The organism is Paraburkholderia sp. RL17-381-BIF-C (assembly GCF_046026435.1).
In the GTDB taxonomy this organism is placed as follows: Bacteria; Pseudomonadota; Gammaproteobacteria; order Burkholderiales; family Burkholderiaceae; genus Paraburkholderia.
The window spans coordinates 115343-172240 of the sequence record NZ_JARESX010000005.1 but is presented as its reverse complement, the minus strand read 5'-3'; the positions used below and the strand labels follow the sequence as shown (position 1 = coordinate 172240).

Genomic DNA, 56898 nt, shown 5'->3' with positions numbered 1-56898 from the left:
TGCGGCAGGTGCCGCGCTGCCCGTCATGAAGCGGCACCAGGATTGCGCAGCCCGAACAATCCCTTCGAGCGCACCGTGATGACCGTTTCGCCATGCTGATTGATGCCTTCCCACTGCGTCGATACGATGCCGCGATCCGGCTTGCTCTCCGAGATACGCTTGTCGAGCACGGCGTTCATCATGGTGATCGTGTCGCCGACCCGCACCGGCTTCAACCAGCGGATTTCGTCGATACCCGGCGAGCCCATCGACGTGGAACCCGCGAACGCATTGCGCACCAGCATGCCCATCATGACGGAGCAGGTATGCCAGCCACTCGCGACCAATCCGCGGAACGGCGATTCGGCGGCCGCGGCTTCATCCACGTGGAACGGCTGCGGATCGAACTTCTGCGCAAACTCGACGATCTCGTCATGCGTGAACGTGTGCTTGCCGATTTCGATGCTCGTGCCGACTATCAAGTCCTCGTAACTCAATCCCATCGTCACACCTCCTTTTATTCGATTCGAGCCGCGGATCAGGCTTCTGCCGTGACGAAGCCGGGCAGCGCGGCGAACCGCGCGAGATGGTGATCGACGTCGCCCAATGTGGTTTCGATAATAGCAAGTCGTTTGAACAGATGCGCCGCGGCCACTTCGTTCGTCACGCCCATGCCGCCATGCAACTGAACCGCCTGCTGACCGACAAAGCGCGCGGCCTGCCCCACCCGTGCCTTCGCAGCGGAAACCGCGCGGCGACGTTCGTCGGCATCCGTGCTCGTGTAGCGCATGGCAGCCAGGTACGTGACCGAACGCGCCTGCTCGGCGTGAATCAGCATCTCGACCATACGATGCTGCAAGGCCTGAAAACGCGCGATCGGCTGGCCGAACTGCTGGCGCGTTTTCGTGTAGTCGACGGTGGCGAGATTCAAGGCGTCTAGCGCGCCGATCGCCTCGGCGCACAACAGCACCGTGCCGTAGTCCGCAATATGTTCGAGCGCAGCCGCGCCGGCGTGGTTGCCTGCCAATTGGCGCGCCGGCGTGCTGTTGAATTCGAGTGTGGCGGCACGTTGACCGTCGATCGTGCGGTAGTCCGTAACTTTGACGCCGCCTGCATTGCGTGCCACGACGAAGAGTGCAATCTCGCCGTTCAGACGGGCCGGCACGATCCAGTGATCTGCTTGCGCGCCGTGCAGCACAACCGACTTCGTGCCGGTCAAGGTCTGCTGCCCGCCCTGCCCGCTTGCGGTCGTCTCGATCGAAAAAAGATCGTAGCGTGCGTGCGGTTCGTGAAATGCCACCGCCAGTTTGATCTCGCCGTGGGCCGCACGTTCGAGTAACGACGCGTCTTCGCCCTCTTCACTACCCGCAAGGCGCACTGCCTCGACGCCGACCGCGGTCGCCCAATAAGGCTCGACGACCAGCGCGCGGCCGAGTTCCTGCATGACCACCAGCATATCGATCGGGCCGCCGTTGAAACCGCCTTGCGCTTCCGGCACCGGCAGTGCCGTCAGGCCCAACTCGGCAAACGCGGCCCAATGCACGTCTGACACGCCGGTTTCCGATCGCACGATCGCCTGGCGCGCTTCGAACCCGTAGCTCTTGTCCAGATAGCGGCGCAACGCGTCGGCGAATTGCTGTTGTTCGTCGTTGAATGTGAAGTCCATGCGCCGCTCCTCAAAGTCCGAGAATCATCTGCGCGATGATGTTCTTTTGAATTTCGTTCGAGCCGCCGTAAATCGACGTCTTGCGGAAGTTGAAGTAGTACGCGGCCAGCGGCGCGGCATCGTCGTCGCCGGCCAGGCTATGTGCGCGTTCGCCTTCGAGGAATGGCACGTCGAACGGCGCGGCGAGCGGCCCGATCGCTTCGAACATCAGTTCGGTCAGCGCTTGCTGAACTTCAGTGCCCTTGATCTTCAGCATCGACGCTTCCGGCCCCGGCCCGCGCCCGCCCGTTTCATTGGCGACCACGCGCTGCACGGTGACTTCGAGCGCCATCAACTCGATCTCGAGGCTCGCGACTTTTGCACCGAAGACCGGATCCTGCAGCAGCGGTTTGCCGTTCTTCTTTTGATTCAGTGCAAGGCGTTTCAGGAAAACGAGTTCGCGCTTCGACTGGCCGACCCGCGCGATACCGGTACGTTCGTGGCCGAGCAGATATTTCGCGTAAGTCCAGCCGCGATTCTCTTCACCCACCAGGTTTTCGACCGGCACCTTCACGTCTTCGAAAAACACTTCGTTGACTTCGTGGTCTTCGTCGAGCGTAATGATCGGCCGCACGGTGATGCCCGGCGTTTTCATGTCGATCAGCAGGAACGAAATGCCCTCCTGCTTTTTGGCGCCGCTGTCCGTGCGTACAAGGCAGAACATCATGTCGGCGTACTGACCGAGCGTGGTCCACGTTTTCTGACCGTTCACCACGTAATGGTCGCCGGCGCGCTCGGCGCGCGTGCGCAGCGAGGCCAGATCCGAACCCGAGCCGGGCTCTGAGTAGCCTTGGCACCACCAGTCCGTACCGTCGAGAATGCGTGGCAAATAGTGACGCTTCTGTGCCTCGTTGCCGTATTTCATCAACACGGGCGCCACCATGGAGACGCCGAAAGGCAGCACGGACGGCGCGCCGATACGCGCGCACTCTTCGTCCCAGATGTGCCGCTGGGTCGCATCCCAGCCCGGGCCACCGTATTCTTTCGGCCATGCGATCGCCGACCAGCCGCGCGTGCCGAGCAGCTTATGCCAGTCTGCGAAGTCTTCGCGGGAGAGCCGCTTGTGATTGAGTACTTTGTCGCTCAGATCGCGAGGCAGGTTCGCCTCGAGCCAGGCGCGGATATCGGCGCGGAACGCGCTCTCAGCGGGGGAATAGTCCAGATTCATGCGTAGTGTCTCCTGGCCGCTACCACCCGCCGCCAGCGAGCCACTGCGCTATTGCAGCGGTTCCTTCAAGGCAGCCGGGACCGGCAGCGGCATCACTTCGATGCCTTCCTCGACCAAGGCTTTCGCGTCTTCCGGTGTCGTGACACCGCGAATATTGCGTGCGGGCGCTTCATTGTAGTGAATGCGCCGCGCTTCCTCGGCGAAGCGGTCGCCCACGTTCTCGGTCTTCTCCAGTACCTCGCGTAAGGCGCGCATCACGCGCCCCTGCATGTCGCCTGCACCCGCTGGCGCTTTCGTCTCTGTCGCACCCGACAGGTTCAGGCGCGGCGCCGACGGTAAACGGCTCACCTCGTTCGCACCGCAGATCGGACATTCAACGAGCTTGCGGGACTGCTGCGATTCGAAGTCATCAGCCGAAGCGAACCAGCCTTCGAACCGATGGCCATGCGGACACTGTAAATCGAGGACCTTCATGTGGAATCAGGGCTTGCGTGCCAGTTTAGCGCAAAACGTAAATTTGTGAACGGTCGTTCGTAAAATTTTACGGACAACACGCCGACGTCTGACGCTGCTGACAAATCGGACGTGGTGGGCGATTTTAACGCTTTGCGCCAAGGCCTGCCGAAGGTGGCCCGAAAGGCCAATGCGCATGCCGACTACATGGCCGCGCGAATTCGCACGCTGGCCGTGCCTGCTTCTATGCCACCAGACACTCGAGTTGACGGTTAAGACGCGGCTCGATCTCGCGTGCTTCTTTGGCGAGGTTGATCTGCTTGGCCGATTTTGCGACGTCGAACACGTCTGCCTTGATTTCATAACCGCCGCGCGCAATGAGCCAATCAAGGATGTCCGACAGATGCCACACCGACGCGCTGCCCTCGTGGACCGCCGCCGGAAAGTCGATTGCGTGATTGAGCATCAGCTTGCGCATGTTTTGCCTCGACACGCCTGCGACTTCGGCCACGTCGGTGAGGCCGACGAAATCGGGGCCTGCCTCGACCAGCCGTGCGGACGGCACCGCCCGTTTGACGTCTTGAAGCGCGCTGACCAGCGCAGCGAATGCAGACGTGCCTTCGCGAGTGAAAAATAGCGCGATGCGGCCCGGTTGCCCGATGCCAACGGTGGCGTCATCGCACCCCGCTTCGCCCAGCCGCTCGACGATCGCGTCAAGATCGCAATCTTCCGCTGCGAGGCGGTACTTCAACGTGAACACATATTCCATGATTTACTCCTGCCTTTATTCGGTCCAAGGCTTTCGCCAACAGCGCGCTTTCGCTACCGGCGAGCCGTGCAGTTGTCGACGATTCTCCGCAGATGCCTGGCATGGTTGCCAGGGCACTTGGGTGTGCTCCAGATGCTCGATATGCAGAACTCACCGCACCGACAGTCCGCGTCGTTGTCGGGACAATACATTTTTCCCCACGCGTGGCCTTTGCCACCGCCCTGAACACGCCAACCGTTTTTTTCGGCATACGCCAATGCTGCCTCGACCTCTTTCTTAGAGTGGGTTCCTCGAACCATCTACGCCCTCCAATTTAATGAGTGGGAGTCGGGTTGTCAAGTGACAACTTTACTTGATCCACCCTGAATCGAACATTTCTCACAAGCTTCGGTATCCCAATTAAATGAGACGCTCAATGCTTTTTATCGAAGGTCCATACTAGAGGGATAAAGGCCGTGTAGCGAGACTGCCGGAAGTCATAAGAAGGCGGGCTATCGCTGCCCGCCTTCTTCGTGCCCTTCGTGCAAGCCGAGTCATCCTTTGAGAAGCCGTTTGACGACCCACGCGTACAAACGGTCCAGAGTCGGCTCGACGTGGCGCTCACTCCAGTCGAGCGCGAGAATCGTGAACGTCACGAGCGCCGCGCTCGCAATGAACCCGGCTAGCCACGGTTCGACCTGCGGCCAGTTGAAGACGATCCGTCGCGCGAGAAAATTGCCGCCCAGGAGCGACACGACGAAATAGATCGCCTTGCGCCACGTCGTGGTCTCATGCGAACGCGTCAGATACAGGAGCGCTCCGCAGGCAACGCCCAATACCCGTTCGAAGTCGTTGAGCATGTGCGACGCGACGAAGGCGACACCGCCCTTCAAGCTTCCAATCAATACCGGAGCGGCGAGACAAGCAACAGGATAAGTAGCCATGAGGGTATCCAACGCCAGAAGTGCAGAAGTCGACCGGGTTGCGTGCGACGGCGCCCAATGGAGCGCCGCCGCACTTCGTGATCAGTGCGGGATCAGCCGCAAACGGTGATCACGCGCTGCCGAGGTCCTGCCAGACCTTGCCGTCGTACTGCTTCTGGCTCGTGCAATTGGGATCGCCCGGCTCGTCGGAGCGGTTTGCCCACCACGACGAACAGTATTTGCGCAGCCCCTGACCGTGATAGTCGTGCGTCACCACCGAACCGCCCGGATAATCCTGCGGCTTCCACGTGCCGGTGCTCTGGCCCGCGACGACCGTCACGTTGACCGACGCGATCGATTGCGCGCCATCGCCGCCGTGCCCGGTCACCGTCAGTCGCACCGGATACTCGGTGGTCGTGGTGAGCGTCGGCGCGGTCACGGTCACGCTCGCCTGGTTGGAGCCGTCGAACGAGAGCCCCGGAGCGCTCCACTTGTAGACGAGCGGCGCCGGGCCGGTCGAATCCGCAGCCGAAAGCGACAGCGGCGCGCCGCTCTCCACCTTCGTCTTACCAGTGATCACTGCCTGCACGGAGCCACCGGACGCCGGCGTGGCTTCCAGATAGATCGCCTCGCTCGACGTTGACGTGCCATCGCTCACGGACAGCTGGATCAAGTAGTCGGTCGTCTTATCGACGCTCGGCACGACCCCATCCACGACCGCCTTGCGCGAGCCGTCGAACGGCAACTGCGGCGCCTGCCACGCGTAGGTGAGCGGATCGCCATCCGGATCGAACGACGCGGTACCCGACAGCTGGAACGCCGTCCCCGACGCGAGTTGCACCGTCATTCGGGCCACCGGCGGCTGACCGGACTTCGATTTCACGGTCAGCGTGACCTGCGCGGTGTTCGTGTCGCCATGGCCATCGTCGACCGTCAGCTTCACCGCGTAGCTCGTGGCGCCTGCCGCCGGCACGACGCCGTCGACCTCGACAGTGGTCGCGCCGTCGAACGGCAGTCCAGGCGCCGACCACCGGTAGGTCAGCGCATCGCCATCCGGATCGTTCGAGCGCTTGCCGCTGAAGTGAACCGGGTCCCCTGCGAAAGCTTCCAGCGGACCGTCGATCGCGGCCACCGGCGGCCGGTTGCCGCCCTTCACGTTGATGCCTTTGAAGTAGAACGGCGACATGTCGATCGTCTGCTTCGTGATCTCGTTGCCGAGCCCTTCGCGCGCGGCATTGACGAGCACGCCGCCATCCATTTCGATGGTCCAGGTGAACAGGCCCGCAAGACCGCGCTTGCGGACGTATTCGCCCTTGGCCTTCACCGTGCGCGGCGTATCGACCGAAATGAAGAGTTTCGAGTCTTTGCTGTACAGGTAGTCGGCGTCGGCAACTTCGTCGGTATAGACGTCGTAGCCGTTAATGCCGCGCTGATTTTCCAGATCGAGGTAGTTATAAATCAGGTCGTACCATTCGGTCGTGCCCGATTCGAAGCTGCCCGTGGTCGTACCCGTGCCCGCGTTGTAGCTACCTTCGAGCGGCGACAGGCTCGTGATGTTCGCATTGCGCGCGCTGCGGCTATACCCGGCATAGCCGATTGCCACACGGCTCAACGGCACGCCGATCTGCTCCAGATAGTCGATCGCCGCATCAATGCTGAATTCGTTCGGGTCACCCGGATGGCTCGGATGCAGGTTCGTATGATGCGCGAGCTTCGGCGCCCACGGCGTGCCGAAGAAATCGTAGGTCATCAGGTTGATGCCGTGCACGCCGGCGTCGATCATGCCCTTCAGGCCGGCCTTTTTCATCTTCGACAAGGCGGCGGATGCGGCGATGCTGATCATCACATCCTTGCGCCCGGCGCCGTCGAACGCCTGCCTGAGTTCGCGCACCAATGCCTGGAAGTTCGGCGTGTCGCTATCGGAATAGGTATTGCCGTCGTTACCCTCTGCTGCCGGATACTCCCAGTCGAGATCGATCGCCGCGAACATCGGGAAACGCTTGAACAGATCGAGGATGCTGTTGATCAGTGTCTTGCGCCGCGCCGGGTCGGCGACCACCCAGTGAAACGCCTCGCTCATCGTCCAGCCGCCGATACTGAACGACAGCACCAGATCGGGATTCTTTGCCTTCAGCTTACGCAGGCCGCCCAACACGCCTTGCGCGGTTTCCTGACGGAACAGCGCCTGATAGTCGTTGCTCACCCAGCCCGGGAAGCCACAGTTGCGATACGAAGCGACATCGCCCCATGCATCGACGAAAGTCGCCTCGTCTTTCCTTCGGCCGAAATCCTGCGCGGCCCGGTTGATGGTGTACTGCTTCTCGCCGTTGTCGCCGATGATGCCGGCAAAGCCGAGCACGAGCTTGTCGTACGCATTCGCGTCGAGCAGCATCAGGTCGATGCCGCGGCCACACTGATCGTCGGCGAACGAGCCGTCGTAGCGTCCGTCGTATTGCGACCAGTCCGTGTAATAGCCGAACACCTTCGAGTCATTCGGCTTGTAGCCGTTGTACACGCGCTTCGCCACGCGGCCGGACGTGTAGCTGAACTTCTCGACTTCGGTCGCCGGCTTGTAGCCGTTCATCTGATACTTCTTTTCCGTCGCACCCTTGGCGCCGGACTTGTCGCCCGGATCGCCGTTGTACACCAGCTTGCTGTTCTGGCGTCCTTGCTGGACGGAACCGCTTGCAGACGTGGGATTGTTCGTTTGCGTCATAAGAACCTCGTTCATGAAAAGTGGATGTCGAAGGCTACGCACCCTGGCGTTGCCTGATCGACCTGTTCATGTTCGGGTGCCTCATCGACGAACAACATGGAAAATCCATCGAATATTCGCGGTCCGCCAGCCGGCGACGTAGGCGACTGGCTGAGTCATCTCACCTATGCCGATCCTCCACACGCCACGGCGTCGAAATGCGCGACCGCCGAAGCAAGTCGCGTGTCGTACGCATGTGTGTGATAAGCCGGACCGTTGTAGCGTCGCGCAAAGTCGTCCCATCTACCCTGTTGTAGCGCGCGCAGCATGGCGGCGTCGCGCTCGACGAAACGAACGAATGCGTCCAGCTGGCTTCGCTCATCGATCGTCATCGACGCGGCAAAGTCGGCGGCGCTGGCATAATCCAGGTACAGCCAATGAAGACCCATGATCTGGAATAACCCCCAGCTGCAGGCTTCGATCGCGCAATCACGATCGAGCCCGCTGGCCGCATCGAAACGTTCGTATTCCTGCACGCCACCCAGATAACCGCCGGGTGTCGTATTGACGATCTCGGGAAATTCGCTGCGCCAGCGTTGCGCGGGCAGCGCCGCGGCAACCAGTCGCCGATACATCACATGGCGTTCGAACAGGATCTTCGCGCGGCCGTCCGGCAGAAAGCCAAAGCCCGCGCTCTCGACCTCGACCAGTGCAAGAAGCCGCGCTGGTGCGACACCTAGCGCGTCGCTGGCCTCGGCCACGTCGGCTTCGAACAGCAATCCCGCATCGCGCGACGTTTGCGTGAGCAGCGCGCGAGTCTGCTCGCATACGACGCCTGTGTCCGGCAAGCCACGTCGCTGCTGAAATCGCCGTAGCGCGCTTTGCGTATTGGGGCCCGGCAAACCGTCCACTTCCAGGCGTGGATTTTCCTGCGCAAGCGCCCGCTGTAAAAAGACGACGCTCGTGCCGCGAGTCATTGATGCGTTCATGATCGGTATCCGTGAGGTTGGAAAAAGTCGCGGCAGATAGGAAAGCTAACTGCTGCCGCGACGTGATTCTTTTTCCTCCGGTCCGCGTCCGCCATAGAAGATGGCGAACATTCGCGCCTCGCCTGCCTTGCCGGCTCAGGTCCTGCTGTTTGCCACATGGAAGGCGCGATACTCCATCCAGCTCGAGGATATGTCCGTTACACCGCGTACCCGTCCGGGTTCCTCCATTGGCTGCGACCATTTACCGATGCTACGTTATGCGTATTAAAGGCGCTGGAGTAATTCGTGAGTAAAAACAGTTGCATTGTTCGTTTCGACTGGCGGCATGACCGTGTATCCGTCGGCCATATCGCCGTGCGTGTCGCGGGACAGGAAAAGGAAGTGCTCCGCCTGATGGTGGAGAGCGCAGGACAAGTATGCGACCGTGAAGCATTGATGGGCGTCGTGTGGGGCGAGCGTGCGATCCATATGGACGAGCTCTATCTGACGCAACTGGTCTACCGGTTGCGCAAGTCGTTGAGGCCGCTCGGTCTCGGCGGTCATATCGTGACGATGCCGCGTGCGGGCTATCGGTTCGACCCGGAAGGACTTCAGATCCATACCGAAGAAGCCTCGCCGGATGACACGCCGACATCGCTTGACGCTCTCTCCACAGATGAACCGCCACCGCGCCGCGCCGGCCTTCGCAACTGGCTTGCGCGGTTGCGCGACAACGTTTCGTATCGGCGGGCATCGTCCGAATCGATCGGCCTGCCCGCGATTCACACCGATGAGGGACTGGTCACTCATGCCGGCGCGACCGTTCATCTAACTGGTTTCGAACGCGCCTTGCTACAGGCGTTCGTCGACCAGCCCGATGTCACGCTCAAGCGTCACGAGTTGATCTCACGGATCTGGGGTGATGAAGAAGACGTCGACGTCAATCGCCTGACGCGCCTGGTGTCGCGCTTGCGGCGTTCGTTGCAGCCGCTCGGACTCGACCAGCAACTGCTCTACATACCTTGTATCGGATATAGATTCTGCCGGACTGTGCCGCCTACGCCCGCTGACATCGGCGAAGTCGAAAGCAGCTCGCTGCCATCAGCAACCGGCGCATATCCGTCGGTGTCGGGCGTCGTTGCCGCGCTCAAGTGGATCGCGCCGTGGTTCGCGTCGCGGCGCACTGTCGTGCTGATCGGCGTGGCGTTGCTTACGCTCACCGCCGCGCTTGCGATGCCGGCGGACCTCGGCAACGGGAGCCGCCTCGGCCGGCCTGTTACCGCAAGGCACAATGGAAGCGCCATTCCGACCTCCTGTAGCGCGGATTATGTTCATCACGTATTCATTCGCGACGTGGTCGACTCAGTGGCGGCGTCGAGTTCCCCAACCGTGCCGGCTACCGTGGACAACGCGTGGAACCGGATTGTGGTGGATTTGCGCGCGGCAGGCTGCCGTAGCGTGGCGCCTTCCGCTCCTTCGTAACGTCCAGTGCGGATCGACAATGCAATAGTGGGCAGGCTGACGCGCTGCCCCTTGCGGCGACACCCTATATGGAATGGTCCGCGACATAGGTCCCACGGCGCTGCCCACGCCGAACTGGCGACGCTATTGCGGTTCCGCCAGCGGCCACGCGCCCGACAAGACCTTCTCCAGCCAGAACGTGCCGATCACCGTCTTGACGTCAGTGATCTTGCCGGTGCGTACCCACTCGGACACCTCGGCCACACTTGCCGTGAACAGTTCGAGAAATTCCCCTTCGTCGAGCTTGCGCTCACCCGCAGTCAAACCACGCGCGAGGTAGATGTCGATGAATTCGGTCGAATAGGAAATGATCGGGTGAATGCGCGTCAGATAGACGTATTCACGCGCGGTGTAACCCGTCTCTTCGCGCAGTTCACGAATGGCACACGCGAGCGCGCCCTCGTTGGGGTCGAGCTTACCCGCCGGATACTCGACCATGACCTTGCCCATCGGGTAGCGATACTGGCTTTCCAGCAGCACGCGGCCGTCGTCGAATAGTGGAATGACCATCACGGCACCCGGATGCTGAACATATTCGCGCGTGGCGTGCTTGCCGTCCGGCAGGCGAACGGTGTCGCACTTGAGCGTCAGAAACGGACCCTGATGCATCGTTTTGCTCTCGAGACAGGTCTCGGTGAGCGCGGCGTCGTGATCGGGAAGTTCAGCCATATGCGGACCTCAGGACAACTGGGTGCGCCGACGGCGAGACGCCGTCAGCGGCGTTTGACGAGATACTGGAAGGTGAAGCCGGGGAATGCGAACACCACGAATAGTGCGAATGTGATCGCGTAAAACTGCCATCCCTGTTCGAAGCGGTTGCCCGCGCGCGCTTCCAGCAGAAAACCGAGCGCGCCAACCACAAAGTACAGCACGATCAATTCGGCAATCCGGATCCAGCCGCTCTTCTTCGCCGCCTTCAGCGGCACGGCGGCGAAGAGGCGCTGATTCAGGAACGGCAGGTTGGCGCCGACCAGCGCCAACAGCACGATAAACCAACCCGCAGCCGACATCAGAGCAGCAGAGTGTGCTGGATAGCCTGCAGGCAGGCCTTCAACAACGGATCCGGCACGATACCGAGCACCAGTACGGCCACGCCATTCAGGGCCAGCAACGCACGCGTGCTGGTGTCGGCGAGAATCGGCGACTTGTCTTGCGGATCGTCGAAATACATCAGCTTGACGATACGCAGGTAGTAGAACGCGCCGAACAGCGAGGTGATCACGGCCAGCACCGTCAGCCAGGTCAGGCCGGCGTTCATGGTCGCTTGCAGCACCGCGAGCTTCGCGTAGAAGCCGACTGCGGGCGGAATGCCGGCGAGCGAGAACATCATGACCATCATCACGAACGCGAACACCGGGCTACGCTGATTCAGGCCCTTGAAGTCTTCAAGCGTGTCCGCTTCGAAATCGCGGCGAGCCATCAGCATGATGACGCCGAACGTACCCATCGTCGTGATCAGGTAGACGATGCTGTAGTACATGGCCGAGCCGTACGCGTTGGCGGCGCCCGAGGTCTTGTTGTCGACCACGCCTGCCAAGAGGCCCAGCAGCACGAAGCCCATGTTCGAGATCGCCGAGTACGCGAGCATCCGCTTCACGTTGCGTTGCACGATACCGGTGATATTGCCGACGATCAGCGACAACGCCGCGAGAATCACCAGCATTTGCTGCCATTCGACCGCCAGCGGCAGCAGACCCATCACGAGGAAACGCAAACCCCATGCGAACGCGGCAACCTTCGGACCTCCGCCAACCATCAGCGTCATCGCCGTCGGTGCGCCCTGATACACGTCAGGCACCCACATGTGGAACGGCACCGCGCCCATCTTGAACGCCACACCCGCCACGATGAAGATCACGCCGAACAACAGCACGCTCGGATCGTAGTGGCTCGTGCCGATCGCCTTGAACACTTCGTTCAGGTCGAGCGAACCGGTCGCGCCGTACAGCATGGAGATGCCGTACAGCAGGAAGCCGGAAGCCAGCGCGCCGAGCACGTAGTACTTCATGGCCGCCTCGTTCGACGGCGCCGCGTCGCGACGCAGCGCGATCGCGCCGTACAGCGACAGCGACATCAGTTCCAGCCCGAGATACAGCGTCAGGAAGTTGTTGCCGGAGATCATGACGAGCTGGCCGAGCAACGAGAACATGCCCAGCAGGAAGAACTCGCTGCGGAACAGACCGCGATCCTCGAGGTAGCGGCGCGAATAGACGATCGACACGGCATAGCCGAGCGTCACCACCGCTTTCATCACGTTGGCGAACGAGTCCACCACATACATATGGCCGAAGTAATAGCGCACTTGCGGGTCGAACGCGTTCATCGCGAACCAGATGCCGGCGACGAGCGTCGAGAAGAACGCGATGAAGTACGTGGTACGGCGACCGGCCTGGCCGACGAACGTGTCGTTGAGCCACGCGACGACAACGGCGAGCATCACCAGCGCGTCAGGCAACAGAGCAGTCATAGGGGCGTTTTGCATGGTCTTTAATTCCTCCGCTCTGCGTTACTGAGGCAACGGCAGCTTTGATTGCGCAACGTGGGAGAGGAGGTTTTCCACGGATACGTGCATCACATCGGTAAAGGGCTTCGGATACAGGCCCATGAACAGCGTCAGTGCGGCGAGCACTGCCAGCATGAAAAATTCGCGACGGTTGATGTCGAGCAGGCCCTTCACGTGATCGTTGGCGATCGCGCCGAAGTACACGCGCTTGTACATCCACAGCGTGTAGGCCGCGCCGAGAATCAGCGTCACTGCCGCGCCGCCGGCGATCCAGAAGTTGTACTGGACTGCCGCCAGAATCACCATGAACTCGCCGACGAAACCGGAAGTACCCGGCAAGCCGCAATTCGCCATGGAGAACAGCATCGCGAACGCCGCGAACTTCGGCATCACGTTGACGACACCGCCGTAATCGGCGATCTGACGCGAATGCATACGGTCATACAACACGCCGATGCTCAGGAACATCGCGCCCGACACGAAGCCGTGCGAGATCATCTGCACGATCGCGCCTTCCACACCGAGCTGGTTGAAGATGAAGAAGCCGAGCGTCACGAAACCCATGTGCGCGATCGACGAATACGCGACCAGCTTCTTCATGTCCGTCTGCACCATCGCAACCAGGCCGATGTAGATCACGGCGATCAGCGACAGCGTGATGACGACCGGTGCCAGAAAGTGGCTGGCGTCCGGCGTGATCGGCAGCGAGAAGCGCAGGAAGCCGTATGCGCCCAGCTTCAGCATGATCGCGGCCAGCACGACCGAGCCGCCGGTCGGCGCTTCCACGTGGGCGTCAGGCAACCACGTGTGAACCGGCCACATCGGCACCTTCACGGCGAAGGCCATGAAGAACGCTATGAACAGCAACACCTGAGGCGTCATGGCGATCTGCGCGTGCTGCCACGTGGCGAGGTCGAACGTGCCGGTCTGGGTGTACAGGTACAGCAACGCGACCAGCATCAGCAGCGAGCCCATCAGCGTGTACAGGAAGAACTTGAACGCCGCGTACACGCGGTTCGCCCCACCCCACACGCCGATGATGATGTACATCGGAATCAGCGTCGCTTCGAAGAACACGTAGAACAGCATGCCGTCGGCGGAGCTGAACACGCCGACCATGATGCCCGACAGGATCAGGAATGCGGCGAGGTACTGCGCCACGTTCTTCGTGATCACTTCCCACGCGGCGATCACGACGATCACCGTAATCAGGGCCGTCAACACGACGAACCACATCGAGATACCGTCAACACCGAGGTGGTAAGTAATGTTGAAGCGCTCGATCCAGTTCGCCTTTTCGACGAACTGCAGATCGGCGGTACTCGAATCAAAACCGGTAATCAGCGGGATCGTCACGAGGAAGCTGACGACCGAGCCGATGAGCGCGATCCAGCGAGCGGGACCCGGGTTCCGGTCGGAACCGATAGCCAGAACCAGAAGGCCGACGAGGATCGGTAACCAGATCGCGATACTGAGAATCGGATAAGCGTGCATTAGTGTCCCTCGCCTTATTTGCCGCCGAGCGTTACAAACAGGGTCAGGAGCCCCAACATGCCGATAATCATGGCGAACGCGTAGTGGTAGATGTAGCCGGATTGGAGGAAGCGGATCACGCCGGCGAACCAGCCGATAAAGCGTGCGCTGCCGTTGACGATGCCGTCGATCACCACGACGTCGCCTTCCTTCCAGAGACCACGGCCAATTGCCACGGCGCCCCGCGCAAACACGACATCGTTGATCTTGTCCATGTAGTACTTGTTATCGAGCAACGTGTAGATCGGACCGAACGCGCGCTTGATGACAGCCGGCAAGTCCGGACGCACCAGGTACAGGAACCACGCGACCACCACACCCGCGAGCGCCAGCCAGACCGGCAGGCCCGCGACCGAGTGCAGACCCATCGACGCCCAGCCCTGGAATTCTTCGGCCATCTCATGCAGCGCCGGATGGTTCTCGCCGATGAAGATCACCTTGTCGAACGCCACGCCGTGCTGGAAGAAGTCGCCGAACAGCATCGGGCCGATGCCGATCGCGCCGATCACCACCGACGGAATCGCCAGCAGCACCAGCGGCAGCCATACCACCCACGGCGTTTCATGCGGCTCGTGAGCGTGGTCGTCATGACCGTGGCCGTGCGCGTCGTGACCATGAGCGTGCGAATCGTGACCGTGAGCGTCATGTGCATGCGCCGCGGCTTCGATGCCCATCGGCGATTCCGGATGCTTCGGACCACGGAACCGCTCCTCGCCGTGGAACACCAGGAAGTACATACGGAACGAATACAGCGCGGTGACGAACACGCTCGCCACCACGGCGAAGTACGCGAAGCCCGAGCCCGGCAGATGCGACAGCTTCACCGCGTCGATGATCGAGTCTTTCGAGTAGAAGCCCGAGAAGAACGGCGTACCGATCAGCGCCAGCGAACCGACCAGCGATGTGATCCACGTAATCGGCATGTACTTGCGCAGGCCGCCCATGTTGCGGATGTCCTGATCGTGGTGCATGCCGATGATCACCGAACCCGCGCCGAGGAACAGCAGCGCCTTGAAGAACGCGTGTGTCATCAGGTGGAACACGGCGACCGAGTAGGCCGAGGCGCCCAGCGCGACCGTCATGTAACCCAACTGCGACAGCGTGGAATACGCCACCACGCGCTTGATGTCGTTCTGGATGATCCCGAGGAAGCCCATGAACAGCGCGGTAATCGCACCGATGATCATGACGAACGAGAGCGCCGTATCCGACAGTTCGAACAGCGGCGACATGCGCGTGACCATGAAAATGCCGGCCGTCACCATGGTTGCCGCGTGAATCAGTGCGGAGATCGGCGTCGGGCCTTCCATCGAATCCGGCAGCCACACATGCAGCGGGAACTGCGCCGACTTACCCATCGCGCCGATGAAGAGGCAAATACAGGCCACCGTCAGCAGACCCCAGTCCGTGCCCGGGAAGGTCAAGGCCGCGAGTTCGGTGCGCTTCGCGAACACGTCGCCGTAGTTCATCGAACCGGCGAACGCGAACAGCAGGCCGATACCCAGCAGAAAGCCGAAGTCGCCGATGCGGTTCACGATGAACGCCTTCATGTTCGCGTAGATCGCCGTCGGACGCGTGAAGTAGAAACCGATCAGCAGGTACGACACCAGACCCACCGCTTCCCAGCCGAAGAACAGTTGCAGGAAGTTGTTGCTCATCACGAGCATCAACATCGAGAACGTGAACAGCGAGATGTACGAGAAGAAGCGCTGGTAGCCGTCTTCGTCGGCCATGTAGCCGATCGTGTAGATGTGCACCATGAGCGACACGAAGGTCACCACGCACATCATCATGGCTGTCAGCGAGTCGACCAGGAAGCCGATCTCGAACTTCGTCTTGCCGATCGACATCCATTCGTAGATGGTCGCGTTAAAGCTCGCGCCGTTCAGCACCTGGAAGAAGACGATGGCCGACAGGATGAACGAGATCGCGACGCCGAGGATCGTGACCGAATGCGCACCGGCTCGCCCTACCGCTTTTCCGAACAGCCCGGCAACCAGACAGCCGGCCAGCGGTGCCAGCGGGATCGCCCGCAGCAGGTTTTCATTGAGTATCGTGGACATAACCGCTTTTCCTGAAATTAACCTTTGAGCTGATCGAGATCCTCGACATTGATCGTGTCGAGGCTACGGAACAGGGTCACCAGAATCGCGAGGCCGATTGCCGCTTCGGCTGCAGCAACCGTCAGCACGAAGAAGACGAAGATCTGGCCATGCACGTCGCCGAGGTAATGCGAGAACGCGACGAAATTGGTGTTCACCGCGAGCAGCATCAGCTCGATCGCCATCAGGATGATGATGACGTTGCGACGGTTCAGGAAAATGCCGACGATGCTGATCGCAAACAGGATCGCGCCGAGGACAAGGTAATGGGCAAGGGTCAACATGATTTCTATCTCCTGTCCGCTCAGCTGTTCTTGGCTGGTGCCGAGTCGGCCGCTGCTGCTGCCGCTGCCGCGGCTTCTTCCGCCGCGACGGTAGCCGCGGTCTTTTCCGATTTCATCTTCACGACACGCACGCGGTCTTGAGCGCGTACCTTGACCTGCTCGCTGACGTTCTGACGTTTGCTGTCTTTCTTGTGACTCGTGGTCAGCGCAATCGCCGCGATGATCGCCACCAGCAGCACCAGACCGGCCACTTCGAACGCGAAGATGTAGTCGGTGTAGATGACCTTGCCGATCAGGCGGGTGTTCGACCAGTCGCCCATACCGTTAGCGGCGGCCGTGGTGTCGCGCAGCGCCGTGGCGGTCGCGCCATAGCCGTGCCACAGGATCAGCGCGGTTTCGATCACGATGATCGCGCCCACCAGGGTGGCCATCGGCACGAAGCGTTTGAAGTCTTTGCGCAGCACGTCGATATTGATGTCCAGCATCATCACGACGAACAGGAACAGCACCATCACCGCGCCGACGTAGACCAGCACCAGCAGTATTGCAAGGAACTCGGCCTCCAGCAGCATCCAGATCGCGGCTGCGTTGAAGAACGCCAGCACCAGAAACAGTGCGGACGACACCGGGTTGCGCGAGGTGATCACCTTCAGCCCTGAAACCACCAGGAGCAGCGCGAAGATGTAGAACAGTACGGTCGTGAATTCCATGATTACCGGTTCATCGTTAGGCCATCGTCAGGCATTGTTCTTTGGCACGTGTGACTGGCATAGCGCCAGAACAGCCGCACAGGTGCGCCGTGCCGCGGCGTTCGGGCCGCGGCGCCCGGCCCGACAACAGGCCGTGATTGCTGCAATTACTGCTTTTTCAACTGAAACGCTTCAACGATACGGTGCGTCGGCTGCCTTGTTCGCAGCGATCTCCGTTTCATAGCGATCGCCCACGGCCAGCAGCATGTCTTTCGTGAAGTACAGGTCGCCACGCTTTTCGCCGTGGTATTCGAGAATGTGCGTTTCGACGATCGAATCGACCGGGCAGCTCTCTTCGCAGAAACCGCAGAAGATGCACTTGGTCAGGTCGATGTCATAACGCGTGGTGCGGCGGGTGTTGTCCGCACGCGTTTCCGACTCGATCGTAATCGCGAGCGCCGGGCACACCGCTTCACACAGCTTGCAGGCGATGCATCGTTCTTCACCGTTTTCATAACGGCGCAGCGCGTGCAGGCCGCGAAAACGCGGCGAGATCGGGGTCTTCTCTTCCGGGAATTGCACGGTGACTTTGCGCTGGAACGTATAACGTCCGGTCAGCGCGAGGCCTTTGAGCAGCTCCGTGAGGAAGAAGGTCTTGAAAAAGTTTTGGATTGCGGTCATGGGTTCATCCGCCCTTTATTTCCAGATGTTCAACGGCGACATGATCCAGAAGCCGACCACGATGAGCCACACCACGCAAACCGGAATGAAAATCTTCCAGCCCAGACGCATGATCTGGTCATAGCGGTAGCGAGGGAATGTGGCACGCGCCCAGATGAACACCGACAACAGCAAGAAAACCTTCAGCACAAGCCAGAAGATGCCCGGGATAAACGACAGGAACCCGAACGGTGCGCTCCAGCCGCCGAGGAACAGTGTTGCGGCCAATGCCGAGATCACGATCATGTTGATGTACTCGGCGAGGAAGAACAGCGCGAACGCCATACCCGAGTAATCGATCATGTGGCCCGCGACGATTTCCGACTCCCCTTCCACCACGTCGAACGGGTGACGGTTCGTTTCGGCGATGCCCGAGATGAAGTACACGACGAACATCGGCAGCAGCGGAAGCCAGTTCCACGACAGGAAGTTCAAGCCGTATGACGCGAAGATGCCATGTTCCTGCGAAGCGACGATGCCCGACAGATTCAGCGTGCCAGCGGTCATCAGCACGACGACGAGCGCGAAGCCCATCGAGATTTCGTACGACACCATCTGCGCCGCGGCGCGCATGGCGCCGAGAAACGCGTACTTCGAGTTCGACGCCCAACCCGCCAGGATCACGCCGTACACGCCGATCGACGAAACCGCCATCGCGTACAACAGACCGGCGTTGATGTCGCCGAGCACCGCGCCCGCCTGGAACGGAATCACCGCCCAGACCGCGAAGGCCGGCACCACCACCATGATCGGCGCGATCATGTAGATCCAGCGGCTTGCTTGCGCGGGCTGAATCACTTCTTTCAGCAGCAGCTTCAGCACGTCGGCGATCGGCTGCAGAAGACCTGCGGGGCCGACGCGGTTCGGGCCGAGACGCACGTGCATCCAGCCGATCAGCTTCCGTTCCCACAGAATCAGGTAAGCCACGCACAGCAGGATCACGACGGCCACCACCAGGATGCGCACCAGTGCCCACACCGTGGGCCATGCCACACCGAGAAGCTGGGTGCCGCCCGAGTTGATCGTATCGAACAAGCTCATTTACGCCTTCTCCACCACCAGTTCACCGAACAGGCTGCCCAGCGCTGCACCGGCCGGCGTAGCCGCCGATACGCGGACGACCGTCTCCGCAAGATTCGCGTCGCGCACGGCCGGCAACTGCACCGATTGCTCGCCCTGGCGCACGCGCACTGCGTCGCCTTCCTTCAAACCCAGTTTGTCGAACAGCGCAGCCGGCAGACCGACCGTGTTCGCTGCGCGTGCCGCTGCGGTCAGATGCAGCGACTCCGCGCGACGCACCAGCGCGTCGGCGTGATAGATCGGCACGTTCGCAATGCGCTCGAACTTGCCTTCCGCCGCCTTAGCCGCCTTGCCGCGCGCAACTGCGACGCCCGTCTTGTTCGACAGACGCGAGTTCAGTTCGCCGTCGCCGAGAGCGGCCGTACGCACTTCCTCCGACGTATCGAATTCGAAGCCCGGCACGCCCAGCAGGCTGCCCAGCACACGCAACACCTTCCATGCCGGACGCGTGTCGCCGAGCGGGCGCACCACGCCGTTGAACGTCTGCACCGTACCTTCGGCATTGACGAACGTACCGGCGGTTTCCGTGAACGGCGCGATCGGCAGCAGCACGTCGGCGTATTCAGCGCCGGTCTGGAACGGCGACAGCACGACCACCATTTCAGCCTGCTTCAGCGCGGCCAAAGCCTGCGCCGGATTGGCCGTGTCGAATTCCGGCTCGACGTTCAGCAACACATAACCCTTGCGCGGCTGCTCGAACACTTCGCGAGCGTTCAGACCGCCCTCACCCGGCAATGCGTTCACCAGATGCGCACCAACCGTGTTGGCCGCTTCCGTGAGGAAGCCCAGCGTCGCGCCGGTCGCGTCCGCGATCCATTGCGCTGCGGCGTGGATGAGCGCGAAATCCGGATGACGGACCGCACCGTTGCCCAGCAACACGAGGCGGCGTTCGCCCGAAGCGAGCGACTTGGCGACCTGCTTGTTCGCATCCGTAGGCTGCGTGCCGGCGAAAGCTTCCGGCAGCGCGACGCCATTGGCTTCCGACACTGCGCCGGCAATGCCAGCCAGCGCGTCGAGCCATGCGGACGGCGCGGCAACCACGCGCTCCGCTTGCGGAATCAGCGCGTCGTCATTCGTGGACTGCACCAGCGTGAGCTTCGCGCCGCCCTTGGCAGCTTGACGCAGACGCGCGGCGAACAGCGGATGGTCGCGGCGCAGATCCGAGCCGATCACCAGCGCGGCGTCGACGTTCGACAGATCGGCGATGGCGGTGCCGAGCCACGGCGCGCCATTGACCGGCGCGGAGAAATCCGACTGACGCAGACGGAAGTCGACGTTAGGCGTGCCGACCGCTTGCGCCAGTTGCTTCAACAGGAACAGTTCTTCGACCGTGCTGTGGGCACTGCCGAGCGCGGCCAGCGCGTTCGCGCCGTGGTCGCCCTTGATGCCCTTCAAACCCTTCACCACGTATTCGAGCGCGGTTTGCCAGTCGGTCTCGACCCACTTGCCGCCTTGCTTGAGCATTGGCTGCGTCAGACGCTCGGGGCTGTTCAGGCCTTCATACGAGAAGCGGTCCTTGTCCGAAATCCAGCATTCGTTGATGGATTCGTTTTCGAACGGCAGCACGCGCATCACGCGATTGTTCTTCACCTGCACCACGAGGTTCGCGCCGACGGAATCGTGCGGGCTCACCGACTTGCGGCGCGACAGTTCCCATGTGCGGGCGCTGTAACGGAACGGCTTGCTGGTGAGCGCGCCGACCGGGCACAGATCGATCATGTTGCCCGACAACTCCGAATCCACCGTCTTGCCGACAAACGACGTGATTTCCGAATGCTCGCCGCGGCCCAGCATGCCGAGTTCCATCACGCCGGCCACTTCCTGGCCGAAACGCACGCAACGCGTGCAGTGAATGCAACGCGACATTTCTTCCATGGAGATCAGCGGGCCGACGTTCTTGTGGAACACCACGCGCTTTTCTTCGCTATAGCGCGATGCCGACTTGCCGTAACCCACGGCCAGATCCTGCAACTGACACTCGCCACCCTGGTCGCAAATCGGGCAATCCAGCGGGTGGTTGATCAGCAGGAATTCCATCACGGCTTGCTGACCCTTCACCGCCTTGTCCGACTTGGTACGCACGATCATGCCGGCCGATACCGGCGTGGCGCATGCAGGCACCGCCTTCGGCATCTTTTCGACATCGACCAGACACATCCGGCAGTTGGCCGCAATCGACAGCTTCTTGTGATAGCAGAAGTGAGGAATGTACGTGTCGACCTTATGCGCAGCCTGGATCACCATGCTGCCTTCAGGCACCTCTACTTTCTTGCCGTCTATTTCAAGTTCAACCATGATGGTCAATCTTCCTTAACCTGTTACCGCTCAATCGTTCGCCTGTTCATCGCCCGTTTCAGGCGATGAATCCCGCGGTTGACGTGTTCTGGTGCGTACCTGTTCAGCGCACGTACGTGTGCTTGTCTGCGCTCAAGCCGCCACTGTTTCCGACGCCGCTGCTGCGCCGGCGTGACCGCCGACGAGGCAATGCTTGTGGGCGACGTGATATTCGAACTCGTTCCAGTAGTGCTTGAGCATGCCGCGAACCGGCATGGCCGCCGCATCGCCGAGCGCGCAAATCGTGCGGCCCATGATGTTTTCAGCGACCGAGTTCAGCAGATCCAGATCTTCCGGACGGCCAAGCCCATGCTCGATACGATGCACGACGCGATACAGCCAGCCCGTGCCTTCGCGGCAAGGCGTGCATTGACCGCACGACTCTTCGTAGTAGAAATAAGACAGGCGCAACAGCGAGCGCACCATGCAACGCGTCTCGTCCATGACAATGACCGCGCCCGAACCCAGCATCGACCCCTGCTTGGCGATCGAGTCGTAGTCCATGTCGGTCTGCATCATGATGTCGCCCGGAATGACCGGTGCCGACGAGCCGCCAGGAATCACGGCTTTGATCTTCTTACCGCCGCGCATACCGCCGGCCAGTTCCATCAGCGTGGAGAACGGCGTGCCGAGCGGAATTTCATAATTGCCCGGACGCTCGACGTCGCCCGCGATCGAAAAGATCTTCGTGCCGCCGTTATTCGGCTTGCCGATCTCGAGGTAATTCTGCGGACCGATTGCGAGCAGGAACGGCACTGCGGCAAACGTCTCGGTGTTGTTGATCGTGGTCGGCTTGCCATACACGCCGAAGCTCGCCGGGAACGGCGGCTTGAAGCGCGGCTGGCCTTTCTTGCCTTCCAGCGATTCGAGCAGCGCGGTTTCTTCGCCGCAGATATAGGCGCCGTAACCGTGGTGCGCATGCAGTTCGAACGAGAAACCCGAACCCATGATGTTTTCGCCGAGGAACCCGGCGCGGCGAGCTTCGTCCAACGCTTGTTCAAAGCGTTTGTAGACTTCCCAGATTTCGCCGTGGATATAGTTGTAGCCGACCGTAATGCCCATCGCGTACGCGCCGATGGCCATGCCTTCGATCAGCGCATGCGGATTGAAGCGCAGGATGTCGCGGTCTTTGAACGTACCCGGTTCGCCTTCGTCCGAATTGCAGACGAGGTACTTCTGGCCGGGGAACTGACGCGGCATGAAGCTCCACTTCAGGCCGGTCGGGAAGCCTGCACCGCCTCGGCCACGCAGACCCGACGCCTTGACGTCGGCAATCACCTGCTCGGGCGGAATCTTCTCTTCCAGAATACGGCGCAGCTGGGCGTAACCGCCGCGCGCCACATAGTCTTCGAGATGCCAGTTATCGCCGTTCAGGCCGGCGAGAATCAGCGGTTTGATGTGACGATCGTGTAAACACGTCATTTCGAAAGTTCCTCGAGCAGCTGGTCGATCTTCGCGCGGCTCATGAAGCTGCACATGCGATGGTTGTTCACCAGCATCACCGGCGCGTCGCCGCACGAGCCCATGCACTCACCTTCTTTCAGGGTGAATTTGCCGTCGGGCGTGGTTTCGCCGAAGTCGATGCCGAGCTTCTGCTTCAGATATTCAGCCGCGCTGTCCGAGCCGCCGTCCGGGCCAAGCTGACACGGCAGGTTCGTGCAGAGCGTGATCTTGTACTTGCCGACAGGCGAGGTCTCGTACATCGTGTAGAAGGTAGCCACCTCCTGCACGGCGACTGCCGGCATGCCGAGATAGTCCGCGACGAACTGCATGAGTTCGGGCGACAGCCAGCCATGCTCTTCCTGAGCAGTGGCCAACGCCGACATCACGGCGGACTGTTTCTGATCGGCGGGATACTTCGCGATCGCACGATCGATTTCTTTCAGGCCTTCAGCTGAGATCATTTTCAGACACGACTCTTTCAATTCCTACCGAACGAAAACCCGTCGCTCACATCATGCTGCGACAGACCCGGCGTTCCTTGCTTGACGCGCGCTTCAGTGCAATCTGAAAACGCGCGCCGATGAATACGTCCTAGCGATCCACTTCGCCGAACACGATGTCCTGCGTGCCGATGATCGTCACGGCGTCGGCGATCATGTGACCGCGCGCCATTTCATCGAGCGTGGACAGGTGGGCATAGCCCGGCGCGCGGATCTTCAGGCGATACGGCTTGTTGGCGCCGTCCGAGATCAGGTAGATGCCGAACTCGCCCTTCGGATGCTCGACAGCGGCGTACGCCTCGCCTTCCGGTACGTGGAAGCCTTCCGTGAAGAGCTTGAAGTGGTGAATCAGCTCTTCCATGTTCGACTTCATGCCGACGCGCGACGGCGGCGCAACCTTGTGATTGTCGATCATCACGGGGCCGGGATTCTTACGCAGCCACTCAATGCACTGTTTCACGATGCGCGTGGATTGGCGCATTTCTTCGACGCGAACCAGATAGCGGTCGTAGCAATCGCCATTCACACCGACCGGAATGTCGAAATCGAGCTTGTCGTAGACTTCGTACGGCTGCTTCTTGCGCAGATCCCACTCGATACCCGAGCCGCGCAACATGGCGCCGGTCATACCGAGGTTCAACGCGCGTTCCGGACTCACCACGCCGATACCGACCAGACGTTGCTTCCAGATCCGGTTGTCGGTGAGCAGCGTTTCGTATTCGTCGACGCACTTCGGGAAACGCGTGAAGAAATCGTCGATGAAGTCGAGCAGCGAACCCTGGCGGTTCTCGTTCATCTTCGACAATGCCTTCGCATTGCGAATTTTCGATGCCTTGTATTGCGGCATTGCGTCAGGCAGATCGCGATAGACGCCGCCCGGACGATAGTAAGCTGCGTGCATCCGTGCGCCGGACACCGCTTCATACACGTCCATCAGGTCTTCACGTTCGCGGAACGCATACAGGAACACCGCCATGGCGCCGACGTCGAGTGCGTGCGCGCCGATCCACATCAGGTGGTTCAGCACGCGCGTGACTTCGTCGAACATGACGCGAATGTATTGCGCGCGGATCGGCACCTCGATGCCGAGCAGCTTTTCGATCGCCATCACGTAGCCGTGCTCGTTGACCATCATCGACACGTAGTCGAGACGGTCCATGTACGGCACCGACTGAATGAATGTTTTGGTTTCGGCGAGCTTTTCAGTCGCGCGATGCAGCAGGCCGATGTGCGGATCGGCGCGCTGGATGACTTCGCCGTCGAGTTCGAGCACGAGGCGCAGCACACCGTGCGCTGCCGGGTGCTGAGGGCCGAAGTTGAGCGTGTAGTTCTTGATCTCTGCCATGGCGTTCTCTTAGTGTTTCAGACCGCCATAGCGATCTTCGCGGATCACGCGCGGCGTGATTTCCCGCGGCTCGATCGTCACAGGCTGATAGACGACGCGCTTTTCTTCCGGGTCGTAACGCATTTCGACGTAACCGGAGACAGGAAAATCTTTACGGAACGGGTGACCGATGAAACCGTAATCGGTGAGGATACGGCGCAGGTCCGGGTGGCCTTCGAAGACGATGCCGTACAGGTCGAATGCCTCGCGCTCGTACCAGTTGACCGAATTCCAGATTTCGACGACAGACGGCAGGATCGGCACTTCGTCGTCCGGCGCGAACACGCGCAGACGCAAACGCCAGTTGTTCTGCACCGACAACAAATGCAGAACGGCCGCGAAACGCGGGCCGTCATAAGCGCCTTCGGCGTAGGTCTGATAGTCGACGCCGCACAGATCCACGCATTGCTCGAAACCGAGCGAGCGGTCGTCGCGCAGACGGGTTGCCACATTGAGGTAGTCGCCAGCCTTCACGACGATCGTCAACTCACCGATTGCCTCGGTAGTGCTCTGCAGGAGGCCGCCAAAGGCCGCCTCGAGGTTCGCTTTCAGGGTCTCGAGTTTGCTTGCCATATTGTGGGGGAGGCGTTGGCCTTATTGACGGGCGATTGTGTTGGTGCGGCGAATCTTGGCCTGCAACTGGATCACGCCGTACACCAGCGCTTCCGCCGTGGGCGGGCAACCGGGCACATAGACGTCGACCGGCACGATCCGATCGCAGCCGCGCACCACCGAATACGAGTAGTGGTAATAGCCACCACCGTTCGCGCACGAACCCATCGAAATCACCCAGCGCGGCTCGGCCATCTGGTCGTAGACCTTGCGCAGAGCCGGCGCCATCTTGTTGCACAGCGTGCCGGCGACGATCATCACGTCCGACTGACGCGGACTCGGACGAAACACCACGCCAAAACGGTCGAGGTCATAACGGGCGGCACCCGCATGCATCATCTCGACCGCACAGCACGCAAGACCAAACGTCATCGGCCACAGCGAGCCGGTGCGCGTCCAGTTGATCAGTTTGTCAGCTGTGGTGGTGACAAACCCTTCCTTCAAGACCCCTTCGATACTCATTTGCTTTCCACTCCAGACGAGGTGGCAAGCCTTGGCCACCCGCGCAAACCGGCGATTAATCCATCATTCCCAGTCGAGGCCGCCTTTTTTCCAGATGTAGGCGAAGCCCAGCAGGAATTCGAGCAGGAAAATCATCATCGCCATGAAGCCCGGCCAGCCGATGTCGCGCAGGGCAACGCCCCACGGGAACAAGAACGCGGTTTCAAGATCGAAAATGATGAACAGAATGGCGACGAGGTAATAGCGCACATCGAACTTCATGCGCGCATCTTCGAATGCTTCGAAGCCGCACTCGTACGGTGCGTTTTTCTCGGTATCAGGCTTATTGGGACCGAGGATCTTGCCGATACTGACCAGCGCCACGCCTAAACCAGTGCCCACAACGAGGAACAACAAGACGGGGAAATAGGCTGCGAGGTTCAAGACAGTCCTCAATCGGTTGGGTTCTGAGTGCCGTCAGGAGCATAGCACTCCTGACGCGAAATCACTTCCGAAACGCACATGTCGCAAGCCCAACGCAAGCCGCACGCCAGAAGTGAAAATGCCAGCCGAAGCGAAGCAAGCGGCTGGCATTTAGATAACATTTTGGTGCCGACGGCGAGACTCGAACTCGCACAGCTTTCGCCACTACCCCCTCAAGATAGCGTGTCTACCAATTTCACCACGTCGGCACTGCATGCAATCCGGGAAAACAACTTATAAAACCCGCGAATCGCTTCAAGACTTGAATTATAACTGGTCTAAACAGTTTGTTCAACGCACAAAAGCACTTTGAACGAAAATTTATTTCGGCACATCAGTCGCAGGAACGGATGCAGCCGATGCCGGCAAAACAGCCGAGCCACCTGCCGGTGCCGAAGCAGCCGAAGCCGCGACCGGCGCAGTCACCGCCGCGCCCAGCAAGCCTGCGGAAGGTTTCGCCCGATATGCACCGAGGTACGTGAGCGTCAGCGTGGTGACAAAAAACACCGCGGCGAGAACCGCCGTTGTACGTGACAAAAAGTTTGCCGAACCGGTCGCACCGAACAGACTGCCCGACGCTCCGCTACCAAAAGCCGCGCCCATATCGGCGCCTTTGCCGTGTTGCAGCAAGACGAGGCCAATCACCCCGAGTGCCGACAACAGCTGAACGACGATAATCAATGTTTTCAAATACAGCATCACACTCACCTGAGTCTTTATTTAACCGCGCGACACACTACGTGTTGCACGGGATGGGGTCATCCTCGCCAAGGCGCCCTGCTCAACCGGCGACGCTCGTTGCGGCTGCCGCCTTGCAGATCGCCAGGAAATCCTGGTCTTTCAACGACGCGCCGCCGATCAGGCCACCGTCGATATCCGGCTGGCGGAACAATTCTTCCGCATTTTCCGGCTTTACACTGCCACCGTACAGCAGCGGCACATCCGCCACCGCCGCACCCTTTGCCGCCAGACGCGCACGCAGGAACGCATGAACCGCCTGCGCCTGCTCCGAACTCGCGCTCTTGCCGGTGCCGATCGCCCAGACCGGCTCATAAGCAACGACGATCCGCGCGGCCTCTTGCACCGACAATTTCGCCAGCACTTCGTCCAGTTGCATGCCGACCACCTGCTCGGTCGAACCGGCTTCGCGCTCTTCAAGCGTTTCACCGACGCAGACGATCGGCGTCAAACCCGCCTCAAGTGCGCGCTGTGTTTTCACGGCGACCAGTTCAGCGCTCTCGCGATGATAGGCACGGCGCTCCGAGTGCCCGACGATCGCGAGCGTGGCGCCGAACTCCACCACCATCGGCGCGGCCACTTCGCCGGTATAGGCGCCATGCGTGAACGCTGACACGTCCTGCACGCCCCACACGACCCGGCTGCCTTCCAGCAACGATTGAGACTGCGCGAGATACGGACTCGGCACGCAGACGCCGACGCGCACGTCGGCCGGCAATTCGCCCGCGCCTTGCGCCACCGCCTGCAACAGCGTGGCATTCTCAGCGAGGCGCCCGTGCATCTTCCAGTTACCGACTACCATTTTGGCTCGTTGTTTCGACATCGTCTCGTCTTGTCTTGGCGGCGGACTTCGTTTGCGCTTACAGTCCGCCTTTCGGATTCATGCGGCGTGCGCAAAACGCGCAATTTTACTGCGTGGGGTGGATCGGGTCAAACCGACCGTGTCAAGCGTCCTGACCCCAAGACAGTACGATCTTGCCGACGTGCGTGCTGCTTTCCATCAGCGTGTGTGCGTCGGCGGCCTGCGCGGCCGGAAACACGCGATGCACCACGGGCTTGATGCGCCCGTCTTCGAGATGCGGCCACACGCGTTCTTTGAGTTGCGCGGCAATCTTCGCCTTGAATTCGATCGACCGCGGACGCAGCGTCGAACCGGTCAACGTCAAACGGCGGCGCAGCACTTCGTTCAGATTCAGCTCCGCTTTCGCGCCACCCAGCAACGCGATCAGCACGATGCGTCCGCCGTCGGCCAAGGCCGTCAACTCGCGCGACACGTAACTGCCCGCCACCATGTCGAGCACCACGTCGACGCCGCGGTCGTTCGTCAACGACTTGATCACTTCGACGAAATCTTCGGTCTTGTAGTTGATCGCCCGCTCGGCGCCCAACGCTTCACACGCACGGCACTTTTCGTCCGAACCGGCGGTCGCGAACACGCGGAAACCCAGCGCATGCGCAATCTGGATCGCCGTCACGCCGATGCCGCTGGAACCACCCTGCACCAGCAGCGTTTCGTTCGGCGCGCCTTCGCCCTTACCGAGTTGCGCACGGTCGAACACATTGCTCCACACCGTGAAAAACGTTTCCGGCAGCGAAGCCGCCTCGACGTCCGACAATCCGGCCGGCACCGGCAGGCACTGCAGCAGCGGCGCGACCGCGTATTCCGCGTAGCCGCCACCAGCCAGCAACGCACACACGCGATCACCCACCTTCAGGCCAAACGGATTGTTCTTCTCGTCGATCGTACCGCCGACGATTTCGCCCGCCACTTCCAGCCCCGGCAGATCCGACGCGCCCGGCGGCGGCGCATAGCCGCCCTTGCGCTGGAACACGTCAGGACGGTTGATGCCGGATGCGGCCACCTTGATCAGCACCTCGCCCGCGGCCGGTTGCGGCGTGGGCCGCTCCGCCAGTTTCAGAACATCCGGTGCACCGAATTCGGTGATTTCGATCGCTTTCATCTGCGTCAACTCCAAGATTGGATTGCGTTGCATGCCGGGATGAACAACTAGAGTACCCGTTTCTCATTACCTGCAACGCAATCCACCCTGCGCCCTTCATGAAAAACGGCCGGCGCGCATTCGCGCTGCCGGCCGTTGCCCCGCTACCGCATTACTGCTGCGGCGTCGGCTCGCCTTGCGGCGCGCCGCTTGCGCCATTCGCGCCTTCGTTCAGCAACGCCTTGGCCGACAAACGCACGCGGCCCTTTTCGTCCGTCTGGATGACCTTGACCTTCACTTGCTGGCCATCCTTCAGGTAGTCGTTGATGTCCTTGATACGCTCGTTGGCGATTTCGGAAATATGCAACAGACCGTCCTTGCCCGGCAGGATGTTCACGATCGCGCCGAAATCGAGCAGCTTGAGCACGGTGCCTTCGTACACCTGGCCCACTTCGACTTCCAGCGTGATGTTCTCGATACGCTTCTTCGCTTCGGCCATGCCTTCGCTGCTCGTGCTGGCGATGGTGACGACGCCGTCGTCCGAAATATCGATCGTCGTGCCGGTTTCTTCGGTCAGCGCGCGGATCACCGAACCACCCTTGCCGATCACGTCGCGGATTTTTTCCGGATTGATCTTGATGGTGATCATGCGCGGTGCGTAGTCCGACAGCACCGTGTTCGCGCCCGACACCGCCGAGGTCATCTTGCCGAGGATATGCAGACGGCCTTCCTTCGCTTGCGCGAGGGCGACCTGCATGATTTCCTTGGTGATGCCCTGTATCTTGATGTCCATTTGCAGCGCGGTCACGCCTTGTTCCGTGCCCGCCACCTTGAAGTCCATGTCGCCGAGGTGATCTTCGTCGCCGAGGATGTCGGTCAGCACGGCAAACTTGTTGCCTTCCAGGATCAGGCCCATCGCGATGCCGGCGACGTGCGCCTTCATCGGCACGCCGGCGTCCATCAGCGCGAGGCAGCCGCCGCACACCGAAGCCATCGACGACGAACCATTCGATTCCGTGATTTCCGACACGACGCGAATCGAGTAGCCGAATTCGTCGGCGCTCGGCAGGCATGCAGCCAGCGCGCGCTTGGCCAGACGGCCGTGACCGATTTCACGGCGCTTCGGCGAACCGACGCGGCCCGTTTCGCCGGTCGCGAACGGAGGCATGTTGTAGTGGAGCATGAAGCGTTCGCGGTACTCGCCTTCAAGCGCGTCGATGTTCTGCTCGTCGCCCTTCGTGCCGAGCGTCGCCACCACCAGCGCTTGCGTTTCGCCGCGCGTGAACAGTGCCGAGCCGTGGGTACGCGGCAGCACGCCGGTACGGATTTCGATCGGACGCACAGTGCGCGTGTCGCGGCCGTCGATACGCGGTTCGCCGTTCAGGATTTGCGTACGGACGATCTTCGCTTCGATATCGAACAGCACGTTGCCGACGGTTGCCTTGTCGGCCGCCACCGTGCCGCTTGCTGCAGCGTCTTCTTCCAGCTTCTTCGACGTGGCTGCGTAGACTTCCTTCAGCTTGGTCGAACGGGCTTGCTTGTCGCGCAGTTGGTAGGCGGCGAGCAGGTCGGCTTGCGCCAGTTCCGTCACGCGTGCGATCAGCGGCTCGTTCTTCGCCGCCGGCTGCCAATCCCATTCCGGCTTGCCGCCTTCGCGGACCAGTTCGTGGATCGCGTCGATCGCGATCTGCATTTGCTCATGACCGAACACCACGCCGCCGAGCATCACTTCTTCGCTCAGTTGCTGCGCTTCCGATTCCACCATCAGCACCGCGCGCTCCGTACCGGCGACGATCAGGTCGAGTGCCGATTCCTTCATTTGCGGACGCGTCGGGTTCAACACGTATTCGTTGTTGATATAGGCCACGCGTGCTGCGCCGACCGGGCCATTGAACGGCAGACCGGACACGGCGAGCGCTGCCGACGCGCCGATCAGCGCGGGAATGTCAGCGGGGATTTCGGGGTTCAGCGACAGGACGTGGATCACGACCTGCACTTCGTTGTAGAAGCCTTCCGGGAACAGCGGACGCAGCGGACGGTCGATCAGGCGCGAGATCAGCGTTTCGCCTTCCGACGGACGGCCTTCGCGACGGAAGAAGCCACCCGGGATCTTGCCGGCGGCGTAGGTCTTTTCGAGGTAGTCGACGGTCAGCGGGAAAAAGTCCTGGCCCGGCTTGGCCGTCTTGGCGCCGACCACGGTGGCCAGCACCACGGTATCTTCGACGTCGACGATCACGGCACCGCTCGCCTGACGAGCGATCTCGCCGGTTTCGAGGCGAACCTTATGTTGTCCCCACTGAAATTCTTTGACGATCTTATTGAACATAGTCATTGCTTTTCCTCTTCGTAATGCCGCGCGGACCAGAAGCGGCGCGGCAACGCCAGGACCGGCGCCGCATGGGAAGAGTAGTGTTATGCCATTCCAGAGAGCCACGCTTGACGCCGAGGACGCGCGCGAACCGCTGGAATGACACAAAGCTCCGCCCTGAAGCCCGGCCATGAAACTGTTTTACTGCTTGCTCTACTGCCTGATTACCGCTTCGCTGCTTCCGCCGCATGAACCTGCACGCCACTGCGGAGAACAGCCGGCGCGCATCACATGAAGCGCACCGTGCAAAAACAAAATGCCTGTATCAGTGGAACTGACACAGGCATCTTGCTGAACGACTGGCCGATTACTTACGCAGACCCAGCTTCTCGATCAGTGCGCGGTAACGATCCGCGTCCTTACCCTTCAGGTAGTCGAGCAGCTTACGACGGCGGCTCACCATGCGCAGCAGACCGCGGCGGCTGTGGTGATCTTTCGTGTGAGCCTTGAAGTGAACGGTCAGTTCGTTGATGCGGGTCGTGAGCAGCGCGACCTGAACTTCGGGGGAGCCGGTGTCGTTAGCTGCGCGTGCGAATTGCGCGACGACTTCGGACTTCTTGCTTGTTTCAACTGCGGACATGTCGATTTCCTTAAGAACTAGACAGGCGGTCACGGAAGAAAGGCCGTGCCGTGGGTTACCCGTGTGCTTTCAATATTGCTGACATGCCTTGGATACAGGCCTGCCTCACAACGGGACGCGTATTGTAGCACAGCCCAATCCGGCCGCGAACACCGCTGTGACGGGCGATGCCACGCCTTTCCCGCGTCATGGCCGCTTCATCTTGCAAACGCTCGGCAAGACAGTGCGCTCGCCTGGCAGCGCGAGCACCGTGCGAAAGCCATAGCCGGAGCCCTCGTTGTCGAAATGCACGCCCGGTGTGCCGGCTTTGTCCATTTCCATCACGTAAAGGGGCTGGATCAATTGGTGGTCGTCGGCGCGCATCCACGAGGCGTGAAAGCCGTTGTCGAACTTGATGCCTTCCAGCGCTTTCGCCACGGTGGTCGGATCGGCGCTGCCGGCGCGGTTCATCGCCGCAGCGAGGGTTTCGATCATCAGCGGCATGCGCAGCACCGGGTAATCGTCCTGCGCGGCCGGGAAACGGGTCCGGAAGGCGGCGTACCAGGCATCGGACGCCGCGCCGCCGGCGTTCGGATGCCAGTCCGCCACCGCGATCACGTGGCCGACGCCGGCGTCGCCCAACGCGGCCGGCGCGCCGAGGCTGTTGCCGTAGAACGTGTAGAACTTCGTGTCCAGCCCCTGTTCGCGCGCGGCCTTGACGAGCAGCGTCAGGTCGTTGCCCCAGTTGCCCGTGATCACGGCATCCGCCCCGCTCGCGCGGATCTTCGCCACGTACGGCGCGAAGTCCTTCACGCGGCCGATCGGATGAAATTCGTCGCCGACGACCGAAATGTCCGGCCGCTTCGTCGCCAGCGTCGAGCGCGCGAGGCTGCTGACGTCGTGTCCGAAACTGTAATCCTGGTTCAGCAGATAGACCTTCTTCACCGCCTTGTCGCGCTGGATCACGTCGGCCAGCGCATCCATGCGCATGCCCGCGTGAGCGTCGAAGCGGAAATGCCAGAAACTGCAGTTGGCGTTGGTCAGGGCGGGGTCGTCGGCGGAATAGTTGAGGAACAGTTCGCGATTGCCCGGTTCGCGGCTGTTCTGCTTGTCGATCGCGCCGATCAGCGCGGCGGCGACCGCCGAGCTGTTGCCTTGCAGGATGTAGCCGATATGGCGGTCGGCGGCCGCGCGCAGTTGCGTGAGCGCCTCTTCGGTGCCGCCCTTGCTGTCCAGCACGACCAGTTCGAACGGATGTGCGCCGTCGGCGAGCTTCACGCCGCCGTGCGCATTCACCTGCTCGACGCCGAAGCGCAGATTGCGCTCCACCGCCGCGCCCGCGTTGGCGAACGGGCCGGACATGCCTTCGATCAACGCCAGCTGGATCGGCGTGCCGGTGGGTTTGTTCGCGGGCTTCGCTGCGGCGTTAGCTGCCGGTATTGCTGCGGCGTTAGCCGTCGGCTTCGCTGCCGGACTCACTGCGGGGCTGGCTGCGGCGCCGGCCGTGGGGTTTGTCGCCGGCTCGCCCGCCGCGTGCGCCGCTGTCATCAAAAGCGCTGTCAGCGCCACGGCCGTTCGTTGCCACTTTGCCATCGTCATCGCCCCGCCTGATTGGTGAAAGCGCGGATCATAGGGGGTTCGGGACGGAATAAGCAAGCCGGGCCAAGCGTTACCCCACTACCCGGCCAGCCCTTCACGAAGCGCAAATCTTTTGCCGCAGCGCATGTCAAAATAATGCGTCTCGATGATAAAAACCGCTACTCACACGCCATCGGAGGAATACATGTTCAACCGCCACCACGTCACGGCGGCCTCGATCGGAGCGCCGGCCGCCGGGCGCCTGCGCCGCGCGGCGCTCGTCTGCCTGAGCGCCTTGACGCTTGCCGGCTGCGTGCAGCCCTGGCAGCAATACACCCAGGGCGCGGATGAATCCACCATCGTCGCGCGTCTCGGCCCGCCGCGCGAAAGCTACGACCTGCCCAACGGCGGGAAGCGGCTGATGTGGCCGACCCAGCCGATGGGCGAAACCACCACCGCGGCCGACATCGACGCGGCCGGCAAGATCGTCAACGTGCGCCAGGTGCTGCAACCCAACGAGTTCTACCGCGCGGAAATCGGCAAGTGGACCAAGAGCGACGTGCTGGTGAATTTCGGCCGCCCGGTCGAAACGGCCTACTTCCCGTTGATGAAGCGTGAAGTCTGGACCTATCGCTATCTGGAAGACAACGTCTGGTACATGATGTACAGCTTTTATTTCGACGACCAGGGCATTGTCCGGCTCACGCAGAAAACGCCTGATCCGTTGCACGATCCGGATCGCCGCAGCCTGTTCTGAGCGATGCGCAAATGACGCGCAATGCGCCGCGCATCTACCAAAGCCGCCTCTTCAGGCGGCTTTTTTTTATTTATTACGCATGGCGGCGAATTTTATTTCGCGCACAGCGGATTTATTTTTTGATAGAAAGGCTTTCGTAAGCATTGATTCAGCGCTGGTCTCCCATGAGGCCGCACGAGCGTAGCCGTGAATTCGGCGCCGAATGAATGCGCACCACTTACGGAGCCGTTATCGATGAACCGTCCCAAACGCCTGTTGGTCGCCAACGTAGCGTGGGCGCATGAAACCGCCGTGCGCAACCCCGCATTTTTTCGCCACCTCGTGCGCGGCCAGAATCCGCACGTGTTGTGGATCGGTTGCTCGGACAGCCGCGTGCCCGCCGAGACCATCACACATTGCGAGCCGGGAGACCTGTTCGTCCACCGCAATATTGCCAACCTCTTCCAAGCCGGCGACGACAACTCGGCGAGCGTGCTCGAATATGCGGTGAAGGTGTTGAAGGTCGGCCATGTGATCGTCTGCGGCCACTATGGATGCGGTGGCGTACGCGCCGCGCTGCTGCCGCCCGAGCCGAGCCTGCCGCATGTGAATCGCCGGATCGCGCCGCTTTGCGCACTCGCGAGAGCACACCACGAAGAACTGGATGGCCACGCAAACGAGCGGCAGCGCGTCGATCGCCTCGCCGAACTGAACGTGCTCGAACAGGTACGCGGCTTACGCGCGCACCCTATCGTGCAGGACGCCGATCCGGCGCCCCTCGTGCACGGCTGGATCTTCGCGCTCGAAGATGGGCGCATCAAGGTCCTCACGTCCGGCTACGAAGCCGACGACGCGATGACCTGCACCACCGCCGCCCACAGCGCCGCCGCTTAGCGCGACACCTCATGCGGATCCGATCCGGTTCGGCTTTCGCCGCATACCAGGCCCTACACCTCACCGCACCGACACCATGAACCTTCGAGCTTTTTTCTCCACGTTTCAGCGCGACCTGCTTGCGGGCACGGTCGTTTTTCTGGTGGCGCTGCCGCTCTGTCTCGGCATTGCCAATGCATCGGGCGTCGAGCCTTTTGCCGGGCTCGTTTCCGGCATTGTCGGCGGGCTGGTGGTGGCCGTGCTGAGCGGCTCGCGTCTGAGCGTGAGCGGTCCGGCCGCGGGCCTCGTCGTGATCGTCGTCGACGGGATCGCGCAACTCGGCAGCTTCTCTGCCTTCCTGCTGGCCGTGCTGCTGTCCGGGGCGATCCAGTTCGGCTTCGGCATGCTTAAAGCCGGCCGCTTTGCCGCCTACGTGCCATCGCCGGTGATCAAGGGCATGCTCGCGGCCATCGGCGTGCTGTTGATCGTCAAGCAGTTCCCGCTCGCACTCGGGCTGTCCGGCGTGAATGCCTCGTCCGGCGCGCAACCCGTTGCGCAAGCCGCGGGCGCGATCGTCACGCCGTTCGGTTCGATTTCTCTCGCGGCCTGCGTAATCACCTTGCTCTCTCTGGCGATTCTGGTCGGCTGGGAAACGCGCGCCCTGCGCCGCTTCGCGCTGGTGCGCCGGGTACCGGCACCGCTCGCGGTCGTCCTGCTCGGAATCGGCGCGACATTGTTGCTCAGCGTGCTGACGCCGTCGCTCGCACCGCCCGCCGAACATCGGGTCGCACTGCCGCCGCTGGAGTCGTTCGCCGCGCTGCGACTCGCGCTCGAGTGGGCCGACTTTGGGCCGCACTTCGCACAACTCGTCAATCCCGATGTCTGGCGCGTGGCCATCACGCTGGCGATCGTCGCGAGCCTGGAAACGTTGCTGAGCCTCGAAGCGGTCGAGCAGATCGATCCCGAGCGGCGCCCCGCGCCGCCGGATCGCGAGCTGAAGGCGCAAGGCGTCGGCAACCTGATTGCGGGTGCGATCGGCGGATTGCCGATCACGTCCGTGATCGTGCGCAGTTCGGCCAACGTGCATGCGGGCGCGCAAAGCCGGCTCTCGGCGATCATTCACGGCGTGCTGCTGCTCGTCAGCGTGTTTGCGCTCACTAGCGTGATCAACCTGATTCCGCTCGCCTGCCTCGCGGCGATTCTGATCTTCACCGGGGTGAAGCTCGCCAAGCCGTCGCTGTTCGTCGCCGTGGCGAAACAGGGCTTCGCACCGTTCGCGCCGTTTATCGTGACCCTGGTCGGTGTGCTCGCAACCGATCTGCTGATCGGCATCGTGCTCGGCATTCTGTGCAGCGTGCTGCTCGCGCTGTATGCGAATCTGCGCAGCCCGATCGTGCTAGCACAACATGGCGATCACTATCTGCTGTCGTTTCGCAAGGACGTGTCGTTTCTCGGCAAAGTGCCGCTCAAGCATTACCTGCAGCAGATTCCCGACGGCGCCACGGTGATCGTCGATGCGACGCGCGCCGATTTCGTCGACCACGACGTGCGCGAACTGCTCGACACGTTCGTGACCGATGCACCGGAACGCGGCATCGCCGTCGAAGTGCGGCATCAGGTGCAGGCTCAGGCGCGCGCGTCACGCGGCTGGTCGATGCGGCGCACTGCGACGGAGTAACGCCACAATGCAAAAGCCCCATGCCATTCAAGGCACGGGGCTTCTGCGATTCAAACGACGAACCGGCGTCGCGCCGTCAGCGCGCTGCCATCAGCTCACTCACTCCGAACGCTGCGGATTCAACTTGTCCACGTTCGAGTACAGCTTGTTGAGCGCCGAGATATACGCTTTCGCGGAAGCCGCGACGATATCCGGATCGGTGCCCACGCCGTTGACGATGCGCCCGCTCTTCGACAAACGCACGGTCACTTCGCCTTGCGCCTGCGTGCCGGTGGTGATCGCATTCACCGAGTACAGCAGCAGTTCCGAGCCGCTGCCCACTTCCGTTTCGATCGCGTTCAACGTGGCGTCGACCGGGCCGTTGCCGCGCGCTTCGCCGGTCACTTCCTTGCCTTCCACCGAAAACACGATCTTCGCGTGCGGCTGCTCGCCGGTTTCCGAATGTTGCGACAGCGACAGGAACTTGTAGTGCTCCTTCTCCTGCGCCTCGGCGGATTCTTCCGTGACGATCGCGATAATGTCTTCGTCGAAGATTTCCGACTTGCGGTCGGCCAGTTCCTTGAAGCGCGCAAACGCCGTGTTCAGTTCCGCTTCGCTATCCAGCGCGATGCCCAATTCCTGCAGACGCTGCTTGAATGCGTTACGACCCGACAGCTTGCCGAGCACGATCTTGTTGGCGCTCCAGCCCACGTCTTCGGCGCGCATGATTTCGTAGGTGTCGCGCGCCTTCAGCACGCCGTCCTGGTGGATGCCTGACGCGTGCGCGAACGCATTCGCGCCGACCACCGCCTTGTTCGGCTGCACGACGAAACCGGTGATCTGCGACACCAGCTTCGAAGCCGGCACGATCTGCGTGGTATCGAGACCGATATCGAGGCCGAAATAATCTTTGCGGGTCTTCACGGCCATCACGATTTCTTCGAGCGACGTGTTGCCCGCGCGCTCGCCAAGGCCGTTGATCGTGCACTCGACCTGACGCGCACCGCCGATCTGCACGCCGGCCAGCGAATTCGCCACCGCCATGCCGAGGTCGTTATGGCAATGCACCGAGAATACGGCCTTATGCGAGTTCGGAATGCGCTCGCGCAGCGTCTTCACGAGCTGACCGTACAACTCCGGCACGCCGTAACCAACCGTATCCGCGATGTTGATGGTGGTCGCGCCTTCGGCAATCACCGCTTCCAGCACGCGGCACAGAAAGTCCATGTCCGAGCGGCTGCCGTCTTCGGGGGAGAACTCGACGTCGTCGGTGAACTTGCGGGCGAAGCGCACCGCCAGCTTTGCCTGCTCGAACACCTGGTCCGGCGTCATGCGCAGCTTCTTTTCCATGTGCAACGGCGAGGTTGCAATGAACGTGTGGATGCGGAAGTGATCGGCGGGTTTGAGCGCGTCGGCCGCGCGCTGAATGTCTTTGTCGTTCGCGCGGGCAAGCGAACAGATCGTGCTGTCCTTGATCAGGCCCGCGATTGTTTGGATCGCGTCGAAATCGCCATTCGAGCTTGCCGCGAAGCCTGCTTCGATCACGTCCACCTTCATCCGTTCCAACTGCTTCGCGATACGGATTTTTTCTTCTTTCGTCATCGACGCGCCGGGCGATTGTTCGCCATCTCGCAACGTGGTGTCGAATATGATCAGTTTGTCGGACATGTCGAGTCTCCTGCGGAGTCGTTCAATGGTGGGGATGGGATAGTGGAATTCGGTTGTCTGCGCTAGCGCTGGCAATACTCGATCACAGACGAGGCAGACGGAGGGCAAAAACGGTCAGCGCGGCAAAAAGGCCCTACTCTCTGCTAACAGCGCGGCAGACGCCCTGGCACTGGCATGTTCAATGGCCCGTCAAGGCGCGTAGTGCGACTCCACGAGGAACGTGAACGCAGTCATCCAACGACTATAGCGGCATTCCCGCCGCCACGCAATTGGCGCCGGACCCGCTTGCCGGCGCCGCCAGACGGGCTCGTCAAACGAAAAACGGCAGCCCGAAGGCCGCCGTTTGATCGTGTGTTTCAACCCGTTGCGCTAGCGAACGATTACCTGTCGCGCGCCACCGACCGAGCCGGATTGGCCCTACCCCGCAGCGCCTGATAACCCCAGAACACGTAGCCGGACAAGCCATAAAGCACGAACAGGCCGAACAGCATCAGCGGCGGGTCGGAGGACACCAGCACGAACGCGACCACCACCAGCAGAATCACGCCGAATGGCACGCGATGCCGCACGTCGAGCGCCTTGCCGCTATAGAACGGCGCGTTCGATACCATCGTCACGCCCGCGTAGATGGTCAGCACGAAGGCGACCCAAGGCAGCCAGACCAGCTTGAGCGGCACGCGGTTGTCCGTGGCGAGCCACACGAAACCGGCTATCAGCGCCGCCGCGGCCGGGCTCGGCATGCCCTGGAAGAAACGCTTGTCGACCACGCCGATGTTCGTGTTGAAGCGCGCGAGACGCAATGCCGCACCCGAACAGTAGACGAACGCCGCAAGCCAGCCCCAGCGGCCGAGGTCCTTCAGAATCCACTCGTACATGACGAGCGCCGGCGCCACGCCGAACGACACCATGTCGGAGAGGCTGTCGAACTGCTCGCCGAACGCGCTTTGCGTATGCGTCATGCGGGCGACGCGGCCGTCCATGCCGTCGAGCACCATGGCCACGAAGATCGCGATGGCCGCGACCTCGAAGCGCACATTCATGGCCTGCACCACGGCAAAGAAGCCGCAGAACAGCGCCGCCGTGGTAAATGCGTTCGGCAGCAGATAAATGCCGCGCTTTCTCAGGAATTGCTGGCGCTGCGCGCGCCGGCTGTCGACCGCCGACTCCGTCACCATCGGCTTGTTACGGCGGAACGGACGCGGAAGCGGTCCGCTGTTACGGGGTCGACGCGGTTTGAATGCGGCCATTCGGAAAACCTCCTTGGTGCCGCTTTATAGTTCAGCGAGGATCGTGGACGACGCGGAAACCTTCTCGCCAATCGACACACGCGGACGGCTGCCCACCGGCAGATACACGTCGACGCGCGAACCGAAGCGGATAAATCCGTAACGCTGACCACGGGTGAGCGGCTCACCTGCCCGTACGTAGCAAAGAATGCGCCGCGCGATCAAACCGGCGATCTGCACCGACGTCACGGTCTGGCCGCCGGCCGTTTCGATCACGATCGCATTGCGTTCGTTTTCGGTGGAAGCCTTGTCCACCGCGGCATTCAGATACGCACCCGGAAAATATTCGACCTTGGAGATCGCGCCGTCCACCGGCGAGCGTTGCGAGTGGACGTTGAAGACGTTCATGAACACGCTGATCTTCAGCGCTTCACGATTGGCATACGGATCGTGCGCGGTTTCGACTGCGACGATACGGCCGTCGGCCGGGCACAGCACGGCATTCGCCTGCGTGGGGATCGGGCGTGCCGGGTCGCGGAAGAACTGCACGACGAAAATCAACAGCAGCCAGAACAGCCATGAAACGCCGAATCCCGCGAAGAAGTGAATCAGGAGTGCAACGACGGCCGCGATGGCGATGAACGGCCAGCCTTCTCGCGCGATGATCGGATGTGGGTAATTCATGAATGGCTTCTGTGTTTTTGTAAAACCGTAGGATAGCAAAAGCCGCCCAGGGTTCAGCACCCTTGGACGGCTTTTTGATCTGTCCGGTTGTTACGGCATAGCGCCGCACCGGACATCAGCGTGAATCAGCTTAGTTCTTCGACTGGTCGACCAGCTTGTTCTTCGCGATCCACGGCATCATTGCGCGCAGCTTCGAACCGACCTGTTCGATCTGGTGCTCGGCCGTCAGACGGCGGCGCGATTGCAGCGTCGGTGCGCCGGCCTTGTTTTCGAGGATGAAGCTCTTTGCGTACTCGCCCGTTTGAATGTCGGTCAGCACAGCCTTCATCGCCTTCTTCGTTTCAGCCGTCACGATACGCGGACCCGTCACGTACTCGCCGTATTCAGCGTTGTTCGAGATCGAGTAGTTCATGTTCGCGATGCCGCCTTCGTAGATCAGGTCGACGATCAGCTTCAGTTCGTGCAGGCATTCGAAGTACGCCATTTCCGGCGCGTAGCCCGCTTCCACCAGCGTTTCGAAGCCGGCCTTGATCAGGTCGACCGTACCGCCGCACAGCACGGCTTGTTCGCCGAACAGGTCGGTTTCCGTTTCTTCGCGGAAGTTCGTTTCGATGATGCCGGCACGGCCGCCGCCGTTCGCCGCAGCGTACGACAGCGCGATGTCACGTGCTGCGCCCGACTTGTCCTGCGCGACAGCGATCAGGTGCGGCACGCCGCCACCTTGCGAGTAGGTGCCGCGAACCGTGTGGCCCGGCGCCTTCGGCGCAATCATGATCACGTCGAGGTCGGCACGCGGAATCACCTGGCCGTAGTGAACGTTGAAGCCGTGTGCGAACGCGAGCGCTGCGCCTTGCTTGGCGTTGGCGTGCACTTCCTTCGCATAGACTTCGGCGATCTGCTCGTCCGGCAGCAGCATCATGACCACGTCTGCGCCCTTGACGGCTTCCGCCACTTCCTTGACTTGCAGGCCGGCGTTCTCAGCCTTGCTCCACGATGCGCCGCCCTTGCGCAGACCGACCGTGATGTTCACGCCGCTTTCCTTCAGGTTCAGCGCGTGCGCATGGCCTTGCGAGCCATAGCCGATGATGGTGACTTGCTTGCCCTTGATGAGGGAGAGGTCGGCGTCCTTGTCGTAGAAAACTTTCATGTCGGTTCCTTGGCTAAATTCGATGATTCAGTGAGATTCAAATACTGCATATAGTTGTTGCTGGCCGGGTTCTTAAAGGCACTGCCCGGCCTGGATCGAGACGGTTGAACGCTCGCGCGTCACACCTTCAGAATGCGCTCGCCGCGACCGATACCCGAGCTGCCCGTACGGACCGTCTCGAGAATCGCCGTAGCGTCGAGCCCTTCGATGAAGGCATCGAGCTTCTCGCTCGCGCCCGTCAGTTCGATCGTGTAGGTCTTTTCAGTGACGTCGATGATGCGGCCGCGGAAAATATCCGACATCCGCTTCATCTCCTCACGTTCCTTGCCGACCGCCCTCACCTTGATCAACATCAGCTCGCGCTCGATGTGGGCGCCCTCGGTAAGGTCGACCACTTTCACCACCTCGATCAGGCGGTTCAGATGCTTCGTGATCTGTTCGATCACGTCGTCCGAGCCAATGGAGACGATGGTCATGCGCGACAGCGAACGGTCTTCGGTCGGAGCCACCGTCAAGGTTTCAATGTTGTAGCCGCGTGCCGAGAAGAGACCAACCACGCGTGATAACGCGCCCGGTTCGTTTTCCAGCAGGACGGAAATGATGTGTCTCATGTTTCGCTTCTTCCAGATGTTTTGTCGATGTCTGCGAACGGTTCGCGCCGCTTCGTCCGCAGCTCGCCTTTCATGAAGGCGCGCAGGACGAAGCCAACGCGGCGTTTAACTCAACGCGCCGTCGTTATAGATCTTCCGAACCCATGAGCATCTCGGTGATGCCCTTGCCGGCCTGAACCATCGGCCAGACGTTTTCGGTCGGATCGGTCTGGAAATCGAGAAACACCGTGCGATCTTTCAGGCGCAGCGCTTCCTTGAGCGCCGGTTCCACATCTGCCGTGCGTTCGATACGCATGCCGACGTGGCCGTACGCTTCGGCGAGCTTCACGAAATCCGGCAGCGCATCCATGTACGAATGCGAATAGCGCTTGCTGTATTCGATCTGCTGCCACTGGCGCACCATGCCCAGATAGCGGTTGTTCAGCGAAATGATCTTCACCGGAGTCTCATACTGCTTGCAGGTGGAGAGCTCCTGAATGCACATCTGGATCGAGCCTTCGCCCGTGATACAGAGCACGTCGTCGTCCGGGTGCGCCATCTTCACGCCCATCGCCGCCGGCAGGCCGAAGCCCATCGTGCCGAGGCCACCGGAGTTGATCCAGCGGCGCGGCTTGTTGAAGCGATAGAACTGCGCCGCCCACATCTGGTGCTGGCCGACGTCGGAACACACGAAGGCATTGCCGTCGGTCAGTTCCCACGCCTTTTCCACCACGTACTGCGGCTTGATGATGTCGCTCTTGCGGTCGAACTTGAGGCAGTCTTTCGCGCGCCAGGCTTCGATGTCCTTCCACCAGTCGGCGAGCGCCGCGGTGTCCGGGCCATGCTCGGCCGTTTGCAGCTGCTCGATCAGCTCCTTCAGCACTTCCTTCACGTCGCCGACGATCGGAATGTCGACCTTGACGCGCTTGGAGATGGAAGAAGGATCGATGTCGATATGGATGATCTTGCGCGGACGCGATGCGAAGTGCGCCGGGTCGCCGATCACACGGTCGTCGAAACGCGCGCCGATCGCGATCAGCACGTCGCAGTGCTGCATCGCCATGTTGGCTTCGTACGTGCCGTGCATGCCGAGCATGCCGAGGAATTTCTTGTCGCTCGCGCGGTAGCCGCCCAAACCCATCAACGTGTTGGTAACGGGGTAGCCGAGCAGGTCGGCGAACTGGTTCAGCTCACGCGATGCGTCCGCGAGAATGATGCCGCCGCCGGTATAGATGTACGGACGCTTGGCCGACAACAACAGCGAGACCGCTTTGCGGATCTGGCCGGAGTGGCCCTTCGTGACCGGGTTATACGAGCGCAGCGAAACCGTTTTGAGCGGTTCGTACTGGCACGGCGCCTTGGACACGTCTTTCGGGATGTCGATCAGCACCGGGCCGGGACGGCCGGTACGAGCAATGTAGAAAGCTTTCTTGACGGTGGCGGCGAGGTCGCGCACGTCCTTCACGAGGAAGTTGTGCTTCACGCAGGGACGCGTGATACCAACCGTGTCGCACTCCTGGAACGCATCCTGGCCGATCGCGGCAGTCGGCACCTGGCCGCTGATCACCACCATCGGGATCGAATCCATGTACGCGGTGGCGATGCCGGTCACCGCATTGGTGACGCCGGGGCCGGAGGTCACGAGGCACACACCGACCTTGCCGGTGGAACGCGCGTAGGCGTCGGCGGCGTGGACCGCGGCCTGCTCGTGGCGCACGAGCACGTGCTGGAATTTGTCCTGCTTGTAAAGCTCGTCGTAAATGTAGAGTACCGAGCCGCCGGGATAGCCCCAGACAAACTCGACGTCTTCGTCGGCCAGTGCCTTCATGAGCACGGTGGCGCCGATAGAGTCAGCTTCGGGATGGGGGGTCGTATCCGACGTGGAGAATTCCGCGCTGGGCATATTCATTTATTCACCTTTCGAATTTTCGGCAAAAAATTGATCGGGTGCTCTCTGCCGGGCTTGTGGCTCGGGTTCAAGCGGCGCGTCCAGTTGACAGGTGAGCTTCTTGGGCCACACCTCAATGAGACAAGTCACTTATGTTGCGAACCAGCGACGATATCTGCAGACGCCCGCGCGGTCAAGCAAATATTGCCTGAGCACGCCGCACCGAACTCTCGATATTGACCGAAAGGCTGTTATGGAGATGCAAGCTGAATCACGTTTCGCCCCAGCGACGCAAAAGTTTGTTAGCATCCGCGAGTTTTACGACATTTTTCGACCGATTACGCGCACGCTCGCTGCGCCGACCCCCAACGGATGGCATCAGACAAGGAACTCGCCGATTTTCTGGCGGGCGTCGAAAGGCGCGCATTCAAGCAGACGGTCTACGCCGTGCGGGACGACGACGCCTCGCTCGACATCGTGCAGGACGCGATGATCAAGCTCGCCGAAAAATACGGCGACCGTCCGGCGGCCGAACTTCCGCTCCTGTTTCAGCGTATTCTCCAGAATGCGATGCACGACTATTTCCGTCGTGCCAAAGTGCGCAATACTTGGGTTAGTCTTTTTTCGTCGCTCGGCAACGCCGACGACGACGAATTCGACCCCCTCGAAACCTTCGAGGCGCAGCAAGGCTCGGCGGGCTCCGAGAGCAACGAACAGAAACTCGAACGCGAACAGGTTCTGCAGTTAATCGACGACGAGATCCAAAAGTTACCGGCACGTCAACGGGAGGCGTTTCTCATGCGTTATTGGGAGGATATGGATGTCGCCGAGACTGCCGCCGCAATGGGCTGCTCCGAAGGCAGTGTGAAAACGCACTGCTCGCGGGCCACCCACACGCTGGCGCAAGCGCTCAAGGCCAAAGGAATCACGCTATGAGCTCCCTAGAAACCAAAGAACTCGAGTTCGCCCGCCAGGTGCGCCGCGCGCTCGACGAAAACGCCGCCAGCATTCCGTCCGCCACTGTCGATCGACTCGCCGCGGCGCGCCGCGCCGCGCTCGCGCGCAAGAAGCCCGAAACCGTGAGCGCGCCCGTGTTCGTGCCGGCCTTCGCCGGCGCGGGCGTGCCTGCCGGCATGCCGCCAGCCGAACTACCGCAGCGCCGCCGTTCGCCGCTGCGCCGCTTCGCGCTTGCGTGGCCGCTCGTCGCGCTGGTGGTCAGCCTCGTGGGGATCGCCTACTGGGAGGACCAGCAACGCACCGCCGAGCTCGCCGATATCGATGCCGCCATGTTAAGCGACGACCTGCCGCTCAATGCCTATCTCGACCACGGTTTCAACGCGTACCTTTCACGCGCCCACTGAGCGGGAGATTTCTCGGGTGAGTTACAAGCGCGGCCTGGCCGTTGTTTTCGGATGCACGATCGCGGCCCTGGTGTCGTTCGCCGCGACATATCCGCGCTTTTACCCGGGTCCGTCGACCGTCAGCGCGCCCGTCGCGGGCGGCAACGCCACCGCCAAGGCGCCCGCGCCCACGCCCACGCTCGCCGTCGAATTGCCGAGCCTGCCCGGCAGCAACAGCCCAATGGCGTGGACGCGCCTGACATCCGCCGAGCATATCGCGCTCGCGCCCTTCGAAGCCCAATGGGATTCGTTTAGCGACGAACGCAAGCGCAAATGGATCAAGATCGCGTCGCGTTACCCGAAGATGTCGCCCGATGCGCAAAAGCGCCTACACGAGCGCATGACTGAATGGACCCGCATGACGCCCGATCAGCGGCGTGTCGCGCGAGAAAACTATCAGGTGTCGAAGGAATTGCCGCGCGAAGCCCGGCAGAACGCGTGGAAGGCCTATCAGCAACTGCCCGAAGAGCAGAAGGAACGGCTCGCCGCCAGCGAGCGCAAACGGCGGCCGAGCGTCGTCAGTGCGCCGCCCTCGGGCCGCAGTGAGATCAAGGGACTCGATCGGCTCGTGAATGCGCGTGAGCACGGCGCAAGCGGCGCCGCAGCCGTGAGCGCCGCGGCGGCCGCGTCGTTGCCGAGCCCGGCCGCCGCGCCGCCGATTCCCGCCGCCGGCAGCTTCGTGCCCGCTACGCCGCTGCCTGTTTCGCCGGCTGAAGCGCCGTCGATCTTCAACGGCTCCTGATCGGGCCCCACTGTGTCCCAGCCGCTTTCGACCCCTGCATTGCCCGCTGATGCAACCGGCAATGCGCCCACCGTAAGGCGGCGTCTCGCAGCGCTGCTGTACGAAGCGCTGATTCTGTTCGGCGTGGTGTTCATCGCCGGATATCTGTTCAGCACCCTGACCCAGCAACGCAACGGGCTGACCCATCACAACCTGCTGGCCGCATGGATCGGGCTCGTGGTCGGCGTGTACTTCGTCTGGTTCTGGACCCACAGCGGCCAGACCCTGCCGATGAAAACCTGGCGTCTGCGAGTCGTCGCCGCCGACGGCGCGCCGCTCTCCACTGGTCGTGCCATAACCCGCTACGTGCTTGCGTGGCTGTGGTTTTTACCACCGCTCGCGCTGCATCCGCTGCTCGGACTCAAGCTGCCGCAGACGCTCGCGATCGCCGGCATCTGGTTCGTGTTGTGGGCCGCCACCGGGCGCGTCGATTCGCAACGCCAGTTTCTGCACGATCGCCTCGCCGGCACTCGGGTCGTTAGCGTCTCCGGTTGAGCGGTTGAACCCGACGGGCAATTCTTTCGCTCTCCTGTTGGACCGGCGCCACATCGTGCGATCTGCAACGGCGGTTCTTGTGATGCGTTGATTTCCACCGCTCGCGCTTTGCCGCTTCTCCCGCTGCACCGCCTCTCTCCCTCCGCCCTGTCTCCCGCTCCGCCACCTCTCGCCCTCCGCTGCGTCTCGCGCTTCACAGACCATCGCACCTCACACCAATTCGATTTCACTGCATCTTCCGCCTCGCATCTCACACCCCACCGCCCCCTCTCCCCACGCCCGCAGTAATAAGAACTTCTCATGACTGTCACGGCACAGTCACGCGCGCCCGGCCCAATACGGGCACCGCAACTCGACGCGTGAGCCATGGACCCCAAAACGTCCGCGACTTCCCTGTTCCGCCAGACCGGCCCGAGCGTCGACCCCGTCGCGTTCCTCCCGGAACCCAACCATAGCCACGGACGGCCGTTGCCCGTGGCGCCATTGCCGCTCGACGCCAACGCCGGCCAGCACGACGACGACCACGCCGCGCCGCACCGCTACCGCACCATCTGGCTCTCCGACATCCATCTCGGTTCGAGCGGCTGCCAGGCGCCCTATCTGCTCGATTTCCTGCGCCACAACGAGTCGGAGTATCTGTACCTCGTGGGCGACATCATCGACGGCTGGCAGTTGAAGAAAGGCTGGTACTGGCCGCAGGCGCACAACGACGTCGTGCAGAAGGTGCTGCGCAAGGCGCGCAAAGGCACCCAGGTGATCTACGTGCCCGGCAATCACGACGAAGCCGCGCGCCAGTTCTGCGACCTCGCGTTCGGCGACATCCACGTGCGCGGCGAGGCGTTTCACACCACGCTCGCCGGCAAGCGTCTGTGGATCGTGCACGGCGATCTGTTCGACGGCGTGATCCAGCACGCCAAGTGGCTCGCCTATCTCGGCGACACGCTCTACACCATGATCCTGATCCTGAACCGCTGGTTCAACCGGATCCGCAGCCGGCTCGGTTTTCCGTACTGGTCGCTATCGCAGTACCTGAAGCATCAGGTGAAGAACGCGGTGAATTTCATCTCGTCGTTCGAACGCGTGATGACCGACGAAGCGCGCCGCCGCGGCTGCGACGGCGTGGTCTGCGGGCACATCCACAAAGCCGAGATACGCGATATCGACGGCGTCCTGTATTGCAACGACGGCGACTGGGTCGAAAGTTTGTCAGCACTGGTCGAGACGTATGAAGGCGAACTCAAGGTGATCTACTGGACCGTGGTGCGCTCCCCGGAAGTGGGCGTGCAAAAGGCCCGGGCGACCGCGTAGTCCCTGCTTGTTAACTTCTCTATTGGGCCGAAACCGATGAAGATCATGATCGTCACCGACGCATGGGAACCGCAGGTCAATGGCGTCGTACGCACGCTGAAAAACACCACGCGCGAACTCAGCGCACTCGGCCACCGCGTCGATCTGCTGACGCCGCTCGAGTTCAAGACGATCCCTTGCCCGACCTATCCGGAGATCCGTCTGTCGCTGCTGCCGCGCCGCAAGCTGCGCCAGCGTATCGACGCATTCGCGCCCGACGCCTTGCATATCGCCACGGAAGGTCCGCTCGGCATGGCCGCGCGCGCCTATGCGATTCAGCACAAGCTGCCGTTCACGACCGCTTATCACACGCGTTTTCCGGAGTATGTGCAGGCGCGCTTCGGCATTCCACTCGCCGCGACCTACAAGTTCCTGCACTGGTTTCACAAGCCGTCGCTGTCCGTGATGGCGCCCACGCCGGTCGTCAAGAGCGACCTGGAGAAATTCGGCTTCACCAACGTCGTGCTGTGGACGCGCGGCGTCGACCTGGACATCTTTCACCAGATGGACTCGAAGGTGCTCAATACCGCCCGGCCGATCTTTCTGTATGTGGGACGTGTGGCGGTCGAGAAAAACGTCGAGGCGTTTCTTAAGCTCGATCTGCCCGGCTCGAAGTGGGTGGCCGGTGAAGGCCCGGCGCTCGCCGAACTGAAGTCGCGCTATCCGCAAGCGAATTATCTGGGCGTGCTCACGCAGGCCGAACTGGCGAAGGTCTATGCGGCCGCTGACGTGTTCGTGTTCCCGAGCCGTACCGACACGTTCGGGCTCGTGCTGCTCGAAGCGCTCGCCTGCGGCACGCCCGTCGCGGCATATCCGGTCACCGGTCCGATCGACGTGCTCGGCGACGGCGGCGCCGGCGCGATGCACGAGGACCTGCGCGAAGCTTGCCTGGAAGCCCTGAAGATCGATCGCAACCATGCTCGCGCGTGGGCCGAACGCTTCTCGTGGGCGGCGGCCTCCGAGCAATTCGCCGCGCATCTGAAGCCACTGCCGCGCGCAACGTACCGCGAGGAAAGCGCCGCCGCATGACGCGGCGCGCCGAGCTGTCCATGCGAACCAGAACCACTACTGTGGCCCGCGCGTCGAACGGCGCGCTGCGCGCCGTCGATACCGACAGTACCGCCAGCATCGAACCGATCGACGACGTGAGCGAACCAGGCACGCCGAATCATGCAGATCACGCGCATGGTTTGGACGGCATGAACGGCACGCGCGTGACGAACAACATGCGACACGCCCCGCCACGCGACGCACAAGACGAAACGCAGCACGACGCGCAGCACGAACCGCTCAGCCCCGACGATCCGCTCGCGCCGCTGCCCTTCAATCCGTACAAGGGCAATCGCGGCGTCACGCGCGCCTGGCACGCGATGAAAAATTCGCTCGCGGGGTTTCGCGTCGCGATCCGCGAGGAAAGCGCGTTTCGCCAGGAACTCACGCTCGCCGCGATCCTGATTCCGTGCGGCGTGCTGGTGCCGGTCGATCCGGTATCGCGCGTGTTGCTGCTCGGCTCCGTGCTGCTCGTGCTGATCGTCGAGTTGCTGAATTCGAGCGTCGAAGCGGCTATCGACCGCATTTCGCTCGAACGCCACGAACTCTCGCGACGCGCGAAGGATCTCGGCAGCGCGGCCGTGATGGTCGCGCTCGGCATGTGCCTGATGACGTGGCTGCTGATCGTCGGGCCGCTCGTCGCGCACTGGCTCAAGGCATGGCTGTGAAGCCACGCCGCGGCCGCTTCAGCGCAGCCGAACCGTAAGCGAACTGTGCGCGAAATCGCCGCGAATAATGAAAACCCTGAGTATTCGCTTGGTATAAGAACGCTCGGTTTATAATCGTTCGATACACCAACCGCGTCCGGGCGGATCACGCAAAGAGCGGCACGCCGCCGTGTGCCCCAGCCCGGCGTAACCAGGGCCGGACGACATGGAAGCCAAACCTCCCCGCCGCACGCGCGAACGGATTCTCGAACTCTCGTTGAAACTGTTCAACGAAATCGGCGAGCCGAACGTCACGACGACGACGATCGCCGAGGAAATGGAAATCAGTCCAGGCAACCTGTACTACCACTTCCGCAACAAAGACGACATCATCAACAGCATCTTCAGCCAGTTCGAGCAGGAGATCGAAAAGCGTCTGCGTTTTCCCGACGACCATCGCGCGACCATCGACGAAATGTGGTCGTATCTGCAGTACATGGTCGATTTCACCTGGCGCTATCGCTTCCTGTATCGTGATCTGAACGATCTGCTGGCGCGCAATCGCACGCTCGAAACGCACTTCAAGCAGATCATCAGCCACAAGGTGCGTTTTGCGAGCCAGTTCTGCGAGCAGCTCGTGGCCGACGGCGAAATGGTCGCCACACCTGAAGAACTGCACGTGATCGCCACCAACGTCGGCGTGATCGGTACGTATTGGCTCTCGTATCAGTTCGTGATGAACCCGCGCAAATACAACGAGCAGGAGGCGATTCGCGCGGAGCTGCATCAGGTGAGCGTGCAGATCGTCTCGTTGATGGCGCCTTATCTGCGCGGCCGCTCACGGCAGATTTTCGACGACCTCGTGTCGGGCAAACTGCCCAAGCGCGAGTTTTACGACTACCTGCCGCCCAAGGAAGGCGCCGCGCCCCGCAACGAACCGAAGGACGCTTGAGCATGAAGTCGGTGTGTGTGTATTGCGGCTCCTCCAACGGGGCTAAACCGTTGTATGCCGAAGCGGCGCGCGCCTTTGGCCGCGCGCTGGTGCAAGCCGATCTGGCGCTCGTCTACGGCGGCGGCAAGGTCGGTCTGATGGGCGTGATCGCCGACACCGTGATGGCCGAAGGCGGCCGCGCGATCGGCGTGATTCCCGAGCTTCTGGTCAGCAAGGAAGTCGGCCACAACGGCCTGACCGAACTGCACGTGGTGCCCGACATGCATCATCGCAAGAAGATGATGGCCGACCTGTCCGACGCGTTCGTCGCGATGCCGGGCGGCGCGGGTACGCTCGAAGAACTGTTCGAGGTCTACACGTGGGCGCAACTCGGCTACCACCAGAAAGCGGTGGCCGTGCTGAATATCGACGGCTTCTATGACCCGCTGATCAATCTGCTGCAGCATACCGTCGAAGAAGGCTTCATGCGCCAGACCTATTTCGACATCCTGCAGATCGACGCCGATCCCGCCGCGTTGATCGGCAAGCTGCAACGCTATCAGCCGCCCGCCAGCGACAAATGGGCGATCAAGCGCGACGCGGTCTGACTTTTCCCGAACGATGAGGTTGCGATGACGAAAGCCGTTCTGATCACCGGTGGCAGCCGCGGCATTGGCCGCGCAACCGCGCGTTTGCTGGGTGCGCGCGGCTGGTCCGTCGGCGTGAATTACGCGCAGAATCTCGCGGCAGCGCAAGACACCGCCGCCGATGTGGAACGGGCCGGCGGCCGCGCGTTGACGATCGCCGGCGACGTCGCGAACGAGGCCGACGTGCTGGCCATGTTCGACACGCTTGAACAGAAGTTCGGGCGGCTCGATGCACTCGTCAACAACGCGGGCATCGTCGCGCCGTCCAGCCAACTCGCCGACATGGACCTCGCGCGCCTGAAGCGCATGTTCGACGTCAACGTGCTCGGCGCATATCTCTGCGCACGCGAAGCCGCGCGGCGCATGTCCACCACGCGTGGCGGCGCGGGCGGCGTGATCGTGAACGTTTCGTCGGCGGCGTCGAGGCTCGGCTCACCGAACGAATACGTCGACTATGCCGGCTCGAAAGGCGCCGTCGACACCATGACGCTCGGCCTCGCCAAGGAACTCGGCCCGCAAGGCGTGCGTGTGAACGCGGTGCGCCCCGGCCTGATCGACACCGAGATCCACGCAAGCGGCGGCAAGCCCGAGCGCGCCGCGCAACTCGGCGCGACCACACCGCTGGGCCGCCCCGGCACGGCCGGTGAAGTGGCCGAGGCCATCGTCTGGTTGCTGAGCGACACCGCCTCGTATGTGACGGGCGCACTCCTCGACGTGGCCGGCGGCCGCTAGGCGTTTCGCGCGCGCTGATCGCAAATCTAGAACGATGAACCCGGTTCGCGCAGGAACGCGCTTTCTTCAGCCGTAGAAGAACGCCCGAGCAGCGCATTGCGATGCGGAAAGCGCCCGAACCGCTCGATGATTTCCGCGTGGCGCACCGCGGACCGATAATACGACGCGCCGCCCGGTTCAGCTTTCAGCAGTTTGAACAGTCGCAAAGATTCGCGCTGACCGGCGAGCGTCTCGTCGTGTTCGAAAGGCAAATAGGCGAACGCGCGATGATGCGCGCTCGGCAACAAGCGATCGGCGCCGCTTGCGATCATCTGCTGCGCGGTTTGCAATGCCTTGTGGTCGGCCGCGAACGCGCGCGATGTGCCACGATGACAATTGCGGGAAAACTGGTCGAGCACGATGACGAGCGCCAACGCGCCGAGCGGTGTGTCGGCCCAGTGGTCGAGCGTGGACTCGCATGCCGCATCGATCAGGGTTCCGAAGCGTTCACGCAGCATCGTGTCGAACGCCGCGTCGCGTGAAAACCAGCGTTTGTGCTGCTTGCCGAACTCGGGTGTGCCCGGCGCGCCGAACCAGCAGTCGAGAACTTCGCGTGCCTGCGGAGGCAGAACGGCATAGTCCGCCGAAGTCGTGCGCGAAGTCTGCCCAACCTCCTCAGCCATTGCGATTGCGCATCCAGTCGGCCGTTTCGAAGAACGAGCCGAGCAAGCGCTCTCTCAGAGGTTCCGCGAGCCCGATATCTTCCATCGCCCACGCCATGCATCTGAGCCACTGATCGCGCTCGCCGGATGCGATCGCGAACGGCAGATGCCGCGCGCGCAGACGCGGATGACCGAAGCGGCTGATGTAATGATCCGGACCACCCAACCATCCGCATAAAAACCAGAAGAACTTGTCGCGCGAACCGTCGAGCGATTGCGGATGCAACGCCCGGATTCCGGCGAAGTCCGCTTCGAGATCCATCAGATCGTAAAAGCGGTCCACCAGTTCGCGCACGCGCGCCTCGCCGCCCACCAGTTCGAAGGCCGTGGGCTGCGCCGCGGACACTTCGTCGTTCAAATCACTCATACCCACTCACCAACCAGAAAAAAGAAATTCACGCATCCCGCAGCGATTGCAACGCGGGCCGCGCCAGCACATGCCGCAAGCTCAGCCAGCCGCCCACGCCGGCGCACGCGACGCCGGCGGCAATGCCCGCCGGCAAGAGCCAGGGATCGAAGCTCAGATAAAACTCGAACACGCGCGTTGCCAGCACGTAGCCGATAGCCTGCGCGCCCACCGCCGCCATCAGACCCGCCAGCGCGCCCACCGCCACAAACTCGGCGACCTGCACCGAGCGCACCTGACGATGCGACGCACCTAATGCGCGCAGCAGCGCGGATTCTCGCATGCGCTCATCACGCGTGCCGGCGAGCGCCGCGTACAGCACGAGTACACCCGCGGCAAGCGTGAACGCGAACAGGAACTGCACCGCGCCGATCACCTGCTGCAACACGCGCTGCACCTGCGCGAGAATCGGACCAGTATCGATCGCCGTGAGGTTCGGGTAAGTCGAGATCAGGCCGTCGATGGTCGACTGTTTCTCTTGCGGCAGATGGAAGCTCGTGATGAACGTCGCCGGAAAATCCTGCAACGCGGCGGGCGGCATCAGCACGAAAAAGTTGACCTTGAACGAGCCCCAGTCGAGCTTGCGCACACTCGTGACGGGCGCGTCGATCTGCAAGCCGGTCACGTCGAAACGCAGCATGTCACCAGGCTTCACGTTGATCAGCTTGGCGAGGCCCTGCTCGATCGAAATCTGCGGCGTGGTCGTGTCGCCGTACCACGTGCCGGCCGAGAGTCGATTGTCGTCGGGCAACTCGGTGGTGTACGACAGATTGAACTCGCGATCCACGAGACGTTTGGCGTCGTCACCCTTGAACGTATCCGGATTGACCGGCTTGCCGTTGATCGCCGTCAGCCGGCCGCGCACCATCGGCGAAAGCACCGTGCCCGGCACGCCGTGCGTACTCAGATAGTGTGTGACGGCGTCGCGCTGATCAGGCTGGATATCGATGATGAACTCGTTCGGCGCATCGGGCGGCGTCGATTTCCGCCAGCCGGCCACGAGGTCGTTACGCGTCATCGCAATCAGCAACAGACACATCAGCCCGATGCCGAGCGCGGTGATCTGCAATGCGCTCGCGCTGCTGCGCCGTTCGAGCGATGCCAGTGCATAGCGCCAGCCGATTCCCGCATTCACGCGCTCGCTGCGCACCACGCGCGCCGCGCCCCACAACGCGAGCCGCGCGATGCACGCGAACACCAGCAGCCCGCCCGCGAAGCCGCCCGCCACGATCCCGCCGAGCTTTAGCTCGCCGGCCGCGACGATCAGCAGCGCCGCGAACAGCACGATGCCGAGCGCGTAAGCCGCCCATGCGGTGCGGCCCGCCTCGCCCCATTCACGGCGCAGCACGCGTACCGGCGGCACTCTTGTGAGCGGCAACAACGGCGGTAACGCGAAGCCCAGCAACAGCACGAGACCGGCCGCGATGCCTTCGAGCGCCGGCCATGCGGTCGGATACGGCAGCGCGACATCGATCAGACTGCCGAGCCACGTGAGCAGCGCGAGGTGGCCCAGATAACCGAGCGCCACACCCAGCGCGCCGCCGATCAACCCGAGCCCCACGAATTCGAGCGTGAAGAGCGCGCGCAGTGTCGCCTGACTGACGCCGAGGCAACGCAGCACCGCGCAGCCGTCCAGATGCCGGCGCATGTATCGATGCGCGGCCATCGCAATCGCCACGGCCGCCAGCAACGCGGTGAGCAGCGAGACGAGCGTGAGGAAATGACTCGCGCGGTCGAGCGTCTGGCGCACTTGCGGTTGCCCGTCCTGCAACGATTCGAGCGCGACGCCGCGCATCTTGCCGCCGTCCACGCGGTCGTGCGCGAATTGCGCGAAACGCGCCACCGCTTCGTCGGGCCCCGCGACCAGCAAGCGGTACGTCACGCGGCTGCCGTAAGCGATGAGGCCGGTCGACGGCACGTCGTCGGCGCGCAGCATCAGGCGCGGCGAGAAATTGACGAACGAGAAACCGCGGTCGAGTTCGCGCGTGATGACCGCGCCGATCGTGAAATTGCGATTGCCGACTTTCACCGTATCGCCGACATGCACCTTCAGCGCGTCGAGCAACGCCTGATCGACCCACACGACGCCCGGCGGCGGAATCGATCGCGCCGGATAGTCCGCCGCGCCCGGCGCCGAGGCAATGCGCAGCGCGCCGCGCAGCGGATAACCGGGCGACACCGCCTTGATGGCGGCGAGCCGCGAGACCGGCTGCGCGCCGGTCGAGTTGATCATGCTGGGAAAGATCGCCGTGCTGGCGGTGTTCAAACCGAGCGCTTCGGCTTGCCCGGCGAATTGCGGATCGACCGGATGATCGGCCCGCACGATGAAGTCGGCGGCGATCATGCGCCGCGCGTCGCGCTCGAGCCCCTGGTGCAAACGGTCAGCCAGAAAGCCGACACTCGACAAAGCCGCCACGGCCAGCACCAGCGCCAGCAACAGCATCGTCAATTCGCCCGCGCGCCAGTCGCGCGACGTCATACGAACGGACTGGCGCAACAGATCCCTACCGCCGAACCGGCGCGTCGGCGGTGTCGCCATGCGCGCCGCGGAACCCCGTACCGTATCGCTCAATCGTGCCTGCTCCTGGCAAAGCGCGACACCATGTGCGTCGCCATGCCGCGAAAACCGCCCTGGACCCCACGCCAGAGCCGCGGCAACGCCCAGCCGGCCAGCATCAGGAAGCCCACCATCAACACCAGAAAGAGGAGCGGCACGAACAGCGCGAGCAACATGCCGCCGAACACGAGCCCGTCTTCAGCCGTCGAGGTCACGACATTCGACACCGGTTCCGGCGACAGGTTGATCAGCGCGCGCGTCCCCGCTTTGGCGAGGTGCGCCGTGCCCGCCAGCGTCCCGCCCGCGAGCGCGGCCACGGTCAACAGCGCCGGATCGGCATGGCCGAGCGCACCGGCGGCCAGCACGGCGCCCGCCGGAATGCGGATAAAGGTATGAACCGCGTCCCACAGCGAATCGAACGCGGGAATCTTGTCGGCGAGAAATTCGGTGACGGTCAGCACGCCCGCCACGCCGATCACCCAAGGCGAGGACAATGCGGACAGCGTATCGGGAAGATGAACGAGGCCCAGACGGGCGAACACGCCGGCCAGCAGGACCGTCAGATAGAGGCGCAGACCGCTGCCCCACGAGAGGCCCGCAGCGAGCGAAAGTGATTCAAGCATGGCCGCCTCCGGGCGCGCTGTGCGTGCCGGGCGGCTTCGACGGGCCAATCATGGGGGAGCCGCACCGAAGTCGTCAGACCCGCGCCAAGCCGGCCGCGCCAAATGGGCCGCGGACAATGTCAGGTTGGATTCGATCTCATTATAGCCACGTTAATTCGCAGAACGCAGAGCGGCGAATAAATGGGGAGTTCGATGCGGGCGCGAGCCGGGCGCCGCCGGACTCGACGGATACGTCCGGCGGCGGGTTCGAGTACGGGGCTCAATGCCCGGAAGAGAGCTTCAACCCGATCAGTCCGATCACGATGAGCGCCGCGCTGGCAACCCGGGCGACGGTCAACGCCTCGCCCATCATCACGATCCCGAAGATGAACGCGCCGACTGCGCCGATGCCGGTCCACACCGCGTAGGCCGTGCCGAGCGGCAACTGGCGCATGGCCATGGCGAGCAGTATGAAGCTGCCGAGCGCGGTCACGACCGTGAACACCGAAGGCCAGAGACGAGTGAAACCGTCGGAGGTTTTAAGACCGGCCGCCCAGGCGACTTCGAGCAAACCGGCGATCAACAGAAGAATCCAGGACATGAAACAGCTCCATGGTGAAATGGGGCCGTCCCCGTTCGTGAAACCGCAAGGTCGTCCTTACGAAATGTAATTATACCGGGA

58 protein-coding genes and 1 tRNA gene (1 of these 59 running past the window's edge) are annotated in these 56898 nt (G+C 62.1%); 15 read left to right on the top strand and 44 right to left on the bottom strand.

Annotation, left to right across the window (positions count from 1 at the left end):
• From P0D70_RS06050 to P0D70_RS06005, 10 genes are all read right to left on the bottom strand, one after another.
• Nucleotides 1-27: the 5' portion of a MaoC family dehydratase gene (locus P0D70_RS06050; protein WP_408183516.1), read on the bottom strand. The gene continues 450 nt to the left of window position 1, outside the view; the window shows 27 of its 477 coding nt (coding positions 1-27); it begins with the start codon at nucleotides 25-27; its stop codon lies off the left edge, out of view.
• Complete coding sequence (locus P0D70_RS06045; RefSeq protein ID WP_408183513.1) at nucleotides 24-482, bottom strand: MaoC family dehydratase; 459 nt, start codon at nucleotides 480-482, stop codon at nucleotides 24-26. Before P0D70_RS06045 ends, P0D70_RS06050 begins: the two co-directional genes overlap by 4 nt.
• Nucleotides 483-517: 35 nt before the next feature.
• The gene (locus tag P0D70_RS06040; protein ID WP_091795764.1) at nucleotides 518-1645 is read right to left on the bottom strand and encodes an acyl-CoA dehydrogenase family protein; all 1128 of its coding nucleotides are present in this window, start codon (nucleotides 1643-1645) and stop codon (nucleotides 518-520) included.
• A gap of 10 nt (nucleotides 1646-1655) precedes the next feature.
• Entirely contained in the window at nucleotides 1656-2852 is a 1197-nt protein-coding gene (locus P0D70_RS06035) for an acyl-CoA dehydrogenase family protein (RefSeq protein ID WP_408183510.1), read from the bottom strand.
• A gap of 48 nt (nucleotides 2853-2900) precedes the next feature.
• Complete coding sequence (locus P0D70_RS06030; RefSeq protein WP_408183506.1) at nucleotides 2901-3326, bottom strand: DUF1178 family protein; 426 nt, start codon at nucleotides 3324-3326, stop codon at nucleotides 2901-2903.
• 223 nt (nucleotides 3327-3549) lie between these two features.
• Entirely contained in the window at nucleotides 3550-4074 is a 525-nt protein-coding gene (locus tag P0D70_RS06025) for a helix-turn-helix transcriptional regulator (RefSeq protein WP_408183503.1), read from the bottom strand.
• 53 nt (nucleotides 4075-4127) lie between these two features.
• Complete coding sequence (locus tag P0D70_RS06020; RefSeq protein WP_408183501.1) at nucleotides 4128-4373, bottom strand: hypothetical protein; 246 nt, start codon at nucleotides 4371-4373, stop codon at nucleotides 4128-4130.
• 234 nt (nucleotides 4374-4607) lie between these two features.
• Nucleotides 4608-4997, bottom strand: coding sequence for a putative holin (locus tag P0D70_RS06015; protein ID WP_091795775.1), 390 nt, complete (start codon nucleotides 4995-4997; stop codon nucleotides 4608-4610).
• A 109-nt stretch (nucleotides 4998-5106) separates the two neighbouring features.
• Nucleotides 5107-7692, bottom strand: coding sequence for a glycoside hydrolase family 18 protein (locus P0D70_RS06010; RefSeq protein WP_408183498.1), 2586 nt, complete (start codon nucleotides 7690-7692; stop codon nucleotides 5107-5109).
• Between the two features lie 164 nt (nucleotides 7693-7856).
• Nucleotides 7857-8660 (bottom strand): N-acetylmuramidase domain-containing protein, encoded by an 804-nt coding sequence (locus P0D70_RS06005; protein ID WP_408183495.1) that lies wholly within the window; start codon nucleotides 8658-8660, stop codon nucleotides 7857-7859.
• A 285-nt stretch (nucleotides 8661-8945) separates the two neighbouring features.
• Between P0D70_RS06005 and P0D70_RS06000 the strand changes: the two genes are divergently transcribed.
• Nucleotides 8946-10121: a winged helix-turn-helix domain-containing protein gene (locus P0D70_RS06000; RefSeq protein ID WP_408183493.1), complete on the top strand. Its 1176-nt coding sequence runs from the start codon at nucleotides 8946-8948 to the stop codon at nucleotides 10119-10121.
• Nucleotides 10122-10244: 123 nt separating this feature from the next.
• Here P0D70_RS06000 and P0D70_RS05995 read toward each other — a convergent pair whose 3' ends face one another.
• The 23 genes from P0D70_RS05995 to P0D70_RS05885 form a co-directional block, all read right to left on the bottom strand.
• Nucleotides 10245-10829 carry an NUDIX domain-containing protein gene (locus tag P0D70_RS05995; RefSeq protein ID WP_408183490.1) on the bottom strand — a complete coding sequence of 195 codons (585 nt, stop codon included), beginning with the start codon at nucleotides 10827-10829 and terminating at the stop codon, nucleotides 10245-10247.
• A gap of 44 nt (nucleotides 10830-10873) precedes the next feature.
• Complete coding sequence (locus tag P0D70_RS05990) at nucleotides 10874-11170, bottom strand: DUF2818 family protein (protein WP_091795792.1); 297 nt, start codon at nucleotides 11168-11170, stop codon at nucleotides 10874-10876.
• The gene (gene nuoN, locus P0D70_RS05985; RefSeq protein WP_408183487.1) at nucleotides 11170-12642 is read right to left on the bottom strand and encodes an NADH-quinone oxidoreductase subunit NuoN; all 1473 of its coding nucleotides are present in this window, start codon (nucleotides 12640-12642) and stop codon (nucleotides 11170-11172) included. Before nuoN ends, P0D70_RS05990 begins: the two co-directional genes overlap by 1 nt.
• Nucleotides 12643-12666: 24 nt before the next feature.
• On the bottom strand, nucleotides 12667-14157 hold the full coding sequence (locus P0D70_RS05980) for an NADH-quinone oxidoreductase subunit M (RefSeq protein WP_091795798.1): 1491 nt from the start codon (nucleotides 14155-14157) through the stop codon (nucleotides 12667-12669).
• Between the two features lie 14 nt (nucleotides 14158-14171).
• Nucleotides 14172-16259, bottom strand: a complete 2088-nt coding sequence (gene nuoL, locus P0D70_RS05975; RefSeq protein ID WP_408183484.1) for an NADH-quinone oxidoreductase subunit L — start codon at nucleotides 16257-16259, stop codon at nucleotides 14172-14174.
• Nucleotides 16260-16276: 17 nt separating this feature from the next.
• The gene (gene nuoK / locus P0D70_RS05970) at nucleotides 16277-16582 is read right to left on the bottom strand and encodes an NADH-quinone oxidoreductase subunit NuoK (protein ID WP_006052894.1); all 306 of its coding nucleotides are present in this window, start codon (nucleotides 16580-16582) and stop codon (nucleotides 16277-16279) included.
• A gap of 20 nt (nucleotides 16583-16602) precedes the next feature.
• Nucleotides 16603-17292: an NADH-quinone oxidoreductase subunit J gene (locus tag P0D70_RS05965; protein ID WP_091795805.1), complete on the bottom strand. Its 690-nt coding sequence runs from the start codon at nucleotides 17290-17292 to the stop codon at nucleotides 16603-16605.
• A 171-nt stretch (nucleotides 17293-17463) separates the two neighbouring features.
• The gene (gene nuoI, locus P0D70_RS05960) at nucleotides 17464-17952 is read right to left on the bottom strand and encodes an NADH-quinone oxidoreductase subunit NuoI (protein WP_007175608.1); all 489 of its coding nucleotides are present in this window, start codon (nucleotides 17950-17952) and stop codon (nucleotides 17464-17466) included.
• Nucleotides 17953-17967: 15 nt separating this feature from the next.
• On the bottom strand, nucleotides 17968-19032 hold the full coding sequence (gene nuoH, locus P0D70_RS05955; RefSeq protein WP_091795808.1) for an NADH-quinone oxidoreductase subunit NuoH: 1065 nt from the start codon (nucleotides 19030-19032) through the stop codon (nucleotides 17968-17970).
• Nucleotides 19033-21366 carry an NADH-quinone oxidoreductase subunit NuoG gene (gene nuoG / locus P0D70_RS05950; protein ID WP_408183480.1) on the bottom strand — a complete coding sequence of 778 codons (2334 nt, stop codon included), beginning with the start codon at nucleotides 21364-21366 and terminating at the stop codon, nucleotides 19033-19035.
• 132 nt (nucleotides 21367-21498) lie between these two features.
• Entirely contained in the window at nucleotides 21499-22827 is a 1329-nt protein-coding gene (nuoF, locus tag P0D70_RS05945; RefSeq protein ID WP_091795814.1) for an NADH-quinone oxidoreductase subunit NuoF, read from the bottom strand.
• Complete coding sequence (nuoE, locus tag P0D70_RS05940; RefSeq protein WP_007175612.1) at nucleotides 22824-23309, bottom strand: NADH-quinone oxidoreductase subunit NuoE; 486 nt, start codon at nucleotides 23307-23309, stop codon at nucleotides 22824-22826. The genes nuoF and nuoE overlap by 4 nt, the downstream gene beginning before the upstream one ends.
• A 130-nt stretch (nucleotides 23310-23439) precedes the next feature.
• Nucleotides 23440-24693, bottom strand: coding sequence for an NADH-quinone oxidoreductase subunit D (locus P0D70_RS05935; RefSeq protein WP_091795817.1), 1254 nt, complete (start codon nucleotides 24691-24693; stop codon nucleotides 23440-23442).
• Between the two features lie 9 nt (nucleotides 24694-24702).
• Nucleotides 24703-25305 (bottom strand): NADH-quinone oxidoreductase subunit C, encoded by a 603-nt coding sequence (locus tag P0D70_RS05930; RefSeq protein ID WP_091795820.1) that lies wholly within the window; start codon nucleotides 25303-25305, stop codon nucleotides 24703-24705.
• Between the two features lie 21 nt (nucleotides 25306-25326).
• Entirely contained in the window at nucleotides 25327-25806 is a 480-nt protein-coding gene (locus P0D70_RS05925) for a NuoB/complex I 20 kDa subunit family protein (RefSeq protein ID WP_006052903.1), read from the bottom strand.
• A 63-nt stretch (nucleotides 25807-25869) separates the two neighbouring features.
• Nucleotides 25870-26229, bottom strand: coding sequence for an NADH-quinone oxidoreductase subunit A (locus P0D70_RS05920; RefSeq protein ID WP_013339872.1), 360 nt, complete (start codon nucleotides 26227-26229; stop codon nucleotides 25870-25872).
• A gap of 163 nt (nucleotides 26230-26392) precedes the next feature.
• A tRNA-Leu gene (locus tag P0D70_RS05915) sits at nucleotides 26393-26477 on the bottom strand.
• Between the two features lie 112 nt (nucleotides 26478-26589).
• On the bottom strand, nucleotides 26590-26967 hold the full coding sequence (gene secG / locus P0D70_RS05910) for a preprotein translocase subunit SecG (RefSeq protein ID WP_091795823.1): 378 nt from the start codon (nucleotides 26965-26967) through the stop codon (nucleotides 26590-26592).
• Nucleotides 26968-27049: 82 nt separating this feature from the next.
• Complete coding sequence (gene tpiA / locus P0D70_RS05905; RefSeq protein WP_408183474.1) at nucleotides 27050-27829, bottom strand: triose-phosphate isomerase; 780 nt, start codon at nucleotides 27827-27829, stop codon at nucleotides 27050-27052.
• A 121-nt stretch (nucleotides 27830-27950) separates the two neighbouring features.
• Nucleotides 27951-28967, bottom strand: a complete 1017-nt coding sequence (locus P0D70_RS05900; protein ID WP_091800672.1) for an NAD(P)H-quinone oxidoreductase — start codon at nucleotides 28965-28967, stop codon at nucleotides 27951-27953.
• A gap of 151 nt (nucleotides 28968-29118) precedes the next feature.
• A complete protein-coding gene (gene pnp, locus P0D70_RS05895; protein ID WP_177204995.1) occupies nucleotides 29119-31278 on the bottom strand; it encodes a polyribonucleotide nucleotidyltransferase in 2160 nt (719 codons plus the stop codon).
• 343 nt (nucleotides 31279-31621) lie between these two features.
• The gene (rpsO, locus tag P0D70_RS05890) at nucleotides 31622-31894 is read right to left on the bottom strand and encodes a 30S ribosomal protein S15 (RefSeq protein WP_011487489.1); all 273 of its coding nucleotides are present in this window, start codon (nucleotides 31892-31894) and stop codon (nucleotides 31622-31624) included.
• 186 nt (nucleotides 31895-32080) lie between these two features.
• Complete coding sequence (locus P0D70_RS05885) at nucleotides 32081-33352, bottom strand: branched-chain amino acid ABC transporter substrate-binding protein (RefSeq protein WP_408183567.1); 1272 nt, start codon at nucleotides 33350-33352, stop codon at nucleotides 32081-32083.
• Here P0D70_RS05885 and P0D70_RS05880 point away from each other — a divergent pair.
• The 4 genes from P0D70_RS05880 (at nucleotide 33234) to P0D70_RS05865 (ending at nucleotide 36738) form a co-directional block, all read left to right on the top strand.
• A complete protein-coding gene (locus P0D70_RS05880) occupies nucleotides 33234-33491 on the top strand; it encodes a hypothetical protein (protein WP_408183570.1) in 258 nt (85 codons plus the stop codon). The two genes, P0D70_RS05885 and P0D70_RS05880, sit on opposite strands and share 119 nt — an antisense overlap.
• 165 nt (nucleotides 33492-33656) lie before the next feature.
• A complete protein-coding gene (locus tag P0D70_RS05875) occupies nucleotides 33657-34208 on the top strand; it encodes a hypothetical protein (RefSeq protein WP_091795880.1) in 552 nt (183 codons plus the stop codon).
• A gap of 234 nt (nucleotides 34209-34442) precedes the next feature.
• Nucleotides 34443-35081, top strand: a complete 639-nt coding sequence (locus P0D70_RS05870) for a carbonic anhydrase (protein WP_408183467.1) — start codon at nucleotides 34443-34445, stop codon at nucleotides 35079-35081.
• A gap of 76 nt (nucleotides 35082-35157) precedes the next feature.
• Nucleotides 35158-36738, top strand: a complete 1581-nt coding sequence (locus P0D70_RS05865; RefSeq protein WP_408183464.1) for a SulP family inorganic anion transporter — start codon at nucleotides 35158-35160, stop codon at nucleotides 36736-36738.
• A 99-nt stretch (nucleotides 36739-36837) separates the two neighbouring features.
• On the opposite strand, the gene P0D70_RS05860 is transcribed toward P0D70_RS05865, so the two are convergent.
• The 6 genes from P0D70_RS05860 to P0D70_RS05835 all read right to left on the bottom strand — a co-directional run bounded on the left by P0D70_RS05860 (nucleotide 36838) and on the right by P0D70_RS05835 (nucleotide 43941).
• Nucleotides 36838-38385, bottom strand: coding sequence for a 2-isopropylmalate synthase (locus P0D70_RS05860; RefSeq protein ID WP_091795889.1), 1548 nt, complete (start codon nucleotides 38383-38385; stop codon nucleotides 36838-36840).
• A 380-nt stretch (nucleotides 38386-38765) separates the two neighbouring features.
• Nucleotides 38766-39632 carry a CDP-diacylglycerol--serine O-phosphatidyltransferase gene (gene pssA / locus P0D70_RS05855; protein WP_091795892.1) on the bottom strand — a complete coding sequence of 289 codons (867 nt, stop codon included), beginning with the start codon at nucleotides 39630-39632 and terminating at the stop codon, nucleotides 38766-38768.
• Between the two features lie 24 nt (nucleotides 39633-39656).
• The gene (locus P0D70_RS05850) at nucleotides 39657-40295 is read right to left on the bottom strand and encodes a phosphatidylserine decarboxylase (protein ID WP_011487483.1); all 639 of its coding nucleotides are present in this window, start codon (nucleotides 40293-40295) and stop codon (nucleotides 39657-39659) included.
• A 130-nt stretch (nucleotides 40296-40425) separates the two neighbouring features.
• Nucleotides 40426-41442, bottom strand: a complete 1017-nt coding sequence (ilvC, locus tag P0D70_RS05845; RefSeq protein ID WP_091795894.1) for a ketol-acid reductoisomerase — start codon at nucleotides 41440-41442, stop codon at nucleotides 40426-40428.
• Between the two features lie 119 nt (nucleotides 41443-41561).
• Nucleotides 41562-42053, bottom strand: a complete 492-nt coding sequence (gene ilvN / locus P0D70_RS05840) for an acetolactate synthase small subunit (protein ID WP_091795896.1) — start codon at nucleotides 42051-42053, stop codon at nucleotides 41562-41564.
• 124 nt (nucleotides 42054-42177) lie between these two features.
• Nucleotides 42178-43941, bottom strand: a complete 1764-nt coding sequence (locus P0D70_RS05835) for an acetolactate synthase 3 catalytic subunit (RefSeq protein ID WP_095419949.1) — start codon at nucleotides 43939-43941, stop codon at nucleotides 42178-42180.
• A 351-nt stretch (nucleotides 43942-44292) separates the two neighbouring features.
• On the opposite strand from P0D70_RS05835, the gene P0D70_RS05830 reads away from it, so the two are divergent.
• The 10 genes from P0D70_RS05830 (at nucleotide 44293) to P0D70_RS05785 (ending at nucleotide 51950) form a co-directional block, all read left to right on the top strand.
• Entirely contained in the window at nucleotides 44293-44856 is a 564-nt protein-coding gene (locus P0D70_RS05830; protein ID WP_054034971.1) for an RNA polymerase sigma factor, read from the top strand.
• Nucleotides 44853-45281, top strand: a complete 429-nt coding sequence (locus tag P0D70_RS05825) for a DUF3619 family protein (RefSeq protein WP_408183458.1) — start codon at nucleotides 44853-44855, stop codon at nucleotides 45279-45281. The genes P0D70_RS05830 and P0D70_RS05825 overlap by 4 nt, the downstream gene beginning before the upstream one ends.
• A gap of 16 nt (nucleotides 45282-45297) precedes the next feature.
• Entirely contained in the window at nucleotides 45298-46062 is a 765-nt protein-coding gene (locus P0D70_RS05820; protein WP_091795903.1) for a DUF3106 domain-containing protein, read from the top strand.
• Nucleotides 46063-46074: 12 nt separating this feature from the next.
• Complete coding sequence (locus tag P0D70_RS05815; protein ID WP_408183455.1) at nucleotides 46075-46596, top strand: RDD family protein; 522 nt, start codon at nucleotides 46075-46077, stop codon at nucleotides 46594-46596.
• Between the two features lie 366 nt (nucleotides 46597-46962).
• Nucleotides 46963-47904, top strand: a complete 942-nt coding sequence (locus P0D70_RS05810) for a UDP-2,3-diacylglucosamine diphosphatase (protein WP_408183452.1) — start codon at nucleotides 46963-46965, stop codon at nucleotides 47902-47904.
• A 36-nt stretch (nucleotides 47905-47940) separates the two neighbouring features.
• Complete coding sequence (locus P0D70_RS05805; RefSeq protein WP_091795909.1) at nucleotides 47941-48972, top strand: glycosyltransferase family 4 protein; 1032 nt, start codon at nucleotides 47941-47943, stop codon at nucleotides 48970-48972.
• Between the two features lie 20 nt (nucleotides 48973-48992).
• Entirely contained in the window at nucleotides 48993-49661 is a 669-nt protein-coding gene (locus P0D70_RS05800) for a diacylglycerol kinase (protein WP_408183449.1), read from the top strand.
• 205 nt (nucleotides 49662-49866) lie between these two features.
• Nucleotides 49867-50592, top strand: a complete 726-nt coding sequence (locus P0D70_RS05795) for a TetR/AcrR family transcriptional regulator (RefSeq protein ID WP_091795911.1) — start codon at nucleotides 49867-49869, stop codon at nucleotides 50590-50592.
• Between the two features lie 2 nt (nucleotides 50593-50594).
• On the top strand, nucleotides 50595-51179 hold the full coding sequence (locus tag P0D70_RS05790) for an LOG family protein (RefSeq protein ID WP_408183445.1): 585 nt from the start codon (nucleotides 50595-50597) through the stop codon (nucleotides 51177-51179).
• Nucleotides 51180-51203: 24 nt separating this feature from the next.
• Entirely contained in the window at nucleotides 51204-51950 is a 747-nt protein-coding gene (locus P0D70_RS05785) for an SDR family oxidoreductase (RefSeq protein WP_408183443.1), read from the top strand.
• 26 nt (nucleotides 51951-51976) lie between these two features.
• On the opposite strand, the gene P0D70_RS05780 is transcribed toward P0D70_RS05785, so the two are convergent.
• The 5 genes from P0D70_RS05780 to sugE form a co-directional block, all read right to left on the bottom strand.
• Entirely contained in the window at nucleotides 51977-52612 is a 636-nt protein-coding gene (locus P0D70_RS05780) for a DUF924 family protein (protein WP_408183441.1), read from the bottom strand.
• Nucleotides 52605-53018 (bottom strand): group II truncated hemoglobin, encoded by a 414-nt coding sequence (locus tag P0D70_RS05775; RefSeq protein WP_408183439.1) that lies wholly within the window; start codon nucleotides 53016-53018, stop codon nucleotides 52605-52607. The genes P0D70_RS05780 and P0D70_RS05775 overlap by 8 nt, the downstream gene beginning before the upstream one ends.
• Nucleotides 53019-53046: 28 nt before the next feature.
• A complete protein-coding gene (locus P0D70_RS05770; protein WP_408183437.1) occupies nucleotides 53047-55629 on the bottom strand; it encodes an ABC transporter permease in 2583 nt (860 codons plus the stop codon).
• The gene (locus P0D70_RS05765) at nucleotides 55626-56237 is read right to left on the bottom strand and encodes a DUF4126 domain-containing protein (protein WP_091795925.1); all 612 of its coding nucleotides are present in this window, start codon (nucleotides 56235-56237) and stop codon (nucleotides 55626-55628) included. Before P0D70_RS05765 ends, P0D70_RS05770 begins: the two co-directional genes overlap by 4 nt.
• A gap of 259 nt (nucleotides 56238-56496) precedes the next feature.
• Entirely contained in the window at nucleotides 56497-56817 is a 321-nt protein-coding gene (sugE, locus tag P0D70_RS05760; RefSeq protein ID WP_408183435.1) for a quaternary ammonium compound efflux SMR transporter SugE, read from the bottom strand.
• Nucleotides 56818-56898 lie beyond the last annotated feature (81 nt).

Bases quoted from the DNA above. Each gene is read 5' to 3' on its own strand.
- P0D70_RS06045 (WP_408183513.1), bottom strand. From the start codon at position 482: ATGGGATTGAGTTACGAGGACTTGATAGTCGGCACGAGCATCGAAATC.
- P0D70_RS06040 (WP_091795764.1), bottom strand. From the start codon at position 1,645: ATGGACTTCACATTCAACGACGAACAACAGCAATTCGCCGACGCGTTG.
- P0D70_RS06035 (WP_408183510.1), bottom strand. From the start codon at position 2,852: ATGAATCTGGACTATTCCCCCGCTGAGAGCGCGTTCCGCGCCGATATC.
- P0D70_RS06030 (WP_408183506.1), bottom strand. From the start codon at position 3,326: ATGAAGGTCCTCGATTTACAGTGTCCGCATGGCCATCGGTTCGAAGGC.
- P0D70_RS06025 (WP_408183503.1), bottom strand. From the start codon at position 4,074: ATGGAATATGTGTTCACGTTGAAGTACCGCCTCGCAGCGGAAGATTGC.
- P0D70_RS06020 (WP_408183501.1), bottom strand. From the start codon at position 4,373: ATGGTTCGAGGAACCCACTCTAAGAAAGAGGTCGAGGCAGCATTGGCG.
- P0D70_RS06015 (WP_091795775.1), bottom strand. From the start codon at position 4,997: ATGGCTACTTATCCTGTTGCTTGTCTCGCCGCTCCGGTATTGATTGGA.
- P0D70_RS06010 (WP_408183498.1), bottom strand. From the start codon at position 7,692: ATGACGCAAACGAACAATCCCACGTCTGCAAGCGGTTCCGTCCAGCAA.
- P0D70_RS06005 (WP_408183495.1), bottom strand. From the start codon at position 8,660: ATGAACGCATCAATGACTCGCGGCACGAGCGTCGTCTTTTTACAGCGG.
- P0D70_RS05995 (WP_408183490.1), bottom strand. From the start codon at position 10,829: ATGGCTGAACTTCCCGATCACGACGCCGCGCTCACCGAGACCTGTCTC.
- P0D70_RS05990 (WP_091795792.1), bottom strand. From the start codon at position 11,170: ATGTCGGCTGCGGGTTGGTTTATCGTGCTGTTGGCGCTGGTCGGCGCC.
- nuoN (WP_408183487.1), bottom strand. From the start codon at position 12,642: ATGCAAAACGCCCCTATGACTGCTCTGTTGCCTGACGCGCTGGTGATG.
- P0D70_RS05980 (WP_091795798.1), bottom strand. From the start codon at position 14,157: ATGCACGCTTATCCGATTCTCAGTATCGCGATCTGGTTACCGATCCTC.
- nuoL (WP_408183484.1), bottom strand. From the start codon at position 16,259: ATGTCCACGATACTCAATGAAAACCTGCTGCGGGCGATCCCGCTGGCA.
- nuoK (WP_006052894.1), bottom strand. From the start codon at position 16,582: ATGTTGACCCTTGCCCATTACCTTGTCCTCGGCGCGATCCTGTTTGCG.
- P0D70_RS05965 (WP_091795805.1), bottom strand. From the start codon at position 17,292: ATGGAATTCACGACCGTACTGTTCTACATCTTCGCGCTGCTCCTGGTG.
- nuoI (WP_007175608.1), bottom strand. From the start codon at position 17,952: ATGACCGCAATCCAAAACTTTTTCAAGACCTTCTTCCTCACGGAGCTG.
- nuoH (WP_091795808.1), bottom strand. From the start codon at position 19,032: ATGAGCTTGTTCGATACGATCAACTCGGGCGGCACCCAGCTTCTCGGT.
- nuoG (WP_408183480.1), bottom strand. From the start codon at position 21,366: ATGGTTGAACTTGAAATAGACGGCAAGAAAGTAGAGGTGCCTGAAGGC.
- nuoF (WP_091795814.1), bottom strand. From the start codon at position 22,827: ATGACGTGTTTACACGATCGTCACATCAAACCGCTGATTCTCGCCGGC.
- nuoE (WP_007175612.1), bottom strand. From the start codon at position 23,309: ATGATCTCAGCTGAAGGCCTGAAAGAAATCGATCGTGCGATCGCGAAG.
- P0D70_RS05935 (WP_091795817.1), bottom strand. From the start codon at position 24,693: ATGGCAGAGATCAAGAACTACACGCTCAACTTCGGCCCTCAGCACCCG.
- P0D70_RS05930 (WP_091795820.1), bottom strand. From the start codon at position 25,305: ATGGCAAGCAAACTCGAGACCCTGAAAGCGAACCTCGAGGCGGCCTTT.
- P0D70_RS05925 (WP_006052903.1), bottom strand. From the start codon at position 25,806: ATGAGTATCGAAGGGGTCTTGAAGGAAGGGTTTGTCACCACCACAGCT.
- secG (WP_091795823.1), bottom strand. From the start codon at position 26,967: ATGCTGTATTTGAAAACATTGATTATCGTCGTTCAGCTGTTGTCGGCA.
- tpiA (WP_408183474.1), bottom strand. From the start codon at position 27,829: ATGTCGAAACAACGAGCCAAAATGGTAGTCGGTAACTGGAAGATGCAC.
- P0D70_RS05900 (WP_091800672.1), bottom strand. From the start codon at position 28,967: ATGAAAGCGATCGAAATCACCGAATTCGGTGCACCGGATGTTCTGAAA.
- pnp (WP_177204995.1), bottom strand. From the start codon at position 31,278: ATGACTATGTTCAATAAGATCGTCAAAGAATTTCAGTGGGGACAACAT.
- rpsO (WP_011487489.1), bottom strand. From the start codon at position 31,894: ATGTCCGCAGTTGAAACAAGCAAGAAGTCCGAAGTCGTCGCGCAATTC.
- P0D70_RS05880 (WP_408183570.1), top strand. From the start codon at position 33,234: ATGCCTTCGATCAACGCCAGCTGGATCGGCGTGCCGGTGGGTTTGTTC.
- P0D70_RS05875 (WP_091795880.1), top strand. From the start codon at position 33,657: ATGTTCAACCGCCACCACGTCACGGCGGCCTCGATCGGAGCGCCGGCC.
- P0D70_RS05870 (WP_408183467.1), top strand. From the start codon at position 34,443: ATGAACCGTCCCAAACGCCTGTTGGTCGCCAACGTAGCGTGGGCGCAT.
- P0D70_RS05865 (WP_408183464.1), top strand. From the start codon at position 35,158: ATGAACCTTCGAGCTTTTTTCTCCACGTTTCAGCGCGACCTGCTTGCG.
- P0D70_RS05860 (WP_091795889.1), bottom strand. From the start codon at position 38,385: ATGTCCGACAAACTGATCATATTCGACACCACGTTGCGAGATGGCGAA.
- pssA (WP_091795892.1), bottom strand. From the start codon at position 39,632: ATGGCCGCATTCAAACCGCGTCGACCCCGTAACAGCGGACCGCTTCCG.
- P0D70_RS05850 (WP_011487483.1), bottom strand. From the start codon at position 40,295: ATGAATTACCCACATCCGATCATCGCGCGAGAAGGCTGGCCGTTCATC.
- ilvC (WP_091795894.1), bottom strand. From the start codon at position 41,442: ATGAAAGTTTTCTACGACAAGGACGCCGACCTCTCCCTCATCAAGGGC.
- ilvN (WP_091795896.1), bottom strand. From the start codon at position 42,053: ATGAGACACATCATTTCCGTCCTGCTGGAAAACGAACCGGGCGCGTTA.
- P0D70_RS05835 (WP_095419949.1), bottom strand. From the start codon at position 43,941: ATGAATATGCCCAGCGCGGAATTCTCCACGTCGGATACGACCCCCCAT.
- P0D70_RS05830 (WP_054034971.1), top strand. From the start codon at position 44,293: ATGGCATCAGACAAGGAACTCGCCGATTTTCTGGCGGGCGTCGAAAGG.
- P0D70_RS05825 (WP_408183458.1), top strand. From the start codon at position 44,853: ATGAGCTCCCTAGAAACCAAAGAACTCGAGTTCGCCCGCCAGGTGCGC.
- P0D70_RS05810 (WP_408183452.1), top strand. From the start codon at position 46,963: ATGGACCCCAAAACGTCCGCGACTTCCCTGTTCCGCCAGACCGGCCCG.
- P0D70_RS05805 (WP_091795909.1), top strand. From the start codon at position 47,941: ATGAAGATCATGATCGTCACCGACGCATGGGAACCGCAGGTCAATGGC.
- P0D70_RS05800 (WP_408183449.1), top strand. From the start codon at position 48,993: ATGCGAACCAGAACCACTACTGTGGCCCGCGCGTCGAACGGCGCGCTG.
- P0D70_RS05795 (WP_091795911.1), top strand. From the start codon at position 49,867: ATGGAAGCCAAACCTCCCCGCCGCACGCGCGAACGGATTCTCGAACTC.
- P0D70_RS05790 (WP_408183445.1), top strand. From the start codon at position 50,595: ATGAAGTCGGTGTGTGTGTATTGCGGCTCCTCCAACGGGGCTAAACCG.
- P0D70_RS05785 (WP_408183443.1), top strand. From the start codon at position 51,204: ATGACGAAAGCCGTTCTGATCACCGGTGGCAGCCGCGGCATTGGCCGC.
- P0D70_RS05780 (WP_408183441.1), bottom strand. From the start codon at position 52,612: ATGGCTGAGGAGGTTGGGCAGACTTCGCGCACGACTTCGGCGGACTAT.
- P0D70_RS05775 (WP_408183439.1), bottom strand. From the start codon at position 53,018: ATGAGTGATTTGAACGACGAAGTGTCCGCGGCGCAGCCCACGGCCTTC.
- P0D70_RS05765 (WP_091795925.1), bottom strand. From the start codon at position 56,237: ATGCTTGAATCACTTTCGCTCGCTGCGGGCCTCTCGTGGGGCAGCGGT.
- sugE (WP_408183435.1), bottom strand. From the start codon at position 56,817: ATGTCCTGGATTCTTCTGTTGATCGCCGGTTTGCTCGAAGTCGCCTGG.